The following is a 55,122-nucleotide window of genomic DNA, read 5'->3' as shown; positions in this document are numbered from 1 at the left end:
TCCGGACCGGGCGGCGGAACTTCGACCGCGTCTCGTTGAGGAAGATCGCGGTGAGCAATCCGAGCGGCACGACCAGGACCAGCGTCAACGCGGTCTGCTCAAGCGTGCCGACGACGGCGTGCAGGCCGCCGGTGGCGGTGACCGGGTCGGCCGGGCCGACGGTGGACATGTCGTGGCCGAAGAAGCCCCAGCGCAGGAACGGCGCGCCGTGCACGACGATGTAGCCGAGCAGGAACAGCAGCGGCACGAGCAGGCCCATGGCCCCGGTGACGACGATCGTGGACACGAGCCGGTCGGCCGCGGCGAGCCTGCCGAGCCGGTCGCGGGTGACGACGTAGAGCATCCCGAGGTACAGCGCGTACGCCACGACGAGATCGGCGAGCCAGCCCGGCGAAGTCAGCAGCAGGTGCAGCACGAACCAGGTCAGCAGCACCGCCGACACCGCGCAGCCGAGCGCGGCCAGCTGGTCGGCCCGGGTGAGCTGGGACGTCCGGCGCTTGACGGGCGGCCGCGGCCGGGTGCTCGCCTGGCGGGGGAGGGTGGCGGTCATCAGGCGTCCACCCCGGCTCCGGAGCGGCTGCGCGAGATGATGACCGAGGCGGTGAAGTTGGTGGCCAGGGTGAACACGAACAGCACCAGCCCGGCCGCCATCAGCCCGGACAGCGCCAGCCCGGACGCGCCGGAGTTGTTCGCGATGAACCCGGAGATCGTCGCGCCGCCGAACTGCAGGACGTGCGTGGTGATCTGCGGGACCTGGGGCAGCAGCAGGGAAACCGCGATCGTCTCCCCGAGCGCGCGGCCCAGGCCGAGCATCGAACCGCCGATGATCCCGCCGCGGCCGAACGGCAGCACCACCGTCTTCACCATGCCCCACCGGGTGCTGCCGAGCGCGAGCGCGGCTTCCTTTTCGCCGGGCGGGGTCTGGGCGAAGACCTCGCGGATCACCGACGTCGTGATCGGCAGGACCATCAGCGACACGACCATCCCGGCGATGAACATCGAGTTGAGGAACAGCGTGTTGTCCTGGTGCGCGAACGGCGGGAACCAGCCGAAGTTGTCGGTCAGCCACGCCGACACCGGCACCACCTGCGGGCCGAGGAAGCTGAACCCCCACAGGCCGTAGAGCAGGCTCGGGATGGCCGCGAGCAGGTCGACCAGGCCGGTCAGGAAGCCGCGCAGCCGCCCGCTCGCGTACTCGGTGATGAACAGGGCGGCCAGGATCGACAGCGGAACGGCGACGCAGATGGCGATCAGCGCCACCACGACCGTGCCGTAGAGCAGCCCGAGCACGCCGAGGGCGCCGTTGGCGGCGTCGAACTTGACCGTGGTGAAGAAGCCGAAGCCGCTCGCGTCGAACGCCGGACCCGAGCGGTAGACCAGGAAGAACCCGATCACGACCAGGATCACGAGCATGGCGAGACCGGCGCCGGTGGTCACCCGCCGGAACACGCGGTCGGCCCGGGAAGGCACGTCGGCGACGGCCCGGGGAAGCACGACGGTCACGGTGGCCTTTCGGTGGGAGAACGGATCTCGAGGGGGCGCCCCGGCTGTCACGGCGGGCAGCAGGCAGCGCCCCAGCGGTCGCCAGTATTTACGGGACGCGGCGGAAGAAGGTGTACGGCCGGGGAACGCCCGACGGGGCGTGCGTGAATGACCCCGGACACCCCTCGCCCGGCGGGGCGCGGCTCGGGGAGGTTGGGCAGGGCACGGCGTGCGCCGTGCTTTTCGCCTGCCCTGGAACCGGGAGTTCTCCGTGTCTTTCGTCCTGCTGAGGCGGGCGGGTCTGGCCGTCGCCTGCGGCGTCCTGGCGGTGCTGGGAAGCGCTGTCCCGCCGGCCGCCGCCCAGGAAGCCCCGCCCGCGCCCCCCGCGTACACCCTGAAGACGGAACCCGGTGACCTGTCCCGGGTCCAGGACGGCGACCCGCTGCGGGTGGTCGTCTCCGGGCTGCCCGCGGGCAGCGTCGCGGTGCTCAAGGTCTGCCCGGCGCAGCTGCCCGACCACCTCCTCAAGCCCGACTTCTCCACCGGGGCCGTGCAGTGGCTGCCCGACCACGACTTCGGCTCGCGCGTGCGCGGCTACTGCTCGGAGGAGTTCAGCGACGAGCTCACCGGCCAGCGCTCGGGCGCGCACAACGTCACCCGCGTCCGCAGCCGGACCAGCGGTGACGTCGTCTTCGACGTGACCGTCCCGCGTGGACAGTCGAAGCCCGGGTTCGTCGGCTTCGACCCGCAGTACACGAACTTCGACAAGAGCGACAGCTTCCCGTGGGCCGACAACCCGCTCGTGTCGACGGACCCGAACACCGGCACCCAGATCCGGACCCGGTCGTGGTCCTACTCGTGCGACGAGAACACGCCGTGCGCGCTGACGCTGGAAATCGTCGGCGCGGACGCCGCGGGCACGCCGTTCGACGTCTTCGACACCTCGCGCGTCATCCGCCCGGCCGCGCCCGGCCTCGCGGTGCGGGGCTGCGGCGGGATCGGCGCGCAGACGCTCAACGCCAGCATGCCGGAACGCTTCGGGCGGACCGCGGTGGCGTGGAACCAGCTGCTGTGCGGGCCGACCGGCGGCGCGCAGCCGACCACGATCGTCGGCGAGACCGAGGACGCGGGCCTGAAGTCGTTCGACACCGGCGCCTCCGACCTCGCCGTCACCGGCTCCGGCGGCGCCCTCGCGGCGCAGGCCGTGCGCTCGCGCCAGTACGTCCCGGTCGGGCTGAACGCCGCGGTCCTCGCCGCGACCGGCTGGTCGCCCACCGACGCCGACGACAACGGGTCGCCGTTGATCTCCCAGATCGGCGGCGCGTTCTCGATGACGTCCGACGAACTGGCCCGGATGCTCAGCCAGGGCGGCCAGAACCCCGACACGACCGGCCGCGGCGGCATCTTCCGTGACGACTCCGCGTTCGTCGCGCGGAACCCGGCGCTGGCCAAGGTGCAGGCGTCGCCGCTGCCGAGTGAGTTCCTGAACCCGGTGGTCCGGGCGGGTGCCGACCCGGCGTCGTTGTTCTGGGGCACCACCGGGGAAGCCGGCGCCGGCACGGTCCCGGTCGTGCTGAGCACCGTGCTGGCGCAGTCCGCCGCGTGGAAGTTCCCCGACCTGAAGGACGTCTACGGTGCCGCCGCCGGGAAGTCGCCCGGGGTGATCACCGACCTCGGCGCGCTCGACCCGACGAGCAAGTCCCAGCACAACGTCGACGCCAAGGTCGGGCAGCTCGCCGTCCGCAAGGCCGTCGACAGCGTGATGACCGGGACCAGCGCGGCCTGCTTCGGCGGCTGCCTGAACTGGGTCGTGACCGACCTCGCCACGGCCCGGGCCTACGGCTGGCGGCCGGTCGCGCTGCCGAACGCGAGCGGGAAGTTCGTCGAACCGACGGAGGCGAGCCTGCAGGCCGCGGCCGGCAGCATGAAGGAGGGCCCGGACGGCACCCTGCAGCCGGGCACCGCCTCCGACCCGGCGGCCTACCCGCTGACCTTCGCGGAGTACCTGGCCGCGCCGGTCAACCCGCTCGTCGACGCGAACTGCGTGCCGCTGAAGGCGAAGCAGGACGAACTCGAGACGGTGCTGAAGATGGCGCGCCACGGTGGCCAGAGCGCGCTGGCGCCCGGCCTGACGCCGCTGACCCCCGCCCTGGCCGGGACGGCCGATGCCCGCGTGGCGAAGGTCGGGACCGGGACGGCCGCCGAGGCCTGCAAGCAGCGTGACGAGGCGAAGAACCCGCCGCCGGCCGGGGCCACCGGCACCGGCGGCACCGCGGCACCGGTCTCGAACTCGGCCCTGCCGGCCGGTTCGCCGGCGGCGGCGACCGGTCCGGCGCCGGCCGCCGTCCCGACCACGGCGAGCGTCCTCGCCGCGAAGAACCTCGCCGACGCGACCGCGATCCCGGCGTTCGCCGGCGCCGGGGTGCTCGGGGCGCTGATCCCGTTGCTGGCGTTGCTGGTCCTGGTCACGTTGCCCTCCCTTACGGCGTACGTGACGGCGGGGCGTCCGGTCCCGCCGTGGCTGAGCCGCCTCGCCGGTCTGGTCGTCCGGAGGCGCGCCGCATGAGCACGCGGGTCGAAGAGGCGCAGTTCCTGCGGGTGACGCCGGGGTGGATCGCCGCGACGGTGTTCGCCTGGCTCGTCACGACGGTCGTCGCGCTGACGCTGGTGGTCTACGCGCTCGGCCCGATGGTCCAGGCGGGTGACCAGCGATCGGCGCTCGGGCGGATCCGCGGCGACCTCGACCGGGCGGTGGGGGCGAGCCAGAGCCTGCTCGGCGCGCCGCCGCCGGTGACACCGGCCGAATCCGGGGCGCCGGTCGCGGTCCTGGAGGTGCCGAAGCTGCAGCTGCGTCAGGTGGTCCTCGAAGGCGTGTCGAGCTCGGAAACCGCGTCCGGGCCCGGGCACGTTCCTGGCACGTCGGGTCCGGGGCAGCCGGGCAACTCCGCGGTCGTCGGGCGCTACTCCGGCTACGGCCACCCGTTCGCGTCGCTGGGCCGCCTGGCTTCGGGCGACGAGCTGGTGGTCGCCACCGCGCAGGGCGTTTCAGTGTACCGGGTGAGCGAGGTGGCCACCCGGGCGCTGGACGAGAACGCCGACTACGGCAAGACGCCGGACGACCGGCTGACGCTGGTGACCTCGGCGTCGTGGTGGCCCCTGGCGGCCACCGAGGCCACGGTGGTGACGGCGAAGCTCGAAGGCCGCCCGTTCCGCCCCACCCCGCAGAACGGCCGCGCGGACGCCCAGGACGGCCGCACCGGCGACCCCGGCGCCTGGGCGGCGCTGGTCCTGGCGTTCGGCGGTTTCGTGGCCGCGGCGGCCGGGGCGACGGTGCTGTACCGCCGGTGGCGCCCGGTGTCGACGTACGTGATCACGGCACCGGTCCTCCTGACCCTGGCGGCCCTGGCGGCGCTGGCCCTGTGGCGGCTGTTCCCGGCTTGGGCCTGAGACGCGAGCGGGGCCCGGCGCTTGCGGCGCCGGGCCCCTTTTCGCTGCTGCGTCAGGACTTGGTGCAGGTGAGGGTGCCGGTGCCGGTGATCGTCTTGAAGCCGTACTTGACGATCGTGGCGGCGAGCTTGCCGCCGCAGAGCGGGCTGGCCGTCGTGGCCGTGTCGGTCGGGTCGAAGCCCACGCCGCGCTTCGCCGCGCTGTAGGAGCGGCTGCGGGTGTCGAGGACGTGGTAGACCAGCCGCGAGCCCAGGAACGCGTCCGCGAACGCCGGGGTGTAGCTGCCGGCCGAGCCGGCCACCGGGGCACCGTCGGAACCGGCGCCGGTCAGCTTGTTGACGGTGTAGCCGTTGCGCTTGTTCGGCACGACGCCGTTGCCCTGGGCGACCCACGCCGCGATCGAGAACGGCGCGATCGCGGTGGCCTGGTCGGCCGCCGCGACGGAGGTGGCGTCGTGCTCCTGGAAGCGCTTCACCGTCAGGCCCGGGATGGTCGCCGGGTCGAAGCCGAGGACCGTGCCGGTGAAGAAGCTCAGCGTGCCGGAACCCAGCTGCGGCAGGTAGAGCTGGATCGCCGCGTTGCTGCCGCCGACCTGGTTCCAGTTGGTGATGGTGCCGTTGTAGATGTTGCGCAGCTGGGTCAGCGACAGGGTCAGGCCCGCGCCGGCCCCGGTCGAGGAGGACGACCAGGTCACGCCGTCCCGGGCGAACGCGTAGTACTCGAAGGTGGACGGGTCCGAGGTGCCGCGGCCCGACGACGACCGCGCGATGTCCACGGCGCCGTTGCCGGCGTCGGCCGATGCCTTCAGCGCCGCCTTGCCCGCACCGGAACCGTCGGGCGGCAGGGCGCCCGGGTTGGTGTAGGTGATGGCCGGGTTGAAGATGTCGGCCGGGACGGTGAACGAGGTGCCGGAAGCCAGCACCGGCGGGACGTTCACGAAGTTGTCCGGGTCGGTGTTCCAGGTCCGCGGGAGCTTGTTGGCGTCGGTGAAGACCGCCCCGGTGATCCCGAAGATCGTGTCGGAGCCGACGGCCGAGACGACCTCCGGGTTCCCGTTCGCCGGCGGCACGGCCGCGGCGGTACCGGTCATGACGAGGCCGGCGCCGGCGGCCACCGCCGTCACCCCGAGAAGCCGAGTGGTTCGAGCACGCATCTGTTGGCACTCTTTCTCTAGTCCCCATGTCGCCGCGGGATCCCGCGGCCCCTCCATCTCCTCGTGGCGGGCTGTCCGGTAAGGCTTTTCCGCGTTCCCGCCCGACGTCGTGGTGGTTAAGGTCCGGGAAACCGCGGCGCATCCGGCCTAACCGCGGTAGTCCGGTGTGGATTCGCCGTCCGGGGTGCGGCGGTACTTCTGCCGCCAGTCCACCACCGTCTCGATGTCCTCGACGCCCGCGGCGACGGCGGCGACGCGGAACCGGTCCAGACCGCGCTGGGCCTCGATCCGGCGCCCGTACGCGTGCGTGGCCTCCGCGACCGGTTCGCCGTCCCAGCGCAGCACCCAGCGCCAGCGGCCGCCGCTGACGTGCCGGAAGTCCGCGCTCACCACGTCCAGGCGGGCCCTGAGCAGCGTGATCGCCGTCAGGCACTCCGGCGTCCCGGCGCACTCGGCCACCCCGGCGCCCAGCGAAACGTTGTTGCCGCCCAGCAACCGCCACCGCAGGGTCCGCTGTTCGGTCCGGACGAGCTGGAACCTGGGACCGGTGCGCGGCCGCCCCGCCGTTTTCCCCCGTGTCACAGTGGACTCATCGCCGGGGCCGCCGCGCGGTTACCGCATTGCGTTAAGGCGCGACGGCCGGTCGGTGAACAAACCGGACGTCCCAACGGGATGAGCCGAACGGCTGCGGGCTTTTCGTTGCGACGAGACCGATTGCGGCCGAGCGTGAAGCACCGACGGCCGGATCCTGAACGCCGCGGGAAAACCGGCGCCGGGGGTGAAACGCGCGTCCCGGTCCCGCCGACAGCCCAGGCGCCAGCGCCGGCTCCCGGCGCTCGAAACCCTTGGGGACACACATGAGTCGTTTCATCGCCCGGTTCACGGCCGGGCTCGCCGCGGCGGCGGCCGTCCTGACCCTCGGCGCCCTCCCCGCGTCCGCCGACCCGGCCGGCACCCAGCTGAGCGCCCGTGCGAGCAGCACCCGCGTCGACGCCGGCACCCCGATCACCATCAGCGGGCGGCTGACCAGCGCGGCCAAGCCGGTCGCGGGCGTGACCGTCGGGATCGCCTACTGCACCGACGACTTCTGCGGCGAGTTCGACGCCCAGCCGGTGACCGACGCCGACGGGCGGTACCGGGCGACCGTGACCCCGGTCCGGTCGGGCCACTACCGGGCCGACTTCCTGCCCGCCGACGAAACCCTCGCCCCGGCGAACGCGAGCACCGCGGACGTCGTGGTGATCCAGCCCGCCGAGTTCACCTCGTTCACCGCCACCCGGGCGGCGGACGGCACCGTGACGGCGAGCGGCACTCTCGGCTTCCCGCGGTTCACCCCGCCGGCCATCCCGGTCCGGATCGAGTACCGGACCGCGGGCTCGGCGTGCTGGACGACGGCGGCGACCGTCGACGCGCAGTGGACCGGAAGCGCTTTCGGGTTCTCGGCCGCCGCGCCGGTGCCCGGCCCGGCCCGCTGGCGGGCGGTCTACGCCGGCGTGCCCGATCAGTTCCGGTCCGCGACCAGCCAGGCCGTCTTCGTCCGCTGACCCACCGGGGCGGTCCCGCGCGGGACCGCCCCGGCCTACGGCTGCTCGCCGGGCAGGAACCCCGCCGCCCAGCGGTGCGCGGTCGCGCAGATGTCGGCTTCGGTGCCGCGGACGTGCTCGACGACCTCGCCGCCCGACCACAGCATGAGGGCGACCGTGCCGGGCCGGATCGGGGTCAGGCCGATGAGCCGCGGGTGCCCGTTGCGCTCGACGACCCGCTCGGCGGTGAGCCACTGACCGGTCGTGCCGGTGCGGGTGACCGTCCACGCCGGATCCGCGGCGAGCTCGGCGACCGTCCGGGGCACGAGTTCTTCAGGCTGTTCGAGGTGCACGCCGTCCAGCCTCGCACGGCTACCGGCGTCCGGTGATCCACGAGTGAATATCGGATGAACAACAGCTGGCCCAGGGGCAATGCCGCGGCGCTGACCTGGTCGTTCGGCGCGCACCGGCCGGTCGGCCTACCACGCGCGGGCCACCGGTGGTACCACCGTCCGGACATGATCCACTACGGTGGGCCGGACCTGGGGGCCGCGACCGCAGGGAGCTGCCATGCCGACCCTCACCACCGTGGCCGAGTGGACCGTCACCGCGTCCGGCGACACGGCGACCTTCAAGCACGCCGCCGCGGGCGGCTACTGGGCGCCCCGGGTGTGGAGCGGCCGCGGGCTCGCGATCGCCGAAGCCGACCTCCCGGCCCTGGACAAGGTGCTCGGCGAGGTGCTCAAGCTGCCGGTCTACTGGCTCGCCCGGTCCCGCCGGGCCGACAGCGCGGCGGGGGAGGCAGCGGTCTGGTCGGAGCCGCGCTACGACCTGGAGGACGAGTTCGTCTACCTGGCGGGACCCTGCCGGACGGACGCCCCGGCCGCGGGGTACCGCCCGGCGTCGGCGTTCGCGATCGACCTGGTGCACCTGCGGGGCCTGCGGATCAGGATCGCCGCGTACCGGGCCGGCGGCTGAGCTCGGGAGGATGCCCGGCGCGGGGAGCTTGCGGTGCCCGATGCGGCATCGGGTGCCGGGGGAGTCAGCCGGGCACGAGGACGGCCCGGCCCCGGATCCGCCCGTCTCGCAGGCGCTGGACGGCCTCGGCCGCCGCCGTCAGCGGGAACGGCTCGGTTTCCACCCGCAGCCGGCCGGCTCTCGCCAGGGCGATCACCTCCCGCAGTTCGCGAGCGCTGCCCCAGAACGGCAGCGACACCGATGCGCCCGGCGGGAGCGGGCCCGGCTTGGTGATCGTGAGCTGCCCGCCGCCGCTTCCGACGAGCACCAGGCGGCCCGCGGGGCGCAGGACGCCCGCTCCGAGGGACAGCGTCGGGCCGCTGCCGACGAAGTCGAGCACCGCCTCGGCGCCACCGGTTTCGCGCCGCAGGACGGCCGCGGTGTCCGCCCTGACCGGCAGCGCCCGGTGGGCGCCTGACCTGGCGGCGAGGTCCAGCGCCTCTTCGCGGACGTCGACCGCGAACACCCGGGCCGGGGTGAGCGCCCGCAGGAGCTGGATCGCCACGTGCCCCAGGCCGCCGGCGCCGATCACCACGACCGCCGCGCCTTCCGGCAGCGTCAACCCGGCCAGCGCGTGGTACGGCGTGAGGCCCGCGTCGGTGAGGGGCGCCGCCTGCGTGGCGGCCAGCTCGCCGATCGGCACCAGGTGCCGGGGGTGCGGGACGAGCACGTGGCCGGCCATGCCGCCGTCGCGGCCGAGGCCCACGCCGGACCAGGGCAGCTCGCCGCGCGCGGTGCAGTAGTTGTCCTCGCCCGCCGTGCACCGGCGGCACTCGCCGCAGCCCCACGGCCCGTGCACGGCGACCCGGTCGCCGGCGGCGACGCCGGTGGCCGCGGGGCCTGCGGTTTCGACCTGCCCGGCGATTTCGTGGCCGAGGGTGAACGGCAGCCGGTAGGGGAGCGCGCCCGGTGCCGCGTCGAGGACGTGCAGGTCGGAATGGCAGATCCCGGCCGCTTCGACGCGCACGAGCACCTCGGTGCCCCCGGGATCGGGCACGTCGACGTCGGCGAGGGACGGCGGGCGGCCCCACGCCGTCAACCGGAAGGCGGGGGTCTTGCGCGGCGCACTCACACCGCCGACCATACAGAAATGAACTCAGTTCAGGAAGTGGAGCGGGCCGCCGAGGTGGTCCTCGTGACGGGGGCCGGGTCGGGGATCGGGGCCGCGGTCGCGCGGAAGCTGGCCGGGACGCGGCAGCTCGTGCTCGCGGATCTCGACGCCGCCGCCGTGGAGCGCGTCGCCGCGTCGCTGCCGAACGCGCGGGGGGCCGAAGTGGACGTCGCGGACTCGGACCGGGTCGACTGGCTCGTCGCGGGGATCGAACGCGACCACGGCCGGCTCGACGTCGTCGTGCACGCGGCGGGCGTCGACGATCCGCAGGCCAAGCAGTGGATCGCCGACGCGTGGTCCGCCGGGCGGCCGCCGGAGGTCACGGCCGGTCTGGACGTCCGGTCGTGGCGGCGCGTCATGAGCGTGAACCTCGACGGGACGTTCCACGTCCTGCGGGCCGCGGTCCGGGTGATGGTGCCGCGGCGGGCGGGCTCCGTGGTCGTCGTCGGCTCGTCGTCCGCCTTCGACGCCCCGGCCGGCTACCCGCACTACGCCGCGTCGAAGGCCGGGGTGCACGCCCTGGCGCAAGCGGTGGCGAAGGAGGTCGTCCCGTTCGGCGTCCGGGTCAACGTGGTGGCGCCGGGGCCGACCGAGACCGGCATGGCCGCGCGGACCCCGGACGCCCTGCGCCGCGCGTTCACCGGCTCCGGCGGCGGTTCGTACGCGACGCCGGAGCAGATCGCCGACGTCGCGGTGTTCCTGGCCGGGGAAGGGGCGGCGAACCTGGCCGGTGCGGTCGTGCTGGCCAACGGTGGCCGGTTCACCGCCTGACGGGGTTGCCGCCCCCGGACCGAGCGGCTACCGTCACCTGAACTGAGTTCACTTCGTCCTCAAGGGAGAGGCAGACGTGGATCAATTCCTGCTCGTGCTCGTCAGCGGGATCGCCGGCGGCGCGATCTACGGCCTGATGGGCCTCGGCCTGGTGATCGTCTACCGGGCGACGGACGTCGTGAACTTCGCGCTGGCCAGCCTCGCCACGCTGGGGCTCTACGCCGCGATCACGTTCCACGACCACGGCGCCGCGGTGCTGGTCGGCGTGCTCGGCGCGGTCGTGGTGACCGTCGTCGCCGGCCTGCTCGTCCGCGAGGTGGTGATCCGGCCGCTCGGCCAGGGCCGGCTGTTCGCCGCGCTGGTAGTGACCATGGGGGTCGCGCTCATCGCCGAGAGCGTGATCGGCTCGCTCTGGGGCACCCAGCCCCGGTCGTTCCCCAGCATCGTCGACGGTACGGTCCGCGCGGGCGGCGTCGCGATCCCCGCGCAGAGCTTGCTGACCATCGCGGTGGCCGGGGTGGCGATGGGTCTGGTCGCGTTCCTGTTCGGCCGCACCACCACCGGCTCGGCGATGCGCGCGGTCGCCGAATCCGCCGACACCGCCCGGGTGGTCGGGATCAGCGCCCAGCGGATCGCCCGCCTGGCCTGGGCGCTGGGCCTCGGGCTCGGCGCGCTCGCCGCGTGCCTGTACGCGCCGAAGGTCGGCCTGGCCCCCACGGTCCTCTCCGCGCCGCTGTTCCGCGCCTTCGCCGGGATCTTCCTCGGCGGCCTCAACAGCATGTACGGCGCGGTCGTCGGCGGTCTCGCTGTCGGGGTGCTGGAGAACCTCGGCGCGAGCTACGTCTCGGCGAGCTTCCGCGACACCTTCGTCTTCACCTTCACCGTCCTCGTGCTGCTGATCCGGCCCCAGGGCCTGTTCGGCACGCGCACCTTCCAACGGGTTTGAGGTACGCCATGACCTTCCTCGGCTCCCGGGTGGCGCGAGTCCTGCTCGGGCCCCTCGCCGCGGTCGCGCTGATCGCGGTGCTGAACTCCGGCGCGGTGCCGCCCTTCCAGGCGTATTCGGTCGCGCTGGCCGCCGTCTACACGATCGTCGTGCTCTCGGTCGGCCTGCTGGCCGGCTGGTCCGGCGTCTGGTCGGTCGGGCACCCCGCGTTCTTCGCCCTCGGCGCGTACTTCGCCGCCTTCGGCAGCAGTCACGGCTGGTCCCTGGAGACCATCGTCCTCGGCACGGTCGCGGCGAGCGCCGTGCTCGGCGGCTTCCTCGGCTACGCCGGCGCCCGGTTCTCGACGCTCTACATCGCCTTGCTGACCCTGGCGTTCAGCCTGGTGTCCCTGGAGGTGATCAACCGCTGGACCGACGTCACCGGCGGCGACCAGGGCGTTCCGGTGTCGCAGGTGGACACCTTCGCCGGTGTCCTGCCGAGTGGTGGCGCCGAAGTGCAGACCCTGGCCGTGGCCGCCGCCGGGGTCTGCCTCGCGGGCGCCGTCCTGGCGAAGGGGTCCGCGCTGCGGATGCGCCTGGTGGCCGCGAAGTCGCACCCGCTGGTCGCCCAGTCGGTCGGGATCGCGCCCGAGGCCCAGTCGGCGCTCGCGTTCGCCGTGAGCGCCGCGTTCACCGGATTCGCCGGCGTGCTGCTGGGCCTGCTCAGCGGGTTCGTCAGCCCCGACCCGTTCTCGCTCAACCTGGGCATCTCGCTCATCGCGTCCTGCGTGCTCGGCGGGGTGGGCAGCGTGCTCGGCGCCGTGGTCGGCGGCGGCTACCTCGCCTGGTCGCCGACGCTCGCCGCGTCCGCCGGCCTGCCGCAGCCGGTGGTCCAGGGCCTGGTCCTGATCGCCGCGCTGATCTTCCTGCCGTCCGGTGTGGTGCCGTCGCTCGGGAAGCTCGCCCGGAAGTTCGCCCGGCCGTCGCGTCCGGCGCCGGTGGCCGTGCCGGAACCCGGAGTCACCCGGCGGGTGCCCGGCGGTCCGCCGCTGCTGACCCTGACGGACGTCTCCGTGCGGTTCGGCGGGTTGAAGGCCCTCGAAGGTGCTTCGCTCTCGGTCCGCCGCGGCGAAGTCCTGGCCGTCATCGGCCCGAACGGCGCGGGCAAGACCACCCTGCTGAACGTCCTTTCCGGACTGGTCGGCGGCGGTAAGGTCACCGGCAGCGCGGAGTACGCCGGCAAGGAGCTGCTGACCGGCCGCGCCACGGTCCGGCGGCGGCTCGGGATCGGGCGCACCTTCCAGCACGCGGAGACGTTCGGCGAGCTCACCGTCGCCGAGAACGTCCTGTGCACGCACCGCCGGATCACCTCCCGGCACCGCCGCGTCGCCGGCGAACTGCTCGCCCGTGCCGGGCTGGCCGACGTCGCCGGCCGGTACCCGGCCGAGTTGCCGTTCGGGCTGCAGAAGCGCCTCGACCTCGCGCGGGCGATGGCCGAGGAGCCCGCGCTGCTCGTGCTGGACGAGCCGTTCGGCGGCCTCGACGCCGAGGAGCGCGCGACCGCCGCCCGGCAGATCGAGCGCCTGCGCGACGGCGGGGCCGCGGTGCTGGTCATCGACCACGTGCTGGACGACCTGTTCGCGGTGGCCGACCGGGTCGTCGCCTTCGACTTCGGCAAGCCCATCGGCGAGGGCGCGCCGGACGAGGTGCTCCGCGACCGGGCCGTGCAGGCGTCCTACCTCGGCACGACGACCGCGCGCGCCACGCTGCCCGCGCGAGCCGGGGACAGCCCGGTCGTGCTCCGGCTGGCGGGCGTCGAGCACCACTACGGCGGGGTCGCCGCGCTGCGCGGGATCGACCTGGACGTCCACGAAGGCAGCGTCCTCGGTGTTGCCGGGGCGAACGGCGCGGGCAAGAGCACCCTCGGGCGCGTCCTGCACGGTTCGCTGCGGCCGTCCGGCGGGACGCGCGAGGTGAGCGACACCGGCGTCCGGACCGTGCGGACCAGCCTGGTCCCGGAAGGCCGGGCCCTGTTCAAAACGCTCTCCCTGCGCGAAAACCTCGAGGTCGCCGCGTACTCCGTGGGCCTGAAAGGGGCGGCGCTTCGCGCGAAGCTGGACGAAACGGCGGAGTGGCTGCCGCCGCGGCTGCGTGACCGGCTGTCGGTCCAGGCCGCCGGGCTCAGCGGCGGCGAGCAGCAGCTGCTCGCCATCGCCCGCGCCCTGATGGCCGGGCCGGACGTCCTCATCGTCGACGAACCGGCGCTCGGGCTCGCCCCGGCGCTGGTGGACGAGGTGTACGCGCGGCTCGGCGAGCTGGCCGAGGGCGGCCTGACCGTCGTCCTGCTCGAACAGCTGCTCAGCCGCGCGATGGCGACCTGCCACGACGTGGTCGTGCTGCACGAGGGCGTGGTGGCCGCGCACGGCTCCGCCGCCGATCCCGCGTTCGCCACGCGGGCCGAGTCCGCGTACTTCGGCGGCGAGCACGCCGTCGCACCGGGCGTGCGTGACGTGACGACGCTGGAGGCGTGATGCTCATCGATCCGGCCCTGCTCACCGAAACCCCGGAGCAGCGCGAACTCCGGGGTGTGACGAGGGCCTTCTTCGCCGCGCACGGACAGGACTGGAAACGGATGGCCGGCGAGCTCGGCGTCCAGGGGCTGGCCATCCCGGAGGAGCACGGCGGCGCCGGGTACTCGTTCGCGGAGCTGGCGGTGGTGCTGGAGGAAGCGGGCCGCGCGTTGTGCGCCGGCGCGCTGCTCCCGACCGTCGTCCTCGCCGGACACACGCTCCTGCTCTGCGGGGACGAGCACTACCTGCCCGGCATCGCCGACGGCACCCTGCGGGCCACGGTCGCCTTCGACGGCGACGTCCAGGTCCGCGACGGGACGTTGTCGGGCACGGCGGACTTCGTCCTCGACGGCGTGGACGCGGCCCTGGTCCTCGTCCGGGCGGGAGACCGGCTGTTCGCCTGCGAGGGCGGGAGGCGGACGCCGTTGCGGGTGCTCGACGAAACCCGGCCGCAGGCGCGGCTGGAGCTGCGGGACACCCCGGCGACGCCGATCGGGAGTGCCGACGTCGTCGCGCGGGTCCTGGACATCGGCCGGGCCGCGCTGGCGGCCGAGCAGCTCGGCGGCATCGGGCACGCCCTCGGCGCGACAGTGTCCTATGTGGAGCAACGGCGGCAGTTCGGCCGGCCGGTCGGGTCGTTCCAGGCCGTCAAGCACCGGCTCGCCGCCCTGCTGGTGGAGTACGAGGCCGCGCGCTCGGCGGCGGCGTACGCCATCGCCTGCGTCGCAACGGATTCGCCGGAACTCCCGGTCGCGGCGGCGGCCGCGGCCGCGGTGTGCACCGGCGCGTACCGGCTGGCGGTGGCGGAATACGTCCAGCTGCACGGCGGAACCGGCTTCACCTGGGAGCACCCGGCCCACCGGTACGTCCGCCGCGCCCGCGCGGACGAGGTCCTCTTCGGCACCCCGCAGGATCACCACGCGCGCATGGCCGCCGCATTGGGACTCTAGCCACCCGGACGCGGGTTGACAGCGGACCCGCCCGACCTATTCAATCAAACTGAAGTCAGTTCAGTTAGGAGAACGAGATGGCCGTGGAAGACGAGATCCAGTTCGAGCGCGACGGCAACGTGGCGCGGGTCTGGCTGAACCGCCCGTGGAAGAAGAACTGCGTCACCGTGCCGATCCTGGAGCGGCTCGACGAGATCATCACCGAGGTCGACAAGGACCCGGACCTGCGGGTGCTGGTCCTGCGCGGCCGCGGTGGCACGTTCTGCTCCGGCTTCGACCTCGACAGCCTGCAGGCCGAGTACATCGGCAGCTCGACGGCGATGGAGGTGGCCGTCATCTCCGCGAAGATCTGCGACCGCCTGTACTCGATGAACACGCCGTCGGTCGCCGTGCTCGAGGGCCACGTCACCGCCGGCGGGTTCGAGCTGATGATTTCCTGCGATTTCGCGATCGCTTCGGACGACGCCAAGATCGGCGACTTCCACATGCGCCGCGGCCTGTTCGGCGGGGCGGGCCCGATCTACCGGGTGCCGCGGATGATCGGCATCCGCAAGACCAAGGAGCTGATGCTCACCGGCAAGCTGCTCTCCGGCGCCGAGGCGGCCGACTTCGACCTGATCAACAAGTCCGTGCCGGCGGAGAAGCTGGACGAGACGGTCGAGGAGTTCATCGGCCACCTCACCGACAAGAGCCCGTTCCAGATGCGCATCACCAAGATGACCATCGACCGCAGCCTCGACGCCGACACGCAGTCGCTGATGGTCATGGAGCACCTCGCGGTGGGGGTGACGCTGAACTCCGACGACGCGGCCGAGGGTGTCGCGGCGTTCCTGGAGAAGCGCGAACCCAAGTGGACGGGGCGCTGAGCGATGGTTCCGACGGGGGTGACCCTGCCCGCCGAGGGCACGTTGTGGACGTGGACGGTCCAGCGATTCGCACCGAAGTCGCCCCCGTTCGTCCCGCCGGCGGACGGCTTCCGGCCGTTCGCCCTCGGGTACGTCGAGCTCGACGGCGGCCCGCGGGTGGCCGCCGTGCTCGACGTACCCGGGACCGTCCACATCGGAATGCGCCTGCGCGTGGAAGCGACCGGCGGAGTCCCGCACGCCCGGCCGGCCGAGGAGGATTCGTGACCGACGTCCTGATCTGCGGGGCCGCCCGGACACCGTTCGGCCGGTCCGAAAAGTCCGGCCGTGAGCACGCCGTCGCGGCGGTGACGGCGGCGCTGGCCGACGCCGGGCTCCCGTGGTCCCGCGTCGGAGCCGCCTTCGGTGGCAGTGATGCCGCCGGCCTCGCCGACACCCTGGTCGCCGACCTCGGGCTGACCGGCGTTCCGTTCGTCAACGTCAAGAACGGCTGCGCCACCGGCGGCAGCGCACTCGTCTCCGCGGTCAACGCGATCCGCGGCGGGATGGCCGACGTCGTCCTGGCCGTCGGGTTCGACAAGCACCCGCGGGGCGCGTTCGACCCGCGTCCGGCGGACTGGGGCCTGGACGACGCCTACGGGCGTGACGGCCTGATGGTGACCACGCAGTTCTTCGGCATGAAGATCCAGCGGTACGCCCACGATTTCGGCATCACGCCCCGGACCCTGGCGCTGGTCGCGGAAAAGGCCTACCGCAACGGCAGCCGGACGCCGGAAGCCTGGCGCCGGAAGGAAGTCAGCGCGGCCGAGATCCTCGCTTCGGGCCTGGTCAACGACCCGCTGACCCGGTTCATGTTCTGTTCTCCGGGGGAGGGTGCGGCGGCACTGGTCCTGTGCTCTCCCTCGGTCCCCACCCGCGACGCCGTCACGCTGCGCTCGGCCGTCGTGCGGACCCGCCGCCGTGGCTCGTTCGAGGTGTTCAGCCCGGTCCTGGAAGCGGGCGAGCCGACCAGCGTCAGCCGGGACGCGGCCGTGGCGGCGTTCGAAGCGGCCGGCCTCGGACCGTCCGATGTGGACGTCGCCCAGCTGCAGGACACGGAGAGCGGCGCCGAGGTGATGCACCTGGCCGAGTGCGGTTTCTGCGAGGACGGCGAGCAGGAGAAGCTGATCGCTTCCGGGGCCACGGAGATCGGCGGGACGCTGCCGGTCAACACCGACGGCGGCTGCATCGCCAACGGCGAGCCGATCGGCGCGTCCGGGCTGCGGCAGGTCTACGAGGTCGTCCAGCAGCTGCGCGGCCGGGCCGGTGCGCGGCAGGTGCCGGGGGAGCCGCGGATCGGGTTCACCCACGTCTACGGCGCGCCGGGGGTCAGCGCGTGCACGGTGCTGGCCCGATGACCGGCCCGGCGGAGTTCCGCGCCGCCGCGCGCGCCTGGCTGAGCACGGTGGCTGCGCTTCGGACCTCGGCGGCCTGGGGGTCCGGCGACGACTCGGTGGCGGTGTTCGACACCTGGACCGAAGAACAGGAACGCGAGCACACCGAGCGCGGCCGGGAATGGGAACGCACGCGGTTCGACGCGGGCTGGGGCGCGCTCGGCCGCGCGCCGGAGTCCGGCGGCCGGGGGCTGCCCGCGTTCTACGAGCAGCTCTACCGGACCGAGGAAGCCGCGTTCGACGTCCCGCGCCGCAGCGAGATCTTCCCCGTCACCCAGCACCTGGTCGCTCCCGCGATCGAAATCTGGGGCACCCACGAGCAGAAGCAGCGCTGGCTGCGGCCGATGCTGCGCACCGACGAGCTGGCCTGCCAGCTGTTTTCGGAAACCGAAGCGGGGTCCGACCTCGCGGCCGTCCGCACCGAAGCGGTCCGCGACGGCGATCACTGGACGTTGCGCGGACACAAGGTGTGGACCTCCGGGGCCCGGGTCGCGACCTGGGGCGTCGCGGTGTGCCGCACCGATCGGGACGCGCCCAAGCACGCCGGGATCACCGTGTTCCTGGTCCGGATGGACGCCCCGGGCGTCACCGTGCGCCCGATCCGGCAGATGACCGGCGGGGCGAGCTTCAACGAGGTCTACCTCGACGGCGTGGTCGTGCCCGACACCGACCGGCTCGGCCCGGTCGGCCGGGGCTGGCAGGTCACGCTCAGCGTGCTGGCCGCCGAACGCCTCGACTCCGGATCGCTGGGCCTGGACAACGCCGACCGCGCGATCGAGCTGGCCCGGCACAGTGTGCTGTCCGACGTCGAGCGGCAGCAGGCGGCGCAGCTGTACGTGCGCACGCTCGTCCAGCGGCTCATCGGCCTGCGCGTCACCGCGGCCCTCGCGGCGGGGCGGGAGCCCGGCGCGGAGGCGTCGGTCGGGAAGCTCTACGCGACGGAGACGATGCGGCGGACCAGCGATCTGGTCGTCCAGCTGCTCGGGCCGCGGCTGGTGGCGGACACCGGGGAGTGGGGCACCTTCGCCTGGACCGAGCACCTGCTCGGCGCCCCCGGCTACAGCATCGCCGGTGGCTCCGACGAGATCCAGCGGACCATCCTCGCCGAGCGCGTGCTCGGCCTGCCGAAGGAGTCGTCGCGATGACCCTCGCCGAGCAGGTCCGGGAACGCCTCGGCGGCGAGCCGGAAGTCCTGCCGGGCGGGCATTCCGGGCTCACCTACACGGTCGCGGGCAAGTACGTCGTCAAGGCCGTGCCGCCGGGGCAGCGGCCGGTGGGCCGCAACGACGTCCTCCGGCAGGCGCGGGTCCTGCGCGCCCTCGAAGGTTCGGCCGTGCCGGTGCCGCGCGTGGTCACGACGGATTCGACGTGGTTCGCCATGGAGTTCGCCGACGGCGAGGCGATCGAGCCGGTCCTCGACGAGCACGCACTGTCCCCGGACCTGTGCCGCACGCGGATGCTCGAGGCCGCCCGGCTCCTGCGGCTGCTGCACGACGCCGGGCCGGTGCCCGGCGAACCCGCCGCCACGGCCGCCGGCGAGCTGGAGCGCTGGAGCCGGACGATGCACGCGGTCCCGGCCGAGCTGCGGCCGGGCGCGCAGGACCTGCTGCGGCTGCTCGCCGAAGACGTCCCGGACGACCTCCCGCCGGTGCTCGTGCACGGCGACTTCCGGCTCGGGAACGTCCTGTTCGACGGGCTCCGCGCCACCGCCGTCGTCGACTGGGAGATCTGGGGCACCGGCGATCCTCGCACCGACCTGGGCTGGTTCCTGCTCTTCGCCGACCACCGCAACTTCCCGGCCCTGGGCACGCCGGTGCCCGGCCTGCCGACCGAGGCGGAACTGCTGGACGGCTACGGCCGCGCGGTGCCGGAGATGGCGTGGTTCCGGGCGCTGGGCCGGATGAAGATGGCCGCGATCATGGGCCACAACCTGCGTCGCCACCGCGAGGGCAAGCACCACGACCCGGACCAGGAGCGGCTGCCCCCGACCATCGCCGCGATGATCCGGTCCGCCGTGGACATTCTGAGGAGCTGAGCATGGACTTCGCGTTTTCCGCCCGCGCCACCGAACTGCAGGACCGCCTGAGGTCCTTCATGGACACCCACGTCCTGCCCGCCGAGCCGGTGTACGACCGGCAGCTCGCCGAGGCCGCCGATCCGCACGCGTTGCCGCCGGTCATGGTGGAGCTCAAGGAAAAAGCGCGTGCCGAAGGGCTGTGGAACCTGTTCCTCGCCCACGGCGGCCGGGGCGCCGGGCTGACGAACCTCGAATACGCGCCGCTGGCCGAGCTGATGGGCCGCTCGATCATCGGCAACGAGGTCTTCAACTGCTCCGCCCCGGACACCGGCAACATGGAGCTGCTGGCCCTCTTCGGCACCGCCGAACAGCAGGAACAGTGGCTGACACCGCTGCTGGAAGCCCGGATCCGATCGTGCTTCGCGATGACCGAGCCCGACGTCGCCGGCTCCGATGCGCGCAACATCCGCACCCGCATCACCCGCGACGGCGGCCACTACGTCGTCGACGGCCGCAAGTGGTACACCTCCGGCATTCTCGACCCCGACTGCGCGCTCATCATCCTGATGGGCGTCAGCGATCCGGCCGCACCGACCTACCGGCGGCAGAGCATGATCCTGATCCCGCGGGACACCCCCGGTGTCACCGTGCTGCGCGACCTGCCGATGTTCGGCTACACCGACCGGCTCGGCCACGGTGAGGTGCTGTTCGAGAACGTCCGGGTGCCCGCGTCGAACCTCCTCGGCAGTGCGGGCGAAGGGTTCGCGCTCGCCCAGGGCCGGCTCGGCCCGGGCCGGATGCACTACGCGATGCGCGCGGTCGGGTTCGCCGAACGCGCGCTGCAGCTGATGTGCGAGCGGACGCTGTCCCGCGTGGCGTTCGGCGGGCCGCTCGCCGACCAGGGCGTCGTGCGCGAGTGGATCGCGCGCAGCCGCATCGAGATCGAGCAGCTGCGGCTGCTGGTGCTCAAGTCGGCGTGGCTGATGGACACCGTCGGCAACGCGGCCGCCCGGATGGAGGTCGCCGCGATCAAGGTGGCCGCGCTCGACGTCGCCCACCGCGTCGTCGACCGTGCGGTGCAGGCCCACGGCGCGGCGGGGGTCAGCGACGACACCGTGCTGGCCCGGCTGTTCTCGATCACTCGCGCGCTGAAGATCGCCGACGGGCCCGACGAGGTCCACCTGCGCACGGTCGCCCGGCAGGAGCTGGCCCGGTACCAGGAGACAGCGTCATGACGGTGCTCGACGGACAGGTCGCGGTGATCACCGGTGGTTCCCGGGGGATCGGCTTCGGCATCGCGCGTGCCTTCCGCGCGGCGGGCGCCCACGTCGTCATCTCGGCCCGCAAGGCGGAAGGGCTCCGGGACGCCCGGGCCGAGCTCCTGCGCGGCGAAGGCACCGGTGACGTCCTCGACGTCGTCGCCAACGCCGGCGAGCCCGAGCAGGCCCAGCGCTGCGTCGCCGACACGATGGTCCACTTCGGACGCGTCGACATCCTGGTGAACAATGCGGCCACCAACCCGTACATGGGTGATCTGCTGGAGCTGGACCTGCCGCGGGCGGAGAAGACCGTGCGGGTCAACCAGTACGGCATGATCGCGTGGAGCCGCGCGGCCTGGCACGCCTGGATGAGCGAGCACGGTGGCACGATCGTCAACATCGCGTCGGTCGGCGGGCTGATCGTCGACCCGCGGATCGGCTACTACAACGCCACCAAGGCGGCGATGCTGCTGATGACCCGGCAGCTGGCCTACGAGCTCGGCCCGAAGGTCCGGGTCAACGCGATCGCGCCGGGGGTGATCAAGACCGAGCTGGCGCGGGCGGTGTGGGAGGCACGCGAGCCCGTGCTCACCGCCAAGCTGCCGCTGCGCCGGCTCGGGACCACCGAGGACGTCGCCAACGCGGCGCTGTTCCTGGCGAGCGAGGCGTCGTCGTGGATGACCGGGCAGGCCCTGGTCCTCGACGGCGGCGCGACCGCCCTCCCGATCGCCGTGGACGCGTGATGTTCTCCCTGGCCGGCAAGACGGCCGTGGTCACCGGGGCGTCTTCGGGCCTGGGCGCGCGGTTCGCGACGGTGCTGGCCTCGGCGGGGGCGACGGTGTTCGCCGCCGCGCGCCGGGCCGATCGGCTGGCCGCGCTCGGCCCGGACATCCACGCGGTGACCTGCGACGTTTCGGTCGCGGGAGATCGGGAGCGGCTGGTCGAGACGGCGGGCCGGGTCGACATCCTGGTCAACAACGCCGGGGTGCCGGGGGAGCGGCAGGCCGCAAAGGAGAGCGCCGCGGACTTCGCGGAGGTCCTGGCGGTGAACCTCGTCGCGCCGTTCCACCTGTCGAGGCTGATGGCCGAGAGCTCGGGCGGCGGCAGCATCGTCAACGTCGCGTCGATCCTGGGGCTGGTGTCGGCGGCCCCGCTGGGCGGGGCGAGCTATGCGGCCTCGAAGGCGGGGCTGATCGGGCTGACCCGGGAACTGGCCGGCCAGTGGGGGAGCGCCGGGATCCGGGTCAACGCGCTCGCGCCGGGCTGGTTCCGCTCGGAGATGACCGACGGCCTGTTCGCCGACGAGCGGTCCCGCCGCTGGGTGGAGCGCAACACGATGCTGGGCCGGGGCGGGGAGCCGGGCGAGCTCGACGGCGCGTTGCTGTTCCTGGCCTCGGACGCTTCGGCGTACTACACCGGCCAGGTCATGGTGGTCGACGGCGGCTGGACCGCGCGATGAGGGGCCGGTGGTGGTCATGAGTGGTGCAGCGGATGGCCTGCCGAGCGATGCGACGCGCGTGTCGGTGGCCGTCGAGAGCGGTGTTGCTCACGTGCGGCTGACCCGCGGCCGGGGCAATCCTCTCGACCTGGCCACGGCCGAGGGGCTCCTCCGGGCGGCTCGGCAGTGCCGGACGGCCGGGGCCGTGCTGCTCACCGCGGCGGGCCCGGCGTTCTGCGTCGGCGGTGACCTGCGGGAATTCGCCTCGGCCGCCGACCTCCGGGCCCACCTGGACCGGGTCACCGGCGCCCTGCACGAGGCACTGAGGATCTTCGCCGGCCTCGACGCCCCGCTGGTCGCCGCCGTGCGGGGCGCCGTTGCCGGGGCCGGGCTCGGGCTGCTCGGCGTCGCCGATCTCGTCGTCGCGGCGGAGGATGCCACCTTCACGGCGGCCTACACCGGGATCGGCTACACCCCCGACGCGGGCGTCTCGTGGTCGCTGCCCCGGCTGGTCGGCCCGCGGCTGGCCCTCGACCTGCTGCTGACGAACCGCCGCCTGACCGCGCCCGAAGCCCACGCCGCCGGGCTGGTCACGAGCGTCGCCGCCGATCCGGACCAGGCCGCGGCCCTGCTGGCCGAGCGGCTGGCCGGCCCGGCCTTCGCGGTGACGAAACGGCTGGTCCGCGCCGGCCGGACGGAGTCGTTCGCCCGGCAGCTCGACGCCGAGGCCCGGGCCCTCGCCGAGGCGGCGGTCTCGCCGTCCGGCCGGGACGGGGTCGCGGCCTTCCTCGCGCGGCGGTTGTGACATGAATTCAGGTGAGGACTACGCTCGGGGGTCGCAACGTGACGCGCACGAGAGGGCAGGCGATGGCGGGGGCGAAGCTCGTGGCACCGGACGAAGGACCCCGGTCCAAGCGCGGGGCCATCCTGGCCGCGGCGATCGAGTACTTCGGCGAGGCGGGCTACGAGGCCACCAAGTGGTCGGCCGTGGCCGGCCGCGTCGGGATCGGGCAGACCGCGCTCTACCACTACTTCGAGTCCAAGGCGCACTGCCTGCTCACCATCATGCGGCTGGAACTGCAGCGCTCGCGCGACCAGTTCGTCGAGGCCACCGAGGGCGAGACCGACCCGGTGGCGGCCCTGCGGGCCGCGGTGCGCGCGGCGTTCGCGGTGTCCGAGGCCGAGATCCTCCAGATGCGCATCCTGCAGAACAACATGGTGCTGCTGGCCGGGCCCCGGGCGTCGCAGCGCGAGGAGACCGAGCGCCGCGCGGCGCGCGAGCTGGTGCAGAGCATCGAGCGGGACTGGACCCGCCTGCTCACCCAGGGGATGTCCCAGGGCGCGTTCCCGGTGCGCGACGCGCACACCCTGGCGCTGGCCCTGCTGGGCCTGATCATCAGCGTCTGGCGGTGGTACCGCCCGACGGGGTCGACGCCGCTGGCCGAGGTGCAGGACCTCATCGAGGGCTGCTGCCTCCGCATGGTCACCGAGTAACTCCCACGGCCGCAGGCGGACCGGCCCGCGCCGATCCACAAAGGACCGAAGGCGGAACCTCACCCGGCCACGGCCCATCCGGATAGTCGCCCGCGTCCCTTGTCCGGCCCGGGACCGGCAGCTAAAGTCAAACTGAACTGAACTCAGGTTGCTAGGAGCAGTCATGCGCCTCCGCTCGACGCACGTCAAAGTTGCCAGCGTCGCCGCGACCTTGATTCTCGCCGCCACCGCCTGTGCGAGCGCGAACTCGGCCGGAGCGAACGACAAGGAAATCACCATCGGGGCGTGGTACCCGCTTTCCGGCGCGGTCAGCGCCTCCGGCGTCCCGCAGCGCGCCGGTGCGGACGCCTACTTCAAGATGACCAACGACCGCGGTGGCATCAACGGCCGCAAGGTGAACTGGATCGTCAAGGACAACGCGTTCGACCCGCAGCAGACCGTCCAGATCGCCCGCGAGCTGATCGGCCAGGACAAGGTCTCCGCCATCGTCGCGGCCAACGGCACGTCGCAGGCCGAAGCCGCGTTCCCGTTCGTGCTCCAGCAGTCGAAGGTGCCGATCCTCAACGAGCTCGGCGGCCTCGACTCCTGGTACAACCCGCCGCGCGCCAACCTCTTCGGCACCCAGACCCTGTACGAGGACCAGGCCGCCGCGCTCGGCGGCTGGGTGGCCGAGGACGGCCGCAAGAACGTCGTCGTCGTGCACAGCGACCCGGCCGCCTTCGTCAAGGTCGCCCAAGCCGCCCAAAGCGTCGCGAAGAAGTCCGACCCGGCGATGAACGTCAGCCTCCAGCCGGTGAAGTTCCAGTCCACCGACTACAGCCCGGTCGTCAGCCAGGTGAAGGGAAAGGCGCCGGACGCGGTCATCCTGATCCTCGCTTCGCCCGAAGCGGCCGCGTTCATGAAGGAAGCCAAGCTGCAGGGGCTCGCCGCCCCGACCTACAGCTACGCACCGGTCGCCGCGCAGTCCACGCTCACCCTCGCCGGCCCCGCCGCCGAGGGCGCCCGCGCCGTGCAGCTGGTCAAGTCGCCCAACGACACCGACCCGGCCGTGCAGGAGTTCCGGGACGCCATGGCGAAGTACGAACCCGGTCAGCCCGCCGACTTCATCGCGCTCTGGGGCTGGGCCGGCGCCAAGGTCTTCGCCCAGATCGCGCAGACCGTCCAGGGCTCGGTGACGTCCGAAGCGCTGGCGAAAGCCTACGAACAGGCGAAGGATGTCGATCCCGGCGTCGCTCCCCTGATGAGCTTCGGCCCGGACCGCCACCTGGGCTCGCGTGACGTGCAGCGGGTCGTCGTCAAGAACGGCAAGTGGACCTCCGAAGGGGACTTCTACACCCCGCCCGCCCGCTGAACCACCACTCGAGGGAGAGTGTCCGTGGCGTTGCGAGAATATCTGTCCTGTATGGACGGCCAGGATCCGGCGAAGGCCCTCGAGCTGATGGAGCCGGACCTGCGGTTCCTGATCGCGTTGCCCTCCGGCGAGGTCGCGGGAACGTCCAAAGCGGACTTCGCGGCCTACATCGGCAGCCGCAACCCGGTGGACCGGGTGCACGAGGTCCTCCGCCACTGCGCGGACGGCGACACCGAGATGGTCTACGGCGTCGTCACCGAAGCGGGTGAACCCGTCGGTGCCTTCCACTCGGCCGCCGTCATCTCGCCGAACGGCCTGCTGGCCCGCTACCAGGCGTTCTTCAGCACGACGTTCGCCCTGATCGACTGGCCGGGAGGAGCACGATGACCGAGGACTTCGACGTCGTCGTGCTCGGCGCCGGGCTCGCGGGCCTGTCGGCGGCCGTCACGGCGGCCACCGGCGGCGCGCGCACCCTGGTCGTGGAACGCGCGCCGGTGATCGGTGGCTCCGCGGCGATCTCCGGCGGGTACGTCTGGGCCATCGAGGACGAGGCCGCCCTGCGCCGCGAGGACCCCGGCCCGCACCAGCGCCACGGCATGCTGGTGGTCGACGGCTACCACGACGCGATCGCCTGGCTGTCGTCGTTCGCGCCGCCGCTCACCGGGGTCGAACGGGCCCTGGCCGGGCGCGGGCACAAGTTCGACATGCCGGTGCTCCTGGCCCACCTGACCCGGGCGGTCACCGCGGCCGGCGGCCGGGTCGTCGCCGACGCCCGGACCGAAGAGCTGACCCGGGACGGCGGCGGTTACGCCGTCGGCGTCACGACACCGGCCGGGCCGCGCCGGATCACCACCCGATCGGTCGTGCTCGCGACCGGCGGGCGCCAAGCCGACCCGGCCGTCCGCGCGGGCCTCGTCGGCGGCGGGTTCGTCCCGCCGCTGCGCGGCAACCCCTGGTCACGCGGCACCGGCGCGGCCCTCGCGGCCGGGCTCGGCGCGTCGGTGAACACCGCGAACACCGGCTTCTACGGCCACCTGTTCGCCGACGGCGCCGAGCCGCTCAGCGCCGTCGACCACATCGCCTTCGCGCTCTACCACAGCGATCACGGCGTCCTGCTCGACCCGGACGGTCACCGGATAGCCGACGAGACCCGCGGCGACCACAACAACGCCATGGCGCTCGCGGCGCACGGCGGCCGCGGCCTGCTGTTGTGGTCCGAAGCCGTCCAGCACGCGGCCGCCGAAGCGCCGTTCGTGCCCGGCAGTCCGTGCCTCGACCGCTGGGCGTTCTCCCGCGACCGCGGCGGCCGCGTCGGCGTCGCGGACGACGTCGACGCCCTCCCGGTGCGGCTCGACCTCGAAGCCCGCGCGCGCCTCGGCGACGGCCGCGTCTTCCACGCCGACGTCGTCCCGGCCATCACGTTCACCTTCGGCGGCGTCGAAGCCGGCCCCGACGGCACCGCCATCGACCCCACCGGCGCCCCGATCGACGGCCTCTACCCGGCCGGCGCCGACCTGTCCGACGTGTATAACGAGGGTTACGGCGGCGGTCTCTGCCTCGCCGTGGTGTCCGGCCGCCGGGCCGGGCGGCTGGCGGCCCTCCGAACCGGCAAGGAGGCCGAGCGTGTCTGACGCGCAGTTCCTGACGAAGTGGTTCGAGATCATGGACAGCGACACGCCGTCGCGGATCCTGGACCTGATCGACGACGGCTTCACGTTCTCCATCCTGTTCTCCACCGACGGCCGGGCGACCGACTTCGCGGGCGGCCGCGAGGCGATGGAGGGCTACCTCGCCCAGCGCGAAAAGGGCACGCTCACGCACCACCCCCTCGCCGTGAGCTCGGCCGGGGGTGCCGAGTTCTACCTCGGCGAGGTCCGCCGCGGCGGCGAAGTCGTCGCCAACTACGTCGCCGCGGGCGAGGTCGGCCCGTCCGGGCGGCTGCGGCGCCTGATCATCGGCCGCTCGCCCGGCGTCCGGTTCGCCGGAGGTGCCGATGTTTAACCTCGTACTGCTGGCGGCCAGGCCGCCGGACTGGACCCACGAGCGGTTCGTCACCTGGTGGCGGACCGACCACGCGGAGCTCACCTACCGGCTGCCGGGCCTGCGCTCGTGGCGGCACACCGAGGTCGAGGCGGCCCTGGAGCCGCGGTCGGAGGGCTGGGACGGCGTCTCGATCCTCGGCTTCGACACCGAGGAGGACCTCCGCACGGCCCTCGCCAGCCCGGAATGGGCCGAGGCCGTCGCCCAGGTGGGAGACATGCGCGGCCGCCGGATCGCCGTGCTCGGCACCGAACGGGAGATGTTCGCCGGATGAAGGACGTCGTCGACGATTTCCGCAAGCGCGCCGAACTCCGGGACTTCGTCGCCGTGATCGACGACGAGGGCGAGCACACCGCGCGTGAGCTGCTGGCCCGGGCCGAGGTCCTCGCCGATGTGCTCGGCCCGCGCGCCACCGCGCTCGTCCAGGCCGGCAACTCGTGGCGCACGGTCGTCGCGGCCCTCGCGATCGGCCTCACCGGCGGGGTCCTCGCCGTGGTCAACCGGCACACGACCCGCGCCGAGTTCGCCGCCGCGTGCGAAGACATCCGGCCGGAGGTCGTCGTCGCCGAACCGTCCGCGATGGCCGAGTGGGACGTCGCCGCGGTGCGGCCCGGCGGCAGCCGGCCCGCGCTCGACACCTGGTCCGCGCTGTCCAGCGCGGGCCGGCGCGACCCGGCGCGGTGGAACGGCGGCGTCTTCATCGGCCTGACGTCGGGCTCGACGGGCCGGGCGAAGGGCGTGGTCCAGTCCGAGCAGGCCCTGCGCTACGCCTGCTCGTGCACCATCGGGATCAACCGCCTCCGGCCCGGTGACGCCGTCGCGGCGATCGTGCCGCTGTCGTCCACCGCGGCGTTCTGCTTCGGCGTCTACTGCTCCCTGCTGCTCGGCGGCCCGCTGGTCCTGACGGCGAAGTGGGACCCGCCGTCGGTCGTCACCCGGCTGGCCGAGACCGGCGCCCGCTGGACGATGTGCGTGCCGACGATGGCGCTGCAGCTGGCGGCCGCGGGCGCCCTGCCGGGCCTCCGGTCGATCACCGTGGGCGGCGGGCCGATGGACCGCGTTGCGCTCGAGCGCGCGGAAACGGCCCTGGGCACCGAGATCCTGCGTGTCTTCGGGATGTCCGAATGCCTCGGGCACACCTCGCCGCTCCCGGCGGAGCCCGCGGAGATCCGGCTCGGCCACGACGGACGGCCGTTCCCGGGAACGGAACTGCGCGCCGTTTCGCCCGGCGGAACCGTCCTCGGCCCCGGCGAGCCCGGCCGCGCCCAGGTGCGCGGGCCATCCCTGTTCCTCGGCTACGCCCGTGGCGGCCGCGTCGAGCCGCCGGAGCTGACCGCGGACGGGTTCTTCCCGACCGGCGACCTCGTCGTGTCCGACGGGGACGGGCTGGTCACGATCATGGGCCGGGAGAAGGACGTCATCATCCGCGGCGGCCGCAACCTCGACGTCACCGAGATCGAGCGCGCGGTCGCCGGCTACGAGCGGCTGGCGCAGGCGTGCGTGGTGCCGGTCCGCGACGACGTCCTCGGGGAGCGGGCGGCCCTGCTCGCCGTCTCCCGCGACGGCACCCCCGTGGACCTCGGCGACGTCACCGGCTACCTGCGCGAGGCCGGGCTGGCCAAGACCAAGTGGCCGGAGTTCGTGTACCTGGTGGACGCACTGCCGCAGACGAAGGTCGGCAAGCTCGACCGCGCGGGCGCGCGCGAGCTCGCCGAGGGCCTGCACACGGGGGTGTCATGAGTCTCGACCGCGGGAAGTGGGCCACCGGCGGGCCGGAAACGGTCGTGCCGGGCGTCCACCGGATCCCGCTGCCGCTGCCGAACGACGGCCTGCGCGCGATCAACGTCTACCTCCTGGCCGATCCCGGCGGGCTGGTCCTGATCGACGCGGGCTGGTCGATCCCGGAGTCCCTGGCGGTGCTGTCGGAAGCCCTGGCCGGGCTGGGGTACCGGCTCGAGGACCTCACCGACGTCTACGTCACCCACAGCCACCGCGACCACTACACGCAGGCCGTCGAGCTGCGCCGCCGGTTCGGGACGCGGGTGCACCTCGGCGCGGGCGAACGGCCCGGGCTGGACCTGGTGCTGGCGCTCCGCACCGATGTCCCGGTGACGTCGCTGGACGTCCTGCGCCGCGGCGGCGCGCCGGAGCTGGCGGGGCGGCTGGCGGAGGGGTACGGCGAGTTCGACCCGTCCGGCTGGGAGCCACCCGACCGCTGGCTCGACGCGGGCACGGTGGCCCTGCGGCACCCGCTGGAGGTGCTGCCGACGCCGGGCCACACGCGCGGGCACGTGGTGTACCGGGACGCCGGTCGCGGCCTGCTGTTCTCCGGCGACCACGTGCTGCCGCACATCACGCCGTCGATCGGCTTCGAGCTGGGCGAGCCGGGCCTGCCGCTGGGCGACTACCTGGACTCGCTCGACCTGATGAGGGCGTTCCCGGACACGCGGCTGCTGCCCGCCCACGGCCCGGTCGCGGCGAGCACGCACACACGCGTCGAGGAGCTGCTGGCCCACCACGACAAGCGTCTCGCCGAGACCGAGGACGCCCTCGGCGCGGGCGCCCGCACGGGTGCCGCGGTGGCCGGTGCGCTGACGTGGACGCGGCGGGCGGTCGCGTTCGACGACCTGAACGACTTCAACCGGATGCTGGCGGTGAACGAGACCGTGGCGCACCTGGACGTCCTGGTCGCGCGGGGCCGGGCCACGGTATCCGAAGTGGACGGTGTGGCCCGGTACTCGTGAGTGGTAAGGCGGGTTAGAACACGCATTACCACTCACGACCGGTCAGCGGGCGGTCCAGCCGCCGTCCACGTACAGTTCCGAGCCGGTCACGAAGCCGGCATCCTCCGACGCCAGGAACGCCACCGCGCCCGCGACCTCGCCGGTGCGGCCGAGGCGGCCGAGCGGGGTGCCCTCGACCATCGCCGTGTGGCGGGGCGTGCCCTCCCACAGCTTGCGGGACAACGGCGTCTCGATGAAGCCGGGGTGGACCGAGTTCACCCGCACCCCGCGCCGGCCCCAGTGCACCGCCGCGTTCTTGGTCATCAGCCGGACCGCGCCCTTCGCGGCGTGGTAGGAGAAGTGCGTCCCGAACCCGCCGACGGTGCCGAAGATCGAAGCGATGTTGACGATCGAGCCGCCGCCCGCGCGCTCGATCGCCGCGCCCGCGTGCTTCATGCCCAGCCAGACCCCGCGCTGGCTGACCGCGATGACCTTCTCCCAGCCCGCCAGGGTCTCCGACTCGACCGTCGCCGGTTCGCCGATACCCGCGTTGTTCACCAGGATCGTCAGCCGGTCCAGCCGGGCGACGGTCTCCTGCCAGGCCGGTTCCGACGTCACGTCGAGGGCCAGGGGCAGGGCATCGGGTAGCTCGGCGGCCAAGGCCGCGCACCGCTCGGCGTCGACGTCGGTGACGACGACCCGCGCGCCCTCTTCGGCCAGCCGGCGCACGATCGCCTCGCCGATGCCGCCCGTCGCGCCGGTGACGAGCGCGAGCTTTCCGGACAACCGCATGGATCCTCCTAGGTGAGCAGGTCGAGGCCGGCTTCGACCAGCCGCGGCACGGCCGGGCCGACGCCGTCGTAGCCGTCGCCGACGGAGTGGCCGGCCCGGTGCCGGGCGTGGATGCCTTCGGCGATGACGGCGAGCTTGAACCAGCCGAGGGCCTGGTAGAACGCCAGGTCCGTGAGGTCGCGGCCGCTGCGCGTGGCGTACTGCGCGGCGAGGTCCGCCGCGGCGGGGAAGCCGGGGTGCGCGGTCGGGACGTGCCGGACGCCGAGCACGGGCGCCACCCGCGGGTCCCAGTACACGAGCAGCAGCCCGAGGTCGGTGAGCGGGTCGCCGAGGGCGGCCATCTCCCAGTCGACGGTCGCCGCGATCCCCGCATCGGGGCCGAGGATCGTGTTGTCCCAGCGGTAGTCGCCGTGCACGAGGGCGGCCCCGCTCTCCGGGGGTACCGCCTTGGCGAGCCGGTCGTGCAGTTCGTCCAGTGTGGACAGTTCGCGCGTCGCGACCCGGTCCCACTGGCCGCGCCAGCGCCGGAGCTGGCGGCCGAGGAACCCTTCGGGGCGCCCGAACGCGCCGAGGCCGATCTCCGCGGGATCGAGGGCGTGCAGCTTCACCAGCTCGTCGACGAGCGCGCTCGCACACCGGCGGAAGTCGATGTCCGGCAGCGCGGCACCGTCGCGCAGGACGAGTCCGTCCACATGCGACACGACGGTGAACGGCGTCCCGAGCACCGACGGGTCCGCGCAGGAGACGACGGTGCGGGGAACCGGGACGCCGGTCGGGCCCAGTGCGGCCATGACCCGGAACTCGCGGCCGACGTCGTGCGCGGTCGGGGTGAGCGGCCCGGGCGGCGGCCGGCGCAGCACCCAGCGGTGGGTGCCGTCCGTGACGGCGTAGGTCAGGTTGGACCGGCCGCCGTGGATCAGCTCGACCGACAGCTCGCCGCCGAACCCGGGTACCTCGCGCTCGAAGAAGCGCCGCAGGGCGTCGGCGTTCACCGGACCGCCGCGCGCGCCTTGACCGCCCGCCGGGCGATCGCCCACCGGTGTGTCTCCGACGGGCCGTCGTAGATGCGGAACGGCCGGACTTCCCGGTACAGCCGGGAAAGCGGCGCGTCCGCGGAGACGCCGAGCGCGCCGCAGATCTGGACTGCACGGTCGACGACCCGGTGCACGGCCTCGGCCACGAAGGTCTTGGCGATCGACGTCCGCTGCGCGCCGGGACGTCCCTCGTCGAGGTCGCCGCAGGCCCGCCACACCAGCGCGCGCGACGCCTCGATGTCGATCTCGGAGTCGGCGATCAGCTGCTGCACCATGCCGAGCTCGGCGAGCGGGCGGCCGAACGCCGACCGGTTCGCGGCGCGGTCGAGAGCGATGTCCTGCGCCCGGCGCGCGATCCCCAGCCACCGCATGCAGTGGGTGAGCCGCGCGGGCCCGAGCCGGACCTGGGCGTGGTCGAAGCCCCGGCCGACCTCGCCGAGCACGGCGTCGTCGCCGACTTCGCAGCCGTCGAAGGCGATTTCGCTGTGACCGCCGAAGAGTCCTTCGTCGAGGGTCGGGATGGTCCGGACGATCTTCATCCCGGGGTTGCCGGCGTCGACGAGGAACATCGTCGCGCCGCCGGGGTCGCCGGGCGCGCCGCCGGTGCGGGCCATGCAGAGGGCGAAGGCCGCCCCGTCGGCGCCGCTGACGAACCACTTCCGGCCGTCGATCCGCCAGCCGCCGGGCACCCGCCTCGCCGTCGTGGCCAGCGCGCGCGGATCCGACCCCGCGCCCGGCGCCGGCTCGGTCATGGCGAAACAGGACCGTACGTCCCCGGCGGCGAGCGGGCCGAGGTAGCGGCGCTGCTGGCGGTCGTCGGCGACTTTCGCCAGCAGGTGCATGTTCCCCTCGTCGGGCGCGGCGATGTTCAGCGCGAGCGGGCCGAGCAGCGAGTAACCGGCGGCCTCGAACACGACGGCCTGACCACGCAGGTCCAGGCCGGCGCCGCCCCACTCCGGCGCGACGTGCGGGGCGAAGACCCCGGCGTCGCGTGCGGCCCGCTGCAGCCGCCGCCGGAGCTCTTCCGGCCCGTGGTGCAGCACGCCGTCGCAGGCTTGTTCCTCGGGGAGCACGGTCTCCCGGACGAAGCCGCGGACGCGCTCGGCGACCTCGTCGACACTGATCGGCACGGGCGCCTCCCTTGGCTAATGACTGTTAGCCATGAGAACGCTTGGTTTGCACCGAAGTCAAGACAATGTGGCTAATTGGCGCTAGCCTGACGGAATGAAGGTGGAACGCCCCCATCGCCCCGGCGACGTCCCGGTCGGCCTCCCGGCCGACCGGGCGGCGGCCATCCGCCTGGCGGCCCTGCGGCTGTTCGCCGCGCAGGGCTACCGGGCGACGACGATGGCCGACATCGGCGCGGCGGTCGGCATCCGCGGGCCCAGCCTGTACAAGCACGTGTCGGGCAAGCAGGTGCTGCTGGCCGAGATCATGCTCGGCACGATGGACACGCTGCTGGCCATGCACGCGGAAGCGGTCGACGGCGTGACGGACGTGACCGAGCGCCTCCGCCGGGCGGTCGAGGCACACGTCCGTTACCACGCCCGGCACCGGCTGGAGGCGTTCGTGGGCAACCGCGAGATCGGCAGCCTCGAGGAACCCGACCGCGTGCTGCGGCTGCGCAGCGCCTACGAGCGGGGCTTCCGCGAGCTGATCGAGCGGGGGCTGGCGGAGGGGGTGTTCACGGTCCGCTCGGCGCGGCTGGCGTCGTATTCGATCCTGGACATGGGTATGGGCGTGTCGAACTGGTTCCACGACAGCGGCGAGTTTTCGGTCGACCAGCTGGCTTACCAGTACGGCGACCTGGCGCTGCGCCTCGTCGGACGCTAGGGGCTCAGCCGCCGATGCGGGCGCCGACCGCCGCCAGGGCCGTGGTCACCGGCTGGAAGAACGTCACACCCCCCGTCCGGCAGTTGCCGCTGCCGCCGGACGTCACCCCGATCGCGCTACCGTCGCCGGTGAACAGGGGGCCGCCGCTGTCGCCCGCTTCGGCGCACACCGTCGTCTGGATCAGGCCGGTCACCCGGCCCTCCGGGTAGTTCACCGTGGCGTTCAACGCCGTCACGCGGCCGTTGTGCAGCCCCGTCGTGCTGCCCATCCGGGACACCTGGCCGCCGACCCGGGCGGCGGCCGCGCGGGTGATGTTCACCAGGCGGCCGCCGCCCGTGTCGACCGCGCTGGGGGCGTTCGTCGCGGCGTTATCGTAGGTGAGCAGGGAGAAGTCGCCGTTGCCGGGGAACGTCGACTGCCGGACGGTGGCGACCGGGCGGCCGCCCTGGGTGAGCGACCACTGCCGGCCGGCGGCGGCGCAGTGGCCCGCCGTGAGAATGCCCGGCCTGCCGTCGTTCGTCGTCACGTTGAACCCGAGGGAGCAGCGGGCCCCGCCGGCGAAGATGGCGTCGCCGCCCTCGGCGAACAGGCTCAGCACCCCCGGCGTCCGCTCGATGCGGACCGCCTTGCCGCGGGTCGCCGCCAGCAGGCTGTCCCACTTGGCGCCCTGCACGGTGCTGTCGGCGGTGACGACCGTTTCGCCGGTCCGCGCGTCGACGGCCCAGGCGGTGCCGGTGATGGACCCGGCCTCGCGGCCCGTGCCGGCGGCGTCCGCCTGGGGGAGGGCGATGGCCGCGGTCCCGGCGGCCAGGGCCGCGGCCGCCGCGGCCAGGATCCTGCCTCGGCTGATCTTCCTGTGTCGGGTGCGCATCGATGACCTCCGTAGCCGTTGATCACGTCCTGCAGTGATCCACGGCCCGGCCCGGCGGCCGGTTCGAAAATTCCCCGAACCGGGCTCAGCCGACGGGGAACTTCACGGCCGTGAGCTCCTCCGAGACCGCCCAGAGCCGGCGCTGGACCGCGACGTCGTAGGACTGCGGGGTGGACGCGACCACCTGCGGACGCCCCCGGTAGCCGCCCGGGCCGGCGGGGCCGTAGTACTGGCCGCCGAGCGCGGCGGGGTCGGTGGCCGCGCGCAGGGTCGGCAGCGCGCCGCGTTCCGAGCTCTGGGTGAACAGCGGGGCCACCACGGGGAAGAGCGCCCGCAGCACGGCCGGGGAGTTGCGCATCAGTTCCGTGCGGGCCACGCCGGGGTGGGCGGCGATCGACGTCGTCGTCCCGTGCGGGGCGAGGCGGCGCTGCAGTTCGTAGGCGAACATCAGGTTGGCCAGCTTGGCCTGCCCGTACGCCGCGACGCGGTCGTAGGAGTTCTCCCACTGCAGGTCGTCGAAGTGGATCGCGGCGCGGATGCGGTGGGCGATGCTGGCGACCGTCACCACCCGGGAGCCCTCGACCGGCAGCAGCAGGTCCAGCAGCAGGCCGGTGAACGCGAAGTGCCCGAGGTGGTTCGTGCCGAACTGCAGCTCGAAGCCGTCGCGGGTGGTCTGGCGCGGCGGGTACATGACGCCGGCGTTGTTGATCAGCAGGTCGATCTTCGGCAGCGTCGCGTGCAGGTCGGCCGCGGCGGCGCGGACGGACTCCAGCGACGACAAGTCCAGCTCCTGCACGGTGACGTCGGCGTTCGCGCCCAGCCGGGCGGCCGCCTGCTTGCCCTTCGCGACGTCGCGGACGGCGAGCACCACCGTCGCGCCGCGCTCGGCCAGCACCTTCGCGGTGTCGAAGCCGAGGCCGGTGTTGGCCCCGGTGATCACGGCCACGCGGCCGTGCTGGTTCGGGACGTCGCGCTCGGTCCAGTTCTCGCTCATGGCAGTCCTCCTGGGTCACGGCCCGTTCGGACCGCCGGTCTGTTATGCCTCCGACGCTAAGGAACCGTCGGTCTGCTGTCAAGAGACTGCCGGTCTCCAATTCGGCGGCGGGCGCGTTACGCTGGTCTCATGACGTTCCAGCGGGCGCGCAGCGCGGAGCAGCGGGAGGAGCGGCGCCGCACCATCCTCGACACGGCGCTGAAGATGCTCGACGAGATGCCGGTGGCCGAGGTGAGCCTCAACGAGCTCAGCCGCCGGGTCGGCCTGGCCAAGTCGAACGTCCTGCGCTACTTCGAATCCCGCGAGGCCGTGCTGCTGGAACTGCTGGACCGGGCGCTGCGCGACTGGCTGGCCGAGGTCGCCGACGAACTGGCCGCGGGCGTCGACCCGGACCGTGCGGCGCCGGAGCGGGCCGAGGCGTTCGCGGCGGTCGTCGCGCGCTCGCTGGCCCGCCGCACGGTGCTGTGCGACCTCATCGGCGCACAGGCGGCCGTCCTGGAGCACAACGTGTCCACCGACGTCGTGGTGCGGTTCAAGCGGTCGGCGCTCGGCGGGCTGGACACGATGGCCGAACTCCTCCGCCGGGCGGTGCCCGAAGTCGGCGGCGAAGCGGTTTCGGTGTGCCTGCTGGCCATGATCCTGACCGGCGGGCTGTGGACCCACTGCCGCCCGTCACCCAGCGCCCGGGCGGCCTACGCGGCGGACCCGGCGCTGGCCGCGCTCCACCTGGACCTGGCGCCGGCCCTGGAACACGGGCTGGCCCTGCTGATCACCGGGGCGATGGCCCGCCAGGGCTGATCCCCGGCCCGGGACGGGCCAGGGTGTTTCCCTGGGGCGAAGGGGGCCCACCGGGGACCACTCTTGTCTCGAGCGGCGAACCCCCGCCGCGAGACACGAGGAGTCCCCGATCATGGACATGAAGCTCGAAGTCGTGGTCCTGCCCGTCACCGACGCCGACCGGACCAAGCACTTCTACAAGACACTCGGCTGGCGCGAAGACGCCGACATCGACTTCGGCACCTCCCGCATCGTCCAGCTGACCCCGCCGGGATCGGCCGCGTCGGTCCACTTCGGCACCGGCCTCACCGACGCGACCCCCGGCTCGGTCCGCGGCACCTACCTGGTCGTCGACGACATCGAAGCCGCCCGGGCCGAACTCGCCGGCCACGGCGTCGACGTCAGCGAGGTCTTCCACCGCGACGACACCGGCGCCTTCGCCCCGGGCGCGCACCCCGACCGCGGCACCTACGGCTCGTTCGCCTCGTTCAGTGACCCCGACGGCAACACCTGGCTGCTGCAGGAGATCACCACCCGCTTCCCCGGACGCGTCACCGGCGCGGCCTACGGCAGCACCCGGCAGCTGGAGCAGGCCCTGCGCGAAGCCGCGGCCGCACACGGCGAGCACGAGAAGGAAACCGGCCGGTACGACGAGGAATGGCCGGTCTGGTACGCGCAGTACATGACCGACCACCAGGACGCCTGAACCACCTTCGCACCACCAGGAGCACGAGATGTCCACGATCCACCTGCGCCAGGTGACCACCGCCTCGCCCGGGCAGTTCCTCGCCGGCCTGACCGACTTCGGTCCCGAGCGCGCGAAGCTCTTCGGCCGCAGCGCGAACGAGTACCTGAAGGTGCACGAGCGGGGGCCCGGCCACGCCGACGTCACCGAAGGCTCGGGCGGCATCTGGGAACGCCTGCGCTACGACTGGTCCGACCCGGCCCGGGTCGTCATGACGACCACCGACTCCAACACCTGGGGCGGCGCTTCCGGGCACACCTACACCTTCACCCGGCTGGCGGACGGGACGACCCGGGTCGACGCCGTGGTGGTCCGGGAGGGCAAGAACCTCAAGGGCCGGCTGCTCGGGGCCCTGCTCGGGCTCCTGGGCAAGCGCGTCCTCGGCGGCGAACTGGCGAAGACGGCCAAGGCCATCGAGGCGCGCACCGCGGGGGCCCGCGACGACGCGTGATCGCCCCGGCCGCGCTACTGTTCGGCTCGCCCGGCACGGCCGGGCGTGGGAGGTGCGCATGCCGGGGCGTGGGCCGGCCCTGATCGGCCGGCACAGCGAGTGCGCCGCGCTCGACCGGCTCCTGGCCGCCGCCCGGTCGGAGCGGGGCCAGGTGCTCGTCCTGCGCGGCGAGGCCGGCATCGGCAAGACCGCGCTGCTGGACTACGCGGACGCGCAGGCGCGGGGGTTCCGCGTCGCGCGCGCCGCCGGCGTCGAAGCCGAGCAGGTGATGGCCTACGCCGGGCTGCACCAGCTGTGCGCGCCCCACCTCGACCGGCTCGACCGCCTGCCCGAGCCGCAGCGCGACGCGCTCGGCACGGCGTTCGGGCTCAGCGCCGGTGCCCGGCCGACCCGGTTCCTGGTCGGCCTGGCGGTGCTGACCCTGCTCGCCGACGTCGCCGAGGACCAGCCGCTGCTCTGCCTGGTCGACGACGTGCAGTGGCTCGACCGGATGTCCGCGGTGGTCCTCGCCTTCGTCGCCCGCCGGCTGCTCGCCGAGCGGATCGCGGTGGTGTTCGCGCTGCGCGACGGCGGCTCCGAACCCGACCTGGCCGGGTTGCCGGAGCTGCCGGTCGGCGGTCTCGGCGAGGCCGAGTCGGACGTGCTGCTGGCCTCGGTGGTCAAGGGCCCGCTGGACGGCCGCGTCCGCGACCGGATCATCGCCGAAACCCGCGGCAACCCGCTGGCCCTGCTGGAACTGCCCCGCGCGTGGACGGCGGCCGACGCCGTCGGGCCGCCCGTGCCCCTGGCCGGGCGTATCGAACAGTGCTTCGTCAAGCAGCTGGCGCCGCTGCCCGCCGACACGCGGCGGCTGCTGCTCATCGCTGCCGCCGAACCCCTCGGCGACGCCACCCTGCTCTGGGCCGCGGCGGGCCGGCTGGGGCTCGGCGCCGACCCCGCCGCCGCGGCCGAGGCGACCGGGCTGATCGAGTTCGGCCGCCGGGTCCGGTTCCGCCACCCGCTGGTGCGATCGGCTGTCTACCGCTCGGCGCCGGCCCGGGACCGGCAGGAGGTGCACCGGGCCCTGGCCGACGTCACCGACCCGGACCGGGACCCCGACCGCCGGGCCTGGCACCGCGCGCAGGCGACCGTCTCGCCGGACGAAGAGGTCGCCGCCGGCCTGGAGCGCTCGGCGGGCCGGGCCCGGGCGCGCGGCGGCCTGGTGGCGGCGGCCGCGTTCTTCGAGCAGGCAGCGCTCCTGACACCCGAACCGGCCCGGCGCGCAGACCGCGAACTCGCCGCGGCGGCGGTCAAGCGTGACGCCGGCGCGCTCGAAGAGGCGCTCGGCCTCCTCGACTCGGCGGCGGCCGGACCGCCGGACGCGGGGCGCACCGCCGAAGCCGAGCGGCTGCGCGGGCAGATCGCGTTCGACCGGCGCCGCGGGGGAGACGCGGCCCGCCTGCTGCTGCGCGCGGCCGGACGGCTCACCCCGCTCGACCCGAACCGGGCGCGGGAAACGTACCTGGAAGCGCTGGCGGCGGCGCTGTGGGCCGGCGCGGACGCCGGCGGGCTCGCCGCGGCGGCCGAGGCCACCCGGGCTGCACCCCCGGCGCCGGTGCCGCCCCGCGCGGTCGACCTCGTCCTGGACGCCCTGGTCACCCGCCTCACCGACGGTTACCGGGCCGCGGCGCCGCTGCTGACCGGGGCGCTGGCGGCGGTCCGGGACCTGGACGTCACCGCCGAAGACACCGGGCGGGTGCTGTGGCTGCTGGGCAACCGGGCCGGCGGCATGATCGCCACGGAAGCGGCGGACTTCGCGGCGGCGCGGGCGTTCGCCGCGCGTCAGGTCCAGCTCGCCCGGGACGCGGGCGCGTTGGTGCAGCTGCAGTTCGCGCTCAACTTCCTCGGCGTCAACGAGCTGCTGGCGGGCGAGCTCACCGCGGCGGCGGCCTCGGCGGAGGAAGACCGCGTGATCGCCGACGTGACCGGCAACGCCCCGGTCGGGTACGCGGCGATGCTGCTCGAGGCGTTCCGCGGCCGGGAGGCGCAGGCGGCGTTCGAGGACACCGCGCGCGAAGCGTCGGAGCGCGGCCAGCTGCGGCTGGTGACCTTCGCCGACTACGGGCGCGCAGTGCTGTACAACGGCCTCGGCCGCCACGACGCCGCGCTGGCCGCGGCCCGCCGGGTGTTCGACCACGACGTGGTGGGGTTCCAGGGTCTCGCGACCGCGGAGCTGGCCGAGGCGGCGTCCCGGACCGGCGACGAGGCGGTGCTGAAGGCTGCGGCGGCGCGGTCGTCGGAGCGCGCCGCCGCGGCCGGGACGGCGGAGGCGAAGGGGATGGACGCCCGCGTACGCGCGTTGTGCGGCACCGACCCCGACGACCGCTACCGTGAGTCGATCGCCTGCTTCGAGCGGACGACGCTGCGGGTGGACCTCGCCCGCAGCCACCTGCTGTACGGCGAGTGGCTGCGTCGCGAGGGCCGCCGCGTGGACGCCCGCCCGCACCTGCACACCGCCCACGAGCAGCTGTCCGCGATGGGCCTGGAGGCGTTCGCCGACCGAGCCCGGCGCGAGCTGCAGGCCACGGGCGAGACGGCCCGCAAGCGCACGACGGAGCCGGCGGGCGAGCTGACGGCCCAGGAGTTCCAGATCGCCCGGTTGGCGGCGGAGGGGTACTCGAACCCGGAGATCGGGACGAGGCTGTACCTGAGCCCGCGGACGGTCGAATGGCACCTGCGGAAGATCTTCGGCAAGCTCGGGATCAGTTCGCGCCGCCAGCTGCGCGACACCGCCCTCGCGGGAGCGTGAGCCGCTCGGTGCCCGGTCCGATGTGGACACGGCCGTGGTCGTCGGCGCGGCGAGGGCCCGGCGGCGATTTCCGCGCCGGACGGCGGGTGTACCCGGACGGCGGTACGGGCGTGCGCGTGGTGTTCCGCTGGTGCTAAACATGCAGACGGGTCGAGGCGGGTACGTCGAGGCCGGTGCGGGCGCGGAGCCGCCGGCCGGTGCCGGGAACGAGGCGTGATGGAGCAGGGTGTGGACTTCGCCGCCGTGTTCCTGGCGGGCCCGTCGCCGATGGCCGTGCTGTCGCGGGACCTGGTCTTCGTCGCGGTCAACGACGCCTACCTGGCGGTCTCCGGCCGCAGCCGCGAGGAGCTGGTCGGGCAGGACGTCTTCACCGCCTTCCCCGACAACCCCGACGACCCGCAGGGCGCCCGGACCCTGCGTGCGTCGCTGGAGCGCGTCCTGGCGACCGGGCAGCGGCACGTCATGCCGCTGCAGCGCTACGACGTGGCCGTCGCCGGGCAGCCCGGGGTGGTCGAGCAGCGCTTCTGGAGCACGGTGAACGGCCCCGTGCCCGGCGAGGACGGGACCGTGCGGTGGATCCTGCACCGCGTGGAAGAGGTGACCCACTTCCTGGAACGGCTGCCGTCGAACGACGCCGGGACCGGTGAGCGGCAGGCGATGCAGGCGGAGGTCTTCGCCCGCAGCCAGGAACTGCACCAGGCCAACGAACAGCTGGCCGCGTCCGTCGCCGTCACCGCCGCGGTGCTCGCCGACGCGCCGGCCGAGGACGTGCTGGAGCTCATCGCGGCCCGGGCGCGCTCGATCGCCGGGGTCGACCAGACGCTCGTCCTGGTGCCCGACGGCGGCCGCGAACACCTGGTCGTCGCCGCCTCGGCGGGCGCACAGGCCGGCGCCTACCGCACCCTGCGGCTGCCGCTGGCCGGCGGGCCGGGCCCGGAGCCGCTGAGCGTGCGGGTCTTCCGGACCGGCCGCTCGGTGATCAGCGAAGACGCGTCGCCGGCCGCGCGGGAGGCGGGGCTCGAGGTGGCCGTCGGGGCCGCTTTGGGGGTGCCGCTGGGGCCACCGGACGCCGTGCGCGGGGTGCTGGCCGTGGTCAACGCGCCGGGCCACGCGATCACCCCGACCGGCGTCGTCCGGACGCTGGAGCTGTTCGCCGCCCAGGCCGCGATCGTCCTGGAACTGGCGGAGCGGCGCCGGGACGCCGTGCTCCTGTCGGTGCTGGACGACCGCGAGCGCATCGCGAGCGAGCTCAACACCGCGGTCGTCGGCCGGCTTTCGACGATCGCCACGGGGCTGACCGGCGCGCTCAAGATCATCGCGCGGGAAGATGCCGCGCGCCGGGTGCGCGATGCCGCGCGGGCGGTGGACGAGGTCGTCCAGCAGCTGGCGTCGACGGTGTTCGCGATCCACACCGAACCCGCGCGCGAGCGGGCGCTGCACCGCCGCATCCAGGACCTCGTCGACGCGGCGGCGGAAACCTCGGACGTCGCGATGACGTCCCGGCTCGACAGCCGCCTCGACACCGCCCTGCGCGGGCCGGTCCGCGACCGGCTGATGGCGGTCCTGGACGCCGCGCTGGCGGGAGTCGCCCGCCGGTCCGGAGCCCGCCACGTGACCGTAACGGTCGAACTGCGGCCGAGGTGCCTCTTCGCCCAGATCGAAGACGACGGCGCCCCGGCATCCCCGGACGAGGACCTGGCCGGCGCGGCCGGTCCGGGCGGCTCCCTCACGGTCACGCCCCGGCCGGCCGGGGGCACGATCGTCACCTGGCAGGTCCTGCTGCCCGGCGACGTCTCGGCGGGGCTTTAGCCCGCGAGGACCGGCGGTCACCGCGATCGGGGACCTACGGCCGGGAGGTGAACCGGTCCGGTGGCAGCAGAACGTCGGCCGGCCGCGGTGCGGACCGGGTGCCGAAGTCCCGGAGGATCCAGTCGCCGCGAACGGCGTGCGATTGGTGTGGCGCCGCGGGATCGCGTCGGCCGGACGACGGCCAGCAGGTCCGGCTCGTCGCGCCGGGGCAGCAACGTCGTGGCCGGGTGGGCACCGCGGCACCGATCACGGACCTGACCTGGTCGGAGTCCAGCAGGCCGATCGGCGTGATGGCTGACGTCATGGTTCCCTGCGGCGCGGCCCACTGTGGATCGGATGGCTCGAGGCGAGGAGCTCGCAGGGGCGCCGAAGTCGGGAGAGCACAAGGTCACCAGTGGTCGCTGGAGCGGGCCGTTCCGGTGCACACAACAGAAAGGCGCCCGCCGGTCGGCGGGCGCCCTGGGGTGGGGTGTTCAGCGCAGCCACTTGCGGTCGCCGGTGAGGCCGGCCCAGCGGCGGCCGAACCCCCACGTGTTCCCGGCCGCACGAGCCGCCCGCTCTGGTGCCGAAGGTCCTCATCCCGGGAGCCCTTCGGCGTCGATGTGGCCCTCGGCCGGGTGGAACGACCGCTCAGGCGCCGAGGGAGAGGCCCAGTTCGCGTCCGCGTATCCGCAGCTCCTCGCGGGCGTCGGGGTGCGCGACCCGGTCCACGATCTGCCGGGCCTGCTCGTCCGCGTCGCGGCCCCAGATCGTCGCGACGCCGTGTTCGCTGACCAGGAAGCTGTGCTGGAACGAGGTGACCGGGCCGGTCAGCCGCGGCACGATCGTCGACACGTCGGCCTTGGGGTGCCAGGACGGCAGGGCGATGATCGCCCGCCCACTCGGCGAGTGCAGTGCGCCGACCACGAAGTCCGTCTGCCCGCCGAAGCCCGAGTAGATCGTTCCGCGCACGCGGCTGGCGTTGGCCTGGGCGAACAGGTCGACCTCGAGAGCGCTGTTCACCGAGACCAGGGCGCGCTGCCGGGCGATCACCGCCGGGTCGTTCGTCTTTTCGGTCCGCAGCAGCCGGACTCGCGGGTTGCGGTCGACCCACTTGTACAGCTCCGGGCTGCCGAACACGAACGACGCCGTCACCGGCTCGGCCGGGTCGAGCACACCGGCGCGGTCGAGGGTCAGCACGCCGTCGCTGAACATCTCCGACCACACCGCGAGCCCGGCGTGGCCGGTCAGCGCCGCCAGGGTCGCGTCGGGGATCCCGCCGATGCCCAGCTGCAGCGTCGAACCATCGGCGACGAGATCCGCCACCCGCGCGCCGATGGTGCGGGCGGTGTCGCCCAGCGCCCGCAGCGCCGGCGAGGGCAGCGGCTCCTCGGCTTCGAGCGCGTAGTCGATCTCGTCGACCGGCAGCACGCCGTCGCCGTAGGTGAACGGCATGTGCGGGTTGAGCTGGGCGATGACAAGGCCGCCGCGAGCGCGGACGGCTTCGATCGCGGCGGGCAGGATGTTGACTTCGGTGCCCAGCGACACCACCCCGTCGACCGGTGGCGTGGTGTGCACCAGCACGACGTCCGGCGGCAGCCCCTGCTTGAGCAGCTGCGGCACGAGCGACAGCCGGGACGGGAAGTACCGCAGTGCGGCGCGGCCCCGCATCCCCGGCCCCACGAAGGGGGTCTCGAGCAGCACACCCGGCCGCGTGGGCAGCCCCAATTGCGCGTTCAGCGCGAACAGCCGGTACTCCGCCACGGCCGTGTCCAGCACGGCCAGCGCCCGCGCCGGCGTCGCGAAGTTCCCGCTGACCACCACCCGCGGCGCTGCCGGCACCCGGGCCAGTACCGCCGTCAACCGGCTCTCGGACACGATCCGCATCAGGACCCGGCCCGCCGTTCTGCACCGCTTCGCGCCACGCCGCTTCCTCCGGATCCGTCGCCTGGTTCCGATCATGCCCGTCCGAGGTGTCCGGCGCCGCACCGGGTGTCCGCCTCGGGCGGGTGGTGACTCCGGCGCCGGCATGATCGCGATCCGGGTCCTTCTTCCTCCCACACGGTGACTTTCCGCCCTCCGGAACGACGCCGCCGAAGAGAATCGTGAAAGGCGAGGGACGGCCCGCGGCCCCCGAGCACTCCCGGAGCGGGCACCCTCGCGCAGGACGGTGGTGGTGGCCCGGGGCGCGTCCCCTTCCCCCTGCTCGCCACCCGGCCACCACTACCGGGCCTGTGTCGCTCCCGGTCCCCGGGGGCGGGCGCCCGGGGTCCAGGCCGTGCCCGGTCCACTTCGGATCCCGACAGGAGACGACGATGCGCAAGTACGTGTACGACTTCGCCGAGGGCAACCGCGCCATGGCGGAGCTGCTCGGTGGCAAAGGGGCCAACCTCGCCGAGATGACGGTGCTGGGGCTGCCGGTGCCGCCGGGGTTCACGATCACCACCGAGGCGTGCCGGGCCTACCTGACCACCGGAGCTCCGCCGGAGGAGCTGGCCGGGGAGGTGGAGCAGCACCTGCACGCGCTGGAGCGGGCGATGGGCCGCAAGCTCGGGCAGGTGGACGGGCCGCTGCTGGTCTCGGTCCGCTCCGGCGCGCGGTTCTCGATGCCGGGGATGATGGACACCGTCCTCGACATCGGGCTGACCGACGACTCGGTGGCCGGGCTCGCCTCCTGGTCCGGGGACGAGCGGCTGGCGTGGGACTCCTACCGTCGGTTGGTGCAGATGTTCGGCACGACGGTGCTGGGCGTCGACGCCGCCCACTTCGCCGACGCGTTGCGGGCGGCGAAGCAGGCCAAAGGCGTCACCGGCGATCTGGAGCTGGACGCCGAAGACCTGCGTGCGCTGACCGTCGCGTTCAAGGACATCGTCCGGGAGCAGGCGGGCCGTGAGTTCCCGCAGGACCCGCGGGAGCAGCTGGACCTGGCGATCCGGTCGGTGTTCGAGTCGTGGAACACCGACCGCGCCCACGTGTACCGCCGCGCCGAGCACATCCCGGAAGACCTGGGCACCGCGGTGAACGTGTGCGCGATGGTGTTCGGCAACCTCGGCGAGGACTCCGGCACCGGCGTCGCGTTCACCCGGGACCCGGCCACCGGGGCCCCCGGCGTCTACGGAGACTACCTCGCCGACGCCCAGGGCGAGGACGTCGTGGCCGGCATCCGCAACACCCTGCCCCTGCACCGGCTCGCCGAACTGCAGCCGCGGGCCTACGAGCAGCTCATGGCGATCATGCAGACGCTGGAGGAGCACTACCGGGACCTGTGCGACATCGAGTTCACCATCGAGCGGGGCAGGTTGTGGATGCTGCAGACCCGGGTCGGCAAGCGCACCGCGGCCGCCGCGTTCCGCATCGCCGAGGCCCTGCGCGAGGAAGGCGTGATCGACGCCGACGAGGCGTTGCGGCGGGTCACCGGCGCGCAACTGGCCCAGCTGATGTTTCCGCGGTTCGCCGGCAACACCACTGCGCCGGTCGCCGTCGGTGTCGCGGCCTCGCCGGGCGCGGCGGTCGGGGAGGCCGTGTTCGACTCGGCCACCGCGGTCCGCCGGGCCGAGGAGGGCGCAGCGGTCATCCTGGTGCGCAAGGAAACCAATCCCGACGACCTGGACGGGCTCATCCACGCCCGCGGCGTGCTCACCAGCCGCGGTGGCAAGACGTCGCACGCCGCCGTCGTCGCCCGCGGCCTGGGACGGACGTGCGTGTGCGGCGCCGAGTCGCTGACCGTCGATGCCGCGAGCCGCCGGTTCACCACCGCGGACGGCACGGTCGTCGCCGAGGGCGACGTGATCTCGATCGACGGCACCGCGGGCGAGGTGTACCTCGGCGAGCAGGCCGTGGTGCCGTCCCCGGTCGTCGACTACTTCGAAGGCCGCCGTGCGCCCGGGGACGACGCCCTGCTGCAGGCGGTGGACCGGATCATCACGCACGCCGACGCCCGGCGGCGGCTGGAGGTGCGCGCGAACGCCGACACCGCGGAGGACACGCGGCGGGCCCGGCGCCTCGGTGCGACCGGCGTCGGCTTGTGCCGCACCGAGCACATGTTCCTCGGTGACCGGCGGGTGCTGGTCGAACGGCTGATCCTCGCCGAGGGCGAGACGGAGCGCGAATCGGCCCTCGCGGCGTTGCTTCCGTTGCAGCGCGCGGACTTCATGGCGATCCTCGAGGAGATGGACGGGATGCCGGTGACCATCCGGCTGCTGGACCCGCCGCTGCACGAGTTCCTGCCCGACCGCACCGCGCTGACCGCCGAGGTGGCGGTGGCCCGGGCGCTGCACCGGCCGGACGCGCCGGAACGGCTGCTGCGCGCGGTGGAACGGCTGCACGAGCAGAACCCGATGCTGGGCACCCGCGGGGTCCGGCTCGGACTGGTCGTGCCGGGCCTGTACGAGATGCAGGTGCGGGCCATCGCCGAAGCTGCCGCGGCCCGGGTCCGGGCGGGCGGCAACCCGCGCGTGGAGATCATGATCCCGCTGGTCGGTGACGTGCGGGAGCTGGACATCATGGCCGGCCGGGCCCGGCGGATCATCGACGAGGTCGTCCGCGGCGCGGATTTCCCGTACGGGATCGGCACCATGATCGAGCTGCCCCGGGCGGCGCTGACCGCGGGCCGCATCGCGGGGTCGGCGGAGTTCTTCTCCTTCGGCACCAACGACCTGACCCAGACCGTGTGGGGTTTCTCCCGCGACGACGTGGAAGCCGCGTTCTTCCCGGTCTACGTCGCCGAAGGCGTGTTCCCGGTGTCGCCGTTCGAGACGATCGACCGGGACGGCGTCGGCAAGCTCGTCGCGGAGGCGGCCGCGGCGGGCCGGGCCGCTCGCCCGGACCTCGTCCTGGGCGTGTGCGGCGAACACGGCGGCGATCCGGCGTCGATCGGGTTCTTCCACGAGGTGGGCCTCGACTACGTGTCCTGTTCGCCCTTCCGCGTGCCGGTCGCCCGGCTCGAGGCCGGCCGTGCTGCCGTCGGCCGGGCCGACAGCGCCGTCGACAACCGCTGAGAACCGAGACCTGTTGCTCCCGAGGGATGCGACGAACGGACAGACAGGAGTGTCTGTGACGGCCACGAGACCCGGCCCGATCGCCATCCGGCGCGCCGTCGCGATCAACGACCGGGGAACGAGTGCCGGCTGGATTGTCAACGGCGCCGGGACAGTGGTGGTCGGGTTCTCCCAGGGAGCGGACAGCCGACCCCACGCGATGCGCTGGGACGGCGGGGACCGGATCGTCGAACTCGGCAGCATCGCCGGGCGTCGTCGGAAACGGTGGTGGCGGCCGGGCGGCGAGGGGAGGGGAGGCCACTCCTGAACCACCACCACCGTTGCGGGAGGGAGGGCCCCCGTTGCGGATCTGCAGGGCCGCGGGCTGCTCCCTCACCTTCGAGGTTCGTCGGCGGCACCGGCGAACGGTGCCAGCAGCTCGCGCAGCTCGTCCGCCGTCAACCGGCCGTGGGGGCGACGAGGGCCGGCCGGCGGCGGATCGGTGTGGTCGAGCCCCAGCATCGCCAGCAGCTCGGCCTCGTCGTCAGTGTCGCGTGCGTGCCGCTGCACTGTGCGGATGGCACGCCTTCGTTGCTCCGGTGAAGGCCGGCCGGACCCGGTGGTCCCGAGCATCGCGCCCCTCCTCTGCCGATGCGGGCGGTTCAGTCCTGCGGGTCGGAGACGTCGAGCCGGTAGCCGGGGACGAGCCGGGCGTGGCCCGGGGTGAACTCGACCCAGACCGAGCCCGGGCGGAGGTCGGGGTCCCGGCCGACCACGACGCCGGTCCGTCCGTCGAACCGGCCGCCGTGGGCGCGCACGCGCAGCCCGCTGGGGAACCCGCCCGCACGGGCGGGCCCGGGATCGTTCTCCTGGTGGAGGAAACCCATCTCACTTCCCCTTTCCCTCGCCGGCCGGCAGCCGCAGGTAGCGGTCGATGCCGAAGCGGCACCAGGCCTGGGCGTAGGCGGGGGAAACCTGGGTGAAGGCCTCGCCCGCGTCGATGATCCGGGGCTCGGTCACCACGGTTGTTCTCCCTGTGCGGTCAGGTGGTGGCGAGCCGGTGGTGGTACTTGGGTGGCGCTGGGAGGGGTTCCAGGACGTGCCCCAGGCGGCGCCGCGGCGCGGGCGGCAGGGGCTCGGACCCGGGTGGTGCCCACCCGATCCGCAGCAGCACCTGGGGATGCGCTGACCGGCTGTGGGCGGACGCTTCGAAGCCGTCCCATGAAGCGGGGAGCGGACAGGACGCGAGCCCGAGCGCGGTCGCGGAGAGCAGGACCGCGCTGGTCGCCTCGCCCGCGCGCACCAGGGCCGTCCGGTCGTCGGTGGCCGTGGCCAGCAGGAGCACTTCGCCGCCCGTTCGGAGCGCGAGCGGCCGGGTGCGGAGATCGCTCGGCCGGCCGGCCCGGATCGACTCCGTCACCACGGCCAGCCTGGCGTCCTCGCAGGCCGCCGCGCGAGCCAGCGCGTCGAGGTGCTCGCGGGGCACCGGCCACGCCGCGGGTGGGCGCCGGTCGGTGCGGCGGCGGGGGATGGCGGCCGCCAGGGCGGTCGTTTCCGCCGTCGGCCGCCCGGCGGGGTGCGGAGTCACCACGGCCAGGTGCGTGGCGTCGTCCGGGTCCGGCAGCCGCTGGACTTCGGTGTCCCAGCCCAGTGCGGCGAAGGCCACCCGGACGTGGTGCAGGGCCGCGCCGCAGCCGAGCAGCACGTCCCGTTCTCCGAGGTCAGGCTCGGACGCCGGGCGGTCCACGTCCGCGAAGAGGTGCAGGGTGCTGTACCCGATCCGCCAGCACCACGGCTGGGCGTTGCCCGCGGACGGGGCACGCAACGCGAGCGCCACCGCGGCCTCCACGGTGGCGGTGTCCGGAATTCGTCGGTTCATCGGTTCGCCTCCGGTTCCCACGGTGGCACCGGGCCGCGGTGCGCCGGGAGAGCCGGAGGACCTCGTCCGGCGGGCCTTCGGGACATCGTCGCCGCCGTGCCGGCCCAGCGCCTCGTGGGCGAGTTCGACTGGAAGCGTGCCAGGGTGCCACGCACAAGCTGGAGAGCGTGCTGGAGAGCAGGTACGGCCGGGCCCGGCACCACAAGGGCGGGGCCACCATCCGGCGGCCGCGCGCGAACCGCTAGCGTCCGCGCCGGCCGCCCCGCGAGCGGACGTGCCGGCCGAGCCGGAAGCCGGTCCGGGCGACGGTGTTCGCGACCGGGACCGCCCGGTTCACGGCGGCCCCGGTCCGGTCGCGTCGCCGGCGTCCGCCCGCAGGGTGATCCGCCGCCCGTCGATCCGGTCGAGGCCGATCCGCAGCAGGCGGTCGCGCGGCGGCGGCGCCCACGAACGCAGGCCGGGGCCGAACTGGGCCGCCACGGTCGCGACGTCGGTGACCAGGCAGGCCACGCCGGTGACGATCACGCTCCAGCCGGTGTGGTCGCCGGAGTCGTAGGCGTCGGCTTCGAACGTGACCACCTGGCCGCCGATCCGGTCGGCCCAGGAGTTCCGGCCGGAGCGCAGCCAGACCGCGTCGGCGGTGACGGTGAAGTTGACCGGCCGGATCACCGGCTGCCCGTCGCGGACGAAGGCGACCCGGCCGAGCGGGACCGAGGCGAGCAGCGCGCGGCAACGGTTGTGGCTCAACGCGTGGATCTGTGAGGTGCTCATGGGTGACGTCCTGGGCTGGCGGGACCGGGTGAACCAGCCCAGGCTGCGCCGGCGGGAAAGGCGTCCCCAGGGGCCGAGGTCACCGGGCGGCGGGACGGAAGTCCACCGGGCCACCACGGCTCCCGCCGGGCAGGGCACGAAGTACCCGCGTCGGTGACCTTCGGCCCTAGGCCCGTTCGCGGCGCCGCCGGTTCAGTGGCCTCCGGGAGGTCCGATGACGAGCGAAGGCACGGTGACGATCGACCTTGCGGGACTCGGCGGGCTGGTGGACGCGCTGATCCTGGACGGCTACCGGGTGATCGGGCCGACCGTGCGCGACGACGCGATCGTGCTGGCCGAGCTGGACTCGGCCGAGCAGCTCCCGGCGGGGTGGGGCGTCACCACGGCACCGGGTCTCTACCGGCTGCGACGGCGTGAAGACCGGGCCGTGTTCGGGCACTCCGCCGGCCCCCAGGGCTGGAAACGGTTCCTCCATCCCCCGCGCCGGAAACTCTTCGAAGCCACCGCGGACGGCCGGTTCACCGCCGGGGAACCGGAGCGCACGCGCTACGCCTTTCTCGGGGTGCGCGGGTGCGACCTCGCCGCGATCGCCGTTCTCGATCGTGTGCTCGGCGGCGGCTCCCACCCCGACGGCTCGTACCGGCGTCGCCGCGCGGAGTTGTTCGTCGTCGCCGCCAACTGCACGGAGCCGGGCGAAGTGTGCTTCTGCGCGTCCATGGGCACCGGGCCCGCCGCCGGCCCCGGGTACGACCTGGGCCTCACCGAGCGCATCGACGAAGACGGGCACCGGTTCCTGGTCGACGTCGGCAGCCCGGACGGCGCCCGGCTGCTGCGCGGGATCACCGCCCGGCCGGCGCGGGGTGCCGAGGTCCGCGCGGCCCGGGAAGACGTCGCCGCCGCGGCGGACCGGATGGGCCGGGCGATGCCGGCCGCGGATCTGCCCTCGGTGATCCGGGAGAGCCGTGAGTCCCCGCTGTGGGAAGAAGTCGCGAGCCGCTGCCTCACCTGCGCCAACTGCACCATGGTCTGCCCGACGTGCTTCTGCACCACCACCGAGGACGTCACCGACCTGTCGGGCGAGCACGCCGAGCGCCACCAGCGCTGGGCGTCCTGCTTCGAGCTCGATTTCTCCTACGTGCACGGCGGCAGTGTCCGGACGTCCGGGTCGAGCCGCTACCGCCAGTGGTTCGGCCACAAGCTCGGCACCTGGCACGAGCAGTTCGGGACGTCCGGCTGCGTCGGCTGCGGCCGCTGCATCGCCTGGTGCCCGGCGGGCATCGACATCACGGAGGAAGCGGCGAAGCTGGCCGGGGGCCGCTCGTGACGGCCGAAGCGATGGTCCCGGTGCCGTACCGGGTCGCCGGCCGGGTCGTGGAGACCGCCGACTCGGTGACCGTCCGGCTGGAGCCCGTCGGCGAACCGGTACCCGAAGCGCGGCTCGGGCAGTTCATGATGCTGTACGCCCCCGGGGTCGGCGAGGTGGCGATCTCGGTCAGCGGACCGGGTCCGATGCACACCATCCGCGCCGTCGGCGCGGTCAGCCGGGCGCTGCACGACCTCACCCCGGGCCGGGTGGTCGGCGTTCGCGGTCCGTACGGCACGAGCTGGGACGTCGAGGGCGCGGCCGGGCACGACGTGGTGATCGTCGCCGGCGGTGCCGGGCTGTGCCCGCTGCGGCCGGTGCTCACGGCGGTGCTGGCCGACCGGGCCCGGTACCACAGGCTGGTCGTCGTGGCCGGCGCGCGGACGCCCGCCGAGTTCGTGTTCCCGCACGAGCTGGAAGCCTGGGCGCGGCGGCACGACGTCGAGGTGCTGCGGACGGTCGATCGCCCGGCGGAGGGCTGGACCGGGCCGGTCGGTTTCGTGACGGAACCGCTGTCGGGGCTGGATCTGGACCCGGGCCGGACCCGCGCGTTCCTCTGCGGCCCGGAGCCGATGATGCGCGCGTGCGCCGAAATCCTGCTGGTGAAGGAAGTCCCCGCCGCGGCGATCCGGGTCTCCCTGGAACGCGCGATGAAGTGCGGCATCGGGCTGTGCGGCCACTGCCAGCTCGGGCCGCTGCTGGTCTGCCGGGACGGTCCGGTCGTGGACTACACCGTCGCGGGCCCGCTGCTCGCCGTGAAGGAGCTGTGATGCCGACACCGACGCTGGCCGTCTGGAAGTTCGCCTCCTGCGACGGCTGTCAGCTGACCCTGCTCGACTGCGAGGACGAGCTGCTGGAGCTGGCCGGCCGGGTGCGAATCGCGCACTTCCTCGAAGCCTTCAGCACGGTGGTGCCCGGGCCCTACGACGTGTCGCTCGTCGAAGGATCCATCACCACCGCCGCCGACCTGCGTCGCATCCAGGAGGTCCGGGCCGCCTCGAAGACCCTGATCACGATCGGCGCCTGCGCGACGGCGGGCGGCATCCAGGCGCTGCGGAACTTCGCCGACGTCCGGGAGTTCGCCTCGATCGTGTACGCGAACCCGCACTATGTCGACACGCTGGCGACCTCGACGCCGGTGGCCGCGCACGTCCCGGTCGACTACGAGCTGCACGGCTGCCCGATCGACCGCGGCCAGCTGCTCGGCACGATCACCGCGCTGCTCGCCGGGCGTGCGCCGGACCTGCCGGACACCAGCGTCTGCACCGACTGCAAGCGCCGCGGGGTCACCTGCGTACTGGTCGCCGGGGGCACGCCCTGCCTCGGCCCGGTGACCCGCGCGGGCTGCGGGGCCCTCTGCCCGGGGGTGGGCCGCGGCTGTTTCGGCTGCTTCGGGCCGATGGCGAAACCCAACACGCCGGTGCTGATCCCGTTGCTGCGGTCACGCGGCCTGAGCGAGGGCGACGTCGACCGCGTCTTCAGCACCTTCACCGTCACGGAAACGCGCCGGGAGGAACCGTGAGCCATCGCAGCCGGCAGCTGAAGGTCAGCTCGCTGGCCCGGGTCGAGGGCGAAGGCGCGCTGCGCGTGCGGGTCGACGGCGGGCGGGTCGAGCGGGCCGAACTGAACATCTACGAGCCGCCGCGGTTCTTCGAGGCCTTCCTGCGCGGCCGGGCGCACACCGAGCCGCCGGACATCACCGCGCGCATCTGCGGGATCTGCCCGGTGGCTTACCAGACCAGCGCGTGCAACGCGATCGAAGACGCTTGTGGCGTCACCCTCGATCCCGGGATCGCCGAGGCGCGGCGGCTGCTCTACTGCGGCGAATGGATCTCCAGCCACGCGCTGCACATCCACCTGCTGCACGCGCCGGACTTCCTCGGCCACCCGGACGCGATCAGCCTCGCCACGCGGCACCGGGACGTCGTCGAACGCGGCCTGGCGCTGAAGAAGGCCGGAAACACCTTGCTCGAGACCATCGGCGGCCGCGCGATCCACCCGGTGAACGTGCGGGTCGGCGGGTTCTATTCGCTGCCCACCCGGGCGGACCTCCGTCCGCTGGCCGAGACGCTGCGGCGGGCGCTCGACGACGCGCTCGCCACCGTGCGGTGGACGGCGGGGTTCGAATTCCCCGAGGTCGAACTGGACCATGACCTGCTGGCCGCGTCCGAGCCCGGCCGGTACGCCATCGCGGACGGTACCCTGCGCACCGCCTCGGGCCCTGCCTTCGCGCCGCGCGAGTTCCCCGAGCACGTCGTGGAAACCCAGGTACCGCATTCGACCGCGCTGCACGCGTCGCTCGACGGCCACCGCTACCTGACCGGGCCGCTCGCGCGCTACACCCTCAACTCGGCCCTGCTGCCGGAGACCGCGCGGCAGGCCGCGGCGGAAGCGGGATTGGGCTCGGTGTGCCGCAATCCGTTCCGCAGCATCCTGGTCCGCGGGGTCGAGATCGTGTACGCGATCGAGGAGGCCCTGCGGATCATCGACGCGTGGGAACGCCCGCCGCGTCCCTCCGTCGAGGTGCCGCCGCGCGCCGGAACCGGCCACGGGATCAGCGAAGCGCCGCGGGGCACCCTGTACCACCGCTACGAGATCGGTGCGGACGGGCTGATCCGCGCGGCGACCATCATCCCGCCGACCTCGCAGAACCAGGCGGCGATCGAAGCCGACCTGCGACGGGTGGTCGAGGACCACCTCGATCTCGGCGACGCCGAGCTGACCGACCTGGCCGAGCGCACGATCCGCAACTACGATCCCTGCATCTCGTGCGCCGCGCACTTCCTGGACATCACCTGGGAGGGCCGGTGACCCGGGCGGTCGTCATCGGTGTGGGCAACGAATACCGGCGTGACGACGGCGTCGCGGTGGCGGTGCTGGCGGCGCTGGACGCGGATCCGATCCCCGGCGTCCGCACCATGCTGTGCGACGGCGAACCGGCCGCCCTGCTCGACGCATGGTCCGATGTGGACACGGCCGTGGTCGTCGATGCCGTGCTCTGCGAGCCCATGACGCCGGGTCGCGTGTGGACGTCCACTGTGGATGGCTGGCCGCCGCGGGCGGTGCCGGCCAGTTCGCACGCCCTCGGCATCCCGGACGCTGTCCGGCTCGGTGCCGCGCTCGGCCGGGTGCCGAAGGAGCTGGTGGTGTACGCGGTCGAGGCGGCCGACCTCGGCCTCGGTACCGGTCTCACCCCGGCCGTGCGGGCCGCGGTGCCCGAGGTCGTTGACGCGGTGCGGAGCAGACTGGCGCAGGGCTGACCGCGGGCACGGACGAGCACGCCGGGTCCCGGCGATGCGCGGCCGGACTTCGCCGGCGGTTCCGATGGGGTTGCCCTGGGCGTCGGCCGGTGCGGCGGTGGCGCACCCGAGAAGCACGACGATCGCCGAGCCGTAGGCGGCGGCCACCGACGGCAGGCGCGTGCCGGTTCCGCCAGGTGTTCCGGTTTCCGTCATGGCTGCCTCCGGTCGCGCGCTCGCCGGGAGCAGGCTGCCTCACAGTGCGGTGGGGCCGGACCGGGCGCAGCTCACCCGCGGGAGGCACCGGGTCCCGCCTGGTCGCCGGGCCGGCCAGGCGAGCGGATTCCCCCGTGCGCCAACGATTCCGGCGGTCCAGGCCAATCAGGGGTCCATTGGCGCGCGGGCCGGTGACGTTCGGCTCCTACCCGACCGGGCGGCCGGTTGCACGCTGGGGGATCGCGCATGTCCGTCTCGACGGAGAGGAGGATCCGCGAGGCGATCGGGGAGTTCGCCGACCGGAACCTGGACACCGGGCTGCTGCTGCGGCTCGACCGCGACGACGAATGCCCGGAGGACCTGGTACGCCGCATGCGCGGAGACGACCTCGGCATCCACCTGCTCTTCGTGCCCGAGGCCTACGGCGGGATGGGGGCGGGGAGCCTCGACGTCTGCCGCGTCTACGAACGCCTGGCCGGGATCGACCTCGGCGCCCTCAAGACCGTGGCCGTTCCGGTGGCCGAGGACGGGCGCGCCGCCGGATACCGGATCACCGGCCGCAAGCAGTGGATCAGCAACGGCGAGTGCGGCCGCCGGATACCGAGCTCGTCCGGCGCGTGCTGCGGCGGGTCCGGCAGCCGGTCCGCGGCAGCTCGTGAACGAGCAGTTCGAGAAGACCGACCGAGTTCACCCGGCTGCAGCGTCCGGCGCGGGTGCGGTGCGGCGGAGCGAGGGCCCGCAGCCGCGTGGGCCGTTCGCCGAGGCCGAACGGTTTCGGCTGGCAGGCGTCCCACCCGGGCCGGTTCCGCTCCGCGGCCACGATTCTCGTCTTTCGCGATTCTCCGCCGGGATTCCCCTCCGTTCGGTGGCTTCGCCGCCCGCGCGGAACTGTCAGCCTGAGCGGGTCGTCCTGGGCTCCACCGCCCTCGGGCTCGGGGTGACGCATGCAGGGAAGCGGGGGCGGCGGCCCCCCCGGGGCCCGCCGCCCCCCGGTCCGGAGTTGTGCGGGGGGGGGGTGGAGGGGCGCGGGGGCTGCTG

General features: G+C 73.7%; 56 protein-coding genes (1 of these 56 only partly in view). 39 read left to right on the top strand and 17 right to left on the bottom strand.

The genetic code is table 11. From position 1 onward, the window contains the following. Positions 1-550: the 5' portion of a phosphate ABC transporter permease PstA gene (gene pstA, locus ABZW17_RS37570; RefSeq protein WP_354824810.1), read on the bottom strand. It extends 581 nt beyond the left edge of the window; the window shows 550 of its 1,131 coding nt (coding positions 1-550); its start codon is at positions 548-550; its stop codon lies beyond the left edge, outside the window. Then, positions 550-1,503, bottom strand: a complete 954-nt coding sequence (gene pstC, locus ABZW17_RS37565; RefSeq protein ID WP_354824807.1) for a phosphate ABC transporter permease subunit PstC — start codon at positions 1,501-1,503, stop codon at positions 550-552. Before pstC ends, pstA begins: the two co-directional genes overlap by 1 nt. Positions 1,504-1,753: 250 nt before the next feature. Between pstC and ABZW17_RS37560 the strand changes: the two genes are divergently transcribed. Beyond that, on the top strand, positions 1,754-4,048 hold the full coding sequence (locus tag ABZW17_RS37560) for a hypothetical protein (RefSeq protein ID WP_354824805.1): 2,295 nt from the start codon (positions 1,754-1,756) through the stop codon (positions 4,046-4,048). Continuing rightward, the gene (locus ABZW17_RS37555) at positions 4,045-4,929 is read left to right on the top strand and encodes a sortase (RefSeq protein WP_354824802.1); all 885 of its coding nucleotides are present in this window, start codon (positions 4,045-4,047) and stop codon (positions 4,927-4,929) included. The genes ABZW17_RS37560 and ABZW17_RS37555 overlap by 4 nt, the downstream gene beginning before the upstream one ends. Positions 4,930-4,981: 52 nt before the next feature. Here ABZW17_RS37555 and ABZW17_RS37550 read toward each other — a convergent pair whose 3' ends face one another. Continuing rightward, positions 4,982-6,082, bottom strand: coding sequence for a substrate-binding domain-containing protein (locus tag ABZW17_RS37550; protein ID WP_354824799.1), 1,101 nt, complete (start codon positions 6,080-6,082; stop codon positions 4,982-4,984). A gap of 147 nt (positions 6,083-6,229) precedes the next feature. Further along, positions 6,230-6,664, bottom strand: a complete 435-nt coding sequence (locus ABZW17_RS37545; RefSeq protein ID WP_354824796.1) for a DUF1508 domain-containing protein — start codon at positions 6,662-6,664, stop codon at positions 6,230-6,232. Between the two features lie 275 nt (positions 6,665-6,939). Here ABZW17_RS37545 and ABZW17_RS37540 point away from each other — a divergent pair, with 275 nt between their 5' ends. After that, a complete protein-coding gene (locus ABZW17_RS37540) occupies positions 6,940-7,626 on the top strand; it encodes a hypothetical protein (protein WP_354824793.1) in 687 nt (228 codons plus the stop codon). 35 nt (positions 7,627-7,661) lie between these two features. Here ABZW17_RS37540 and ABZW17_RS37535 read toward each other — a convergent pair whose 3' ends face one another. Then, positions 7,662-7,958 carry a hypothetical protein gene (locus ABZW17_RS37535; protein WP_354824791.1) on the bottom strand — a complete coding sequence of 99 codons (297 nt, stop codon included), beginning with the start codon at positions 7,956-7,958 and terminating at the stop codon, positions 7,662-7,664. A gap of 217 nt (positions 7,959-8,175) precedes the next feature. On the opposite strand from ABZW17_RS37535, the gene ABZW17_RS37530 reads away from it, so the two are divergent. Next, a complete protein-coding gene (locus tag ABZW17_RS37530) occupies positions 8,176-8,583 on the top strand; it encodes a hypothetical protein (protein ID WP_354824789.1) in 408 nt (135 codons plus the stop codon). Between the two features lie 64 nt (positions 8,584-8,647). Here the strand turns inward: ABZW17_RS37530 and ABZW17_RS37525 are convergent, their stop codons facing one another. Further along, on the bottom strand, positions 8,648-9,706 hold the full coding sequence (locus tag ABZW17_RS37525) for an NAD(P)-dependent alcohol dehydrogenase (protein ID WP_354824786.1): 1,059 nt from the start codon (positions 9,704-9,706) through the stop codon (positions 8,648-8,650). 6 nt (positions 9,707-9,712) lie between these two features. On the opposite strand from ABZW17_RS37525, the gene ABZW17_RS37520 reads away from it, so the two are divergent. The 21 genes from ABZW17_RS37520 (at position 9,713) to ABZW17_RS37420 (ending at position 29,588) form a co-directional block, all read left to right on the top strand. Beyond that, positions 9,713-10,504, top strand: coding sequence for an SDR family NAD(P)-dependent oxidoreductase (locus tag ABZW17_RS37520; protein WP_354824784.1), 792 nt, complete (start codon positions 9,713-9,715; stop codon positions 10,502-10,504). A 76-nt stretch (positions 10,505-10,580) separates the two neighbouring features. After that, complete coding sequence (locus ABZW17_RS37515) at positions 10,581-11,450, top strand: branched-chain amino acid ABC transporter permease (RefSeq protein WP_354824781.1); 870 nt, start codon at positions 10,581-10,583, stop codon at positions 11,448-11,450. A gap of 8 nt (positions 11,451-11,458) precedes the next feature. Beyond that, positions 11,459-13,960 carry an ATP-binding cassette domain-containing protein gene (locus tag ABZW17_RS37510; protein ID WP_354824778.1) on the top strand — a complete coding sequence of 834 codons (2,502 nt, stop codon included), beginning with the start codon at positions 11,459-11,461 and terminating at the stop codon, positions 13,958-13,960. Beyond that, the gene (locus ABZW17_RS37505) at positions 13,960-14,949 is read left to right on the top strand and encodes an acyl-CoA dehydrogenase family protein (protein WP_354824776.1); all 990 of its coding nucleotides are present in this window, start codon (positions 13,960-13,962) and stop codon (positions 14,947-14,949) included. The genes ABZW17_RS37510 and ABZW17_RS37505 overlap by 1 nt, the downstream gene beginning before the upstream one ends. A 77-nt stretch (positions 14,950-15,026) precedes the next feature. Further along, a complete protein-coding gene (locus ABZW17_RS37500) occupies positions 15,027-15,815 on the top strand; it encodes an enoyl-CoA hydratase/isomerase family protein (protein WP_354824773.1) in 789 nt (262 codons plus the stop codon). Between the two features lie 3 nt (positions 15,816-15,818). Beyond that, positions 15,819-16,079 carry an OB-fold domain-containing protein gene (locus ABZW17_RS37495; protein ID WP_354824771.1) on the top strand — a complete coding sequence of 87 codons (261 nt, stop codon included), beginning with the start codon at positions 15,819-15,821 and terminating at the stop codon, positions 16,077-16,079. Further along, on the top strand, positions 16,076-17,209 hold the full coding sequence (locus ABZW17_RS37490) for a thiolase family protein (RefSeq protein ID WP_354824768.1): 1,134 nt from the start codon (positions 16,076-16,078) through the stop codon (positions 17,207-17,209). The genes ABZW17_RS37495 and ABZW17_RS37490 overlap by 4 nt, the downstream gene beginning before the upstream one ends. Continuing rightward, positions 17,206-18,390: an acyl-CoA dehydrogenase family protein gene (locus ABZW17_RS37485; protein ID WP_354824766.1), complete on the top strand. Its 1,185-nt coding sequence runs from the start codon at positions 17,206-17,208 to the stop codon at positions 18,388-18,390. The genes ABZW17_RS37490 and ABZW17_RS37485 overlap by 4 nt, the downstream gene beginning before the upstream one ends. Continuing rightward, entirely contained in the window at positions 18,387-19,280 is an 894-nt protein-coding gene (locus ABZW17_RS37480; protein WP_354824763.1) for a phosphotransferase family protein, read from the top strand. The genes ABZW17_RS37485 and ABZW17_RS37480 overlap by 4 nt, the downstream gene beginning before the upstream one ends. A gap of 2 nt (positions 19,281-19,282) precedes the next feature. Further along, positions 19,283-20,497: an acyl-CoA dehydrogenase family protein gene (locus ABZW17_RS37475; RefSeq protein WP_354824760.1), complete on the top strand. Its 1,215-nt coding sequence runs from the start codon at positions 19,283-19,285 to the stop codon at positions 20,495-20,497. Continuing rightward, positions 20,494-21,264, top strand: coding sequence for an SDR family oxidoreductase (locus ABZW17_RS37470; protein ID WP_354824757.1), 771 nt, complete (start codon positions 20,494-20,496; stop codon positions 21,262-21,264). Before ABZW17_RS37475 ends, ABZW17_RS37470 begins: the two co-directional genes overlap by 4 nt. After that, a complete protein-coding gene (locus ABZW17_RS37465; RefSeq protein ID WP_354824754.1) occupies positions 21,264-21,980 on the top strand; it encodes an SDR family oxidoreductase in 717 nt (238 codons plus the stop codon). The genes ABZW17_RS37470 and ABZW17_RS37465 overlap by 1 nt, the downstream gene beginning before the upstream one ends. A gap of 16 nt (positions 21,981-21,996) precedes the next feature. Next, positions 21,997-22,764 carry an enoyl-CoA hydratase/isomerase family protein gene (locus tag ABZW17_RS37460; RefSeq protein WP_354824751.1) on the top strand — a complete coding sequence of 256 codons (768 nt, stop codon included), beginning with the start codon at positions 21,997-21,999 and terminating at the stop codon, positions 22,762-22,764. 62 nt (positions 22,765-22,826) lie between these two features. Further along, positions 22,827-23,453, top strand: a complete 627-nt coding sequence (locus tag ABZW17_RS37455) for a TetR/AcrR family transcriptional regulator (protein WP_354824861.1) — start codon at positions 22,827-22,829, stop codon at positions 23,451-23,453. Positions 23,454-23,616: 163 nt separating this feature from the next. Next, on the top strand, positions 23,617-24,804 hold the full coding sequence (locus tag ABZW17_RS37450) for an ABC transporter substrate-binding protein (RefSeq protein ID WP_354824748.1): 1,188 nt from the start codon (positions 23,617-23,619) through the stop codon (positions 24,802-24,804). 24 nt (positions 24,805-24,828) lie between these two features. After that, positions 24,829-25,191, top strand: a complete 363-nt coding sequence (locus tag ABZW17_RS37445) for a nuclear transport factor 2 family protein (RefSeq protein ID WP_354824745.1) — start codon at positions 24,829-24,831, stop codon at positions 25,189-25,191. Beyond that, on the top strand, positions 25,188-26,435 hold the full coding sequence (locus tag ABZW17_RS37440) for an FAD-binding protein (protein WP_354824742.1): 1,248 nt from the start codon (positions 25,188-25,190) through the stop codon (positions 26,433-26,435). The genes ABZW17_RS37445 and ABZW17_RS37440 overlap by 4 nt, the downstream gene beginning before the upstream one ends. Continuing rightward, a complete protein-coding gene (locus tag ABZW17_RS37435; RefSeq protein WP_354824740.1) occupies positions 26,428-26,805 on the top strand; it encodes a hypothetical protein in 378 nt (125 codons plus the stop codon). Before ABZW17_RS37440 ends, ABZW17_RS37435 begins: the two co-directional genes overlap by 8 nt. After that, positions 26,798-27,118, top strand: coding sequence for an EthD family reductase (locus ABZW17_RS37430; RefSeq protein ID WP_354824737.1), 321 nt, complete (start codon positions 26,798-26,800; stop codon positions 27,116-27,118). The genes ABZW17_RS37435 and ABZW17_RS37430 overlap by 8 nt, the downstream gene beginning before the upstream one ends. After that, positions 27,115-28,584, top strand: coding sequence for a class I adenylate-forming enzyme family protein (locus tag ABZW17_RS37425; protein ID WP_354824734.1), 1,470 nt, complete (start codon positions 27,115-27,117; stop codon positions 28,582-28,584). Before ABZW17_RS37430 ends, ABZW17_RS37425 begins: the two co-directional genes overlap by 4 nt. Continuing rightward, positions 28,581-29,588 carry an MBL fold metallo-hydrolase gene (locus ABZW17_RS37420; RefSeq protein ID WP_354824731.1) on the top strand — a complete coding sequence of 336 codons (1,008 nt, stop codon included), beginning with the start codon at positions 28,581-28,583 and terminating at the stop codon, positions 29,586-29,588. Before ABZW17_RS37425 ends, ABZW17_RS37420 begins: the two co-directional genes overlap by 4 nt. 42 nt (positions 29,589-29,630) lie before the next feature. Here ABZW17_RS37420 and ABZW17_RS37415 read toward each other — a convergent pair whose 3' ends face one another. From ABZW17_RS37415 to ABZW17_RS37405, 3 genes are read right to left on the bottom strand one after another with little or no spacing between them, the layout of a single operon-like run. Then, complete coding sequence (locus ABZW17_RS37415) at positions 29,631-30,359, bottom strand: SDR family oxidoreductase (RefSeq protein ID WP_354824728.1); 729 nt, start codon at positions 30,357-30,359, stop codon at positions 29,631-29,633. 8 nt (positions 30,360-30,367) lie between these two features. Continuing rightward, positions 30,368-31,351, bottom strand: a complete 984-nt coding sequence (locus tag ABZW17_RS37410) for a phosphotransferase family protein (protein WP_354824725.1) — start codon at positions 31,349-31,351, stop codon at positions 30,368-30,370. Then, entirely contained in the window at positions 31,348-32,523 is a 1,176-nt protein-coding gene (locus ABZW17_RS37405) for an acyl-CoA dehydrogenase family protein (RefSeq protein ID WP_354824722.1), read from the bottom strand. Before ABZW17_RS37405 ends, ABZW17_RS37410 begins: the two co-directional genes overlap by 4 nt. Before the next feature lie 94 nt (positions 32,524-32,617). Here ABZW17_RS37405 and ABZW17_RS37400 point away from each other — a divergent pair, with 94 nt between their 5' ends. Beyond that, complete coding sequence (locus ABZW17_RS37400) at positions 32,618-33,226, top strand: TetR/AcrR family transcriptional regulator (RefSeq protein ID WP_354824720.1); 609 nt, start codon at positions 32,618-32,620, stop codon at positions 33,224-33,226. Positions 33,227-33,230: 4 nt separating this feature from the next. On the opposite strand, the gene ABZW17_RS37395 is transcribed toward ABZW17_RS37400, so the two are convergent. Together ABZW17_RS37395 and ABZW17_RS37390 are read right to left on the bottom strand one after the other, a co-directional pair. Further along, a complete protein-coding gene (locus ABZW17_RS37395) occupies positions 33,231-34,097 on the bottom strand; it encodes a S1 family peptidase (protein ID WP_354824717.1) in 867 nt (288 codons plus the stop codon). Positions 34,098-34,182: 85 nt separating this feature from the next. Continuing rightward, the gene (locus ABZW17_RS37390; protein WP_354824714.1) at positions 34,183-35,091 is read right to left on the bottom strand and encodes an SDR family NAD(P)-dependent oxidoreductase; all 909 of its coding nucleotides are present in this window, start codon (positions 35,089-35,091) and stop codon (positions 34,183-34,185) included. A gap of 129 nt (positions 35,092-35,220) precedes the next feature. Here ABZW17_RS37390 and ABZW17_RS37385 point away from each other — a divergent pair, with 129 nt between their 5' ends. The 5 genes from ABZW17_RS37385 (at position 35,221) to ABZW17_RS37365 (ending at position 41,661) form a co-directional block, all read left to right on the top strand. Next, positions 35,221-35,889 carry a TetR family transcriptional regulator gene (locus ABZW17_RS37385; RefSeq protein WP_354824711.1) on the top strand — a complete coding sequence of 223 codons (669 nt, stop codon included), beginning with the start codon at positions 35,221-35,223 and terminating at the stop codon, positions 35,887-35,889. Between the two features lie 112 nt (positions 35,890-36,001). Then, positions 36,002-36,574, top strand: coding sequence for a VOC family protein (locus ABZW17_RS37380; protein WP_354824708.1), 573 nt, complete (start codon positions 36,002-36,004; stop codon positions 36,572-36,574). A 28-nt stretch (positions 36,575-36,602) separates the two neighbouring features. Next, the gene (locus tag ABZW17_RS37375) at positions 36,603-37,064 is read left to right on the top strand and encodes a hypothetical protein (protein ID WP_354824706.1); all 462 of its coding nucleotides are present in this window, start codon (positions 36,603-36,605) and stop codon (positions 37,062-37,064) included. A gap of 58 nt (positions 37,065-37,122) precedes the next feature. Beyond that, positions 37,123-39,852 carry an AAA family ATPase gene (locus tag ABZW17_RS37370; protein WP_354824703.1) on the top strand — a complete coding sequence of 910 codons (2,730 nt, stop codon included), beginning with the start codon at positions 37,123-37,125 and terminating at the stop codon, positions 39,850-39,852. A 216-nt stretch (positions 39,853-40,068) separates the two neighbouring features. Further along, on the top strand, positions 40,069-41,661 hold the full coding sequence (locus tag ABZW17_RS37365; protein WP_354824701.1) for a PAS domain-containing protein: 1,593 nt from the start codon (positions 40,069-40,071) through the stop codon (positions 41,659-41,661). Positions 41,662-42,291: 630 nt separating this feature from the next. Here ABZW17_RS37365 and ABZW17_RS37360 read toward each other — a convergent pair. Next, complete coding sequence (locus tag ABZW17_RS37360) at positions 42,292-43,527, bottom strand: acetyl-CoA hydrolase/transferase C-terminal domain-containing protein (RefSeq protein WP_354824698.1); 1,236 nt, start codon at positions 43,525-43,527, stop codon at positions 42,292-42,294. 428 nt (positions 43,528-43,955) lie between these two features. On the opposite strand from ABZW17_RS37360, the gene ppdK reads away from it, so the two are divergent. Together ppdK and ABZW17_RS37350 are read left to right on the top strand one after the other, a co-directional pair. Continuing rightward, complete coding sequence (gene ppdK / locus ABZW17_RS37355) at positions 43,956-46,637, top strand: pyruvate, phosphate dikinase (protein WP_354824695.1); 2,682 nt, start codon at positions 43,956-43,958, stop codon at positions 46,635-46,637. A gap of 55 nt (positions 46,638-46,692) precedes the next feature. Then, complete coding sequence (locus ABZW17_RS37350; RefSeq protein WP_354824693.1) at positions 46,693-46,944, top strand: hypothetical protein; 252 nt, start codon at positions 46,693-46,695, stop codon at positions 46,942-46,944. A gap of 65 nt (positions 46,945-47,009) precedes the next feature. Here the strand turns inward: ABZW17_RS37350 and ABZW17_RS37345 are convergent, their stop codons facing one another. The 5 genes from ABZW17_RS37345 to ABZW17_RS37325 form a co-directional block, all read right to left on the bottom strand. Beyond that, positions 47,010-47,186 (bottom strand): hypothetical protein, encoded by a 177-nt coding sequence (locus tag ABZW17_RS37345; RefSeq protein ID WP_354824690.1) that lies wholly within the window; start codon positions 47,184-47,186, stop codon positions 47,010-47,012. 92 nt (positions 47,187-47,278) lie between these two features. Then, a complete protein-coding gene (locus tag ABZW17_RS37340) occupies positions 47,279-47,503 on the bottom strand; it encodes a hypothetical protein (protein WP_354824687.1) in 225 nt (74 codons plus the stop codon). Position 47,504: 1 nt separating this feature from the next. Continuing rightward, a complete protein-coding gene (locus ABZW17_RS37335) occupies positions 47,505-47,639 on the bottom strand; it encodes a hypothetical protein (protein WP_354824684.1) in 135 nt (44 codons plus the stop codon). Between the two features lie 19 nt (positions 47,640-47,658). Then, positions 47,659-48,495 (bottom strand): NAD(P)H nitroreductase, encoded by an 837-nt coding sequence (locus tag ABZW17_RS37330; protein WP_354824682.1) that lies wholly within the window; start codon positions 48,493-48,495, stop codon positions 47,659-47,661. A gap of 333 nt (positions 48,496-48,828) precedes the next feature. Continuing rightward, entirely contained in the window at positions 48,829-49,266 is a 438-nt protein-coding gene (locus ABZW17_RS37325; protein ID WP_354824680.1) for a pyridoxamine 5'-phosphate oxidase family protein, read from the bottom strand. Positions 49,267-49,480: 214 nt separating this feature from the next. Here ABZW17_RS37325 and ABZW17_RS37320 point away from each other — a divergent pair, with 214 nt between their 5' ends. From ABZW17_RS37320 to ABZW17_RS37295, 6 genes are all read left to right on the top strand, one after another. Next, on the top strand, positions 49,481-50,590 hold the full coding sequence (locus ABZW17_RS37320) for a 4Fe-4S dicluster domain-containing protein (protein WP_354824678.1): 1,110 nt from the start codon (positions 49,481-49,483) through the stop codon (positions 50,588-50,590). After that, positions 50,587-51,399, top strand: coding sequence for an FAD/NAD(P)-binding protein (locus ABZW17_RS37315; RefSeq protein ID WP_354824676.1), 813 nt, complete (start codon positions 50,587-50,589; stop codon positions 51,397-51,399). The genes ABZW17_RS37320 and ABZW17_RS37315 overlap by 4 nt, the downstream gene beginning before the upstream one ends. Continuing rightward, positions 51,399-52,151, top strand: a complete 753-nt coding sequence (locus tag ABZW17_RS37310; RefSeq protein WP_354824673.1) for an oxidoreductase — start codon at positions 51,399-51,401, stop codon at positions 52,149-52,151. The genes ABZW17_RS37315 and ABZW17_RS37310 overlap by 1 nt, the downstream gene beginning before the upstream one ends. Continuing rightward, entirely contained in the window at positions 52,148-53,440 is a 1,293-nt protein-coding gene (locus tag ABZW17_RS37305; RefSeq protein WP_354824670.1) for a Ni/Fe hydrogenase subunit alpha, read from the top strand. Before ABZW17_RS37310 ends, ABZW17_RS37305 begins: the two co-directional genes overlap by 4 nt. Next, entirely contained in the window at positions 53,437-53,889 is a 453-nt protein-coding gene (locus ABZW17_RS37300) for a hydrogenase maturation protease (RefSeq protein ID WP_354824668.1), read from the top strand. Before ABZW17_RS37305 ends, ABZW17_RS37300 begins: the two co-directional genes overlap by 4 nt. 441 nt (positions 53,890-54,330) lie before the next feature. Next, complete coding sequence (locus tag ABZW17_RS37295; RefSeq protein WP_354824665.1) at positions 54,331-54,984, top strand: acyl-CoA dehydrogenase family protein; 654 nt, start codon at positions 54,331-54,333, stop codon at positions 54,982-54,984. The last annotated feature ends 138 nt before the right edge of the window (positions 54,985-55,122 follow it).

The organism is Amycolatopsis sp. NPDC004625, assembly GCF_040609695.1.
Taxonomy (GTDB): Bacteria; Actinomycetota; Actinomycetes; order Mycobacteriales; family Pseudonocardiaceae; genus Amycolatopsis.
This window is presented reverse-complemented; position numbering and strand designations above follow the sequence as displayed.

What these genes read in the sequence shown, in the direction of transcription:
- ABZW17_RS37555 (WP_354824802.1), top strand. Translation starts at nt 4,045, where the DNA reads ATGAGCACGCGGGTCGAAGAGGCGCAGTTCCTGCGGGTGACGCCGGGG.
- ABZW17_RS37550 (WP_354824799.1), bottom strand. Translation starts at nt 6,082, where the DNA reads ATGCGTGCTCGAACCACTCGGCTTCTCGGGGTGACGGCGGTGGCCGCC.
- ABZW17_RS37540 (WP_354824793.1), top strand. Translation starts at nt 6,940, where the DNA reads ATGAGTCGTTTCATCGCCCGGTTCACGGCCGGGCTCGCCGCGGCGGCG.
- ABZW17_RS37530 (WP_354824789.1), top strand. Translation starts at nt 8,176, where the DNA reads ATGCCGACCCTCACCACCGTGGCCGAGTGGACCGTCACCGCGTCCGGC.
- ABZW17_RS37525 (WP_354824786.1), bottom strand. Translation starts at nt 9,706, where the DNA reads ATGGTCGGCGGTGTGAGTGCGCCGCGCAAGACCCCCGCCTTCCGGTTG.
- ABZW17_RS37520 (WP_354824784.1), top strand. Translation starts at nt 9,713, where the DNA reads ATGAACTCAGTTCAGGAAGTGGAGCGGGCCGCCGAGGTGGTCCTCGTG.
- ABZW17_RS37510 (WP_354824778.1), top strand. Translation starts at nt 11,459, where the DNA reads ATGACCTTCCTCGGCTCCCGGGTGGCGCGAGTCCTGCTCGGGCCCCTC.
- ABZW17_RS37505 (WP_354824776.1), top strand. Translation starts at nt 13,960, where the DNA reads ATGCTCATCGATCCGGCCCTGCTCACCGAAACCCCGGAGCAGCGCGAA.
- ABZW17_RS37500 (WP_354824773.1), top strand. Translation starts at nt 15,027, where the DNA reads ATGGCCGTGGAAGACGAGATCCAGTTCGAGCGCGACGGCAACGTGGCG.
- ABZW17_RS37495 (WP_354824771.1), top strand. Translation starts at nt 15,819, where the DNA reads ATGGTTCCGACGGGGGTGACCCTGCCCGCCGAGGGCACGTTGTGGACG.
- ABZW17_RS37485 (WP_354824766.1), top strand. Translation starts at nt 17,206, where the DNA reads ATGACCGGCCCGGCGGAGTTCCGCGCCGCCGCGCGCGCCTGGCTGAGC.
- ABZW17_RS37480 (WP_354824763.1), top strand. Translation starts at nt 18,387, where the DNA reads ATGACCCTCGCCGAGCAGGTCCGGGAACGCCTCGGCGGCGAGCCGGAA.
- ABZW17_RS37475 (WP_354824760.1), top strand. Translation starts at nt 19,283, where the DNA reads ATGGACTTCGCGTTTTCCGCCCGCGCCACCGAACTGCAGGACCGCCTG.
- ABZW17_RS37470 (WP_354824757.1), top strand. Translation starts at nt 20,494, where the DNA reads ATGACGGTGCTCGACGGACAGGTCGCGGTGATCACCGGTGGTTCCCGG.
- ABZW17_RS37465 (WP_354824754.1), top strand. Translation starts at nt 21,264, where the DNA reads ATGTTCTCCCTGGCCGGCAAGACGGCCGTGGTCACCGGGGCGTCTTCG.
- ABZW17_RS37460 (WP_354824751.1), top strand. Translation starts at nt 21,997, where the DNA reads ATGAGTGGTGCAGCGGATGGCCTGCCGAGCGATGCGACGCGCGTGTCG.
- ABZW17_RS37455 (WP_354824861.1), top strand. Translation starts at nt 22,827, where the DNA reads ATGGCGGGGGCGAAGCTCGTGGCACCGGACGAAGGACCCCGGTCCAAG.
- ABZW17_RS37450 (WP_354824748.1), top strand. Translation starts at nt 23,617, where the DNA reads ATGCGCCTCCGCTCGACGCACGTCAAAGTTGCCAGCGTCGCCGCGACC.
- ABZW17_RS37440 (WP_354824742.1), top strand. Translation starts at nt 25,188, where the DNA reads ATGACCGAGGACTTCGACGTCGTCGTGCTCGGCGCCGGGCTCGCGGGC.
- ABZW17_RS37430 (WP_354824737.1), top strand. Translation starts at nt 26,798, where the DNA reads ATGTTTAACCTCGTACTGCTGGCGGCCAGGCCGCCGGACTGGACCCAC.
- ABZW17_RS37425 (WP_354824734.1), top strand. Translation starts at nt 27,115, where the DNA reads ATGAAGGACGTCGTCGACGATTTCCGCAAGCGCGCCGAACTCCGGGAC.
- ABZW17_RS37420 (WP_354824731.1), top strand. Translation starts at nt 28,581, where the DNA reads ATGAGTCTCGACCGCGGGAAGTGGGCCACCGGCGGGCCGGAAACGGTC.
- ABZW17_RS37415 (WP_354824728.1), bottom strand. Translation starts at nt 30,359, where the DNA reads ATGCGGTTGTCCGGAAAGCTCGCGCTCGTCACCGGCGCGACGGGCGGC.
- ABZW17_RS37400 (WP_354824720.1), top strand. Translation starts at nt 32,618, where the DNA reads ATGAAGGTGGAACGCCCCCATCGCCCCGGCGACGTCCCGGTCGGCCTC.
- ABZW17_RS37395 (WP_354824717.1), bottom strand. Translation starts at nt 34,097, where the DNA reads ATGCGCACCCGACACAGGAAGATCAGCCGAGGCAGGATCCTGGCCGCG.
- ABZW17_RS37390 (WP_354824714.1), bottom strand. Translation starts at nt 35,091, where the DNA reads ATGAGCGAGAACTGGACCGAGCGCGACGTCCCGAACCAGCACGGCCGC.
- ABZW17_RS37385 (WP_354824711.1), top strand. Translation starts at nt 35,221, where the DNA reads ATGACGTTCCAGCGGGCGCGCAGCGCGGAGCAGCGGGAGGAGCGGCGC.
- ABZW17_RS37380 (WP_354824708.1), top strand. Translation starts at nt 36,002, where the DNA reads ATGGACATGAAGCTCGAAGTCGTGGTCCTGCCCGTCACCGACGCCGAC.
- ABZW17_RS37375 (WP_354824706.1), top strand. Translation starts at nt 36,603, where the DNA reads ATGTCCACGATCCACCTGCGCCAGGTGACCACCGCCTCGCCCGGGCAG.
- ABZW17_RS37370 (WP_354824703.1), top strand. Translation starts at nt 37,123, where the DNA reads ATGCCGGGGCGTGGGCCGGCCCTGATCGGCCGGCACAGCGAGTGCGCC.
- ABZW17_RS37365 (WP_354824701.1), top strand. Translation starts at nt 40,069, where the DNA reads ATGGAGCAGGGTGTGGACTTCGCCGCCGTGTTCCTGGCGGGCCCGTCG.
- ABZW17_RS37360 (WP_354824698.1), bottom strand. Translation starts at nt 43,527, where the DNA reads ATGCGGATCGTGTCCGAGAGCCGGTTGACGGCGGTACTGGCCCGGGTG.
- ppdK (WP_354824695.1), top strand. Translation starts at nt 43,956, where the DNA reads ATGCGCAAGTACGTGTACGACTTCGCCGAGGGCAACCGCGCCATGGCG.
- ABZW17_RS37340 (WP_354824687.1), bottom strand. Translation starts at nt 47,503, where the DNA reads ATGGGTTTCCTCCACCAGGAGAACGATCCCGGGCCCGCCCGTGCGGGC.
- ABZW17_RS37330 (WP_354824682.1), bottom strand. Translation starts at nt 48,495, where the DNA reads ATGAACCGACGAATTCCGGACACCGCCACCGTGGAGGCCGCGGTGGCG.
- ABZW17_RS37325 (WP_354824680.1), bottom strand. Translation starts at nt 49,266, where the DNA reads ATGAGCACCTCACAGATCCACGCGTTGAGCCACAACCGTTGCCGCGCG.
- ABZW17_RS37320 (WP_354824678.1), top strand. Translation starts at nt 49,481, where the DNA reads ATGACGAGCGAAGGCACGGTGACGATCGACCTTGCGGGACTCGGCGGG.
- ABZW17_RS37310 (WP_354824673.1), top strand. Translation starts at nt 51,399, where the DNA reads ATGCCGACACCGACGCTGGCCGTCTGGAAGTTCGCCTCCTGCGACGGC.
- ABZW17_RS37295 (WP_354824665.1), top strand. Translation starts at nt 54,331, where the DNA reads ATGTCCGTCTCGACGGAGAGGAGGATCCGCGAGGCGATCGGGGAGTTC.